52 protein-coding genes and 1 pseudogene (2 of these 53 cut by a window edge) are annotated in these 56,543 nt (G+C 72.6%); 26 read left to right on the forward strand and 27 right to left on the reverse strand.

Annotated elements, in window-relative coordinates:
- Nucleotides 1-483, reverse strand: partial view of a thiolase family protein gene (locus tag OG408_RS33660; RefSeq protein ID WP_326673557.1) — the start only. Its footprint begins 684 nt before the window's first position; 483 of the gene's 1,167 nt are visible here — the first part of the coding sequence; it begins with the start codon at nt 481-483; its stop codon lies off the left edge, out of view.
- A 45-nt stretch (nt 484-528) separates the two neighbouring features.
- Nucleotides 529-1,686: an acyl-CoA dehydrogenase family protein gene (locus tag OG408_RS33665; RefSeq protein ID WP_326673558.1), complete on the reverse strand. Its 1,158-nt coding sequence runs from the start codon at nt 1,684-1,686 to the stop codon at nt 529-531.
- Between the two features lie 179 nt (nt 1,687-1,865).
- Between OG408_RS33665 and OG408_RS33670 the strand changes: the two are divergent.
- The 5 genes and pseudogenes from OG408_RS33670 to OG408_RS33690 all read left to right on the forward strand — a co-directional run bounded on the left by OG408_RS33670 (nt 1,866) and on the right by OG408_RS33690 (nt 6,805).
- Nucleotides 1,866-2,167, forward strand: a pseudogene (locus OG408_RS33670) (hypothetical protein).
- Nucleotides 2,168-2,232: 65 nt separating this feature from the next.
- Nucleotides 2,233-3,096 (forward strand): 3-hydroxybutyryl-CoA dehydrogenase, encoded by an 864-nt coding sequence (locus OG408_RS33675; protein ID WP_326673559.1) that lies wholly within the window; start codon nt 2,233-2,235, stop codon nt 3,094-3,096.
- A 178-nt stretch (nt 3,097-3,274) separates the two neighbouring features.
- Entirely contained in the window at nt 3,275-4,735 is a 1,461-nt protein-coding gene (locus OG408_RS33680; RefSeq protein ID WP_326673560.1) for an aldehyde dehydrogenase, read from the forward strand.
- A gap of 26 nt (nt 4,736-4,761) precedes the next feature.
- Nucleotides 4,762-5,838 carry a zinc-binding dehydrogenase gene (locus tag OG408_RS33685; RefSeq protein ID WP_266785110.1) on the forward strand — a complete coding sequence of 359 codons (1,077 nt, stop codon included), beginning with the start codon at nt 4,762-4,764 and terminating at the stop codon, nt 5,836-5,838.
- 460 nt (nt 5,839-6,298) lie between these two features.
- Entirely contained in the window at nt 6,299-6,805 is a 507-nt protein-coding gene (locus OG408_RS33690) for an AfsR/SARP family transcriptional regulator (RefSeq protein ID WP_285565065.1), read from the forward strand.
- A 491-nt stretch (nt 6,806-7,296) separates the two neighbouring features.
- Here OG408_RS33690 and OG408_RS33695 read toward each other — a convergent pair whose 3' ends face one another.
- On the reverse strand, nt 7,297-7,650 hold the full coding sequence (locus OG408_RS33695) for a DUF6204 family protein (RefSeq protein WP_285565064.1): 354 nt from the start codon (nt 7,648-7,650) through the stop codon (nt 7,297-7,299).
- Between the two features lie 219 nt (nt 7,651-7,869).
- On the opposite strand from OG408_RS33695, the gene OG408_RS33700 reads away from it, so the two are divergent.
- Nucleotides 7,870-9,840: a DUF5107 domain-containing protein gene (locus OG408_RS33700; RefSeq protein WP_326673561.1), complete on the forward strand. Its 1,971-nt coding sequence runs from the start codon at nt 7,870-7,872 to the stop codon at nt 9,838-9,840.
- A 60-nt stretch (nt 9,841-9,900) separates the two neighbouring features.
- Here the strand turns inward: OG408_RS33700 and OG408_RS33705 are convergent, their stop codons facing one another.
- The 3 genes from OG408_RS33705 to OG408_RS33715 form a co-directional block, all read right to left on the reverse strand.
- Complete coding sequence (locus OG408_RS33705; protein ID WP_266785116.1) at nt 9,901-10,257, reverse strand: VOC family protein; 357 nt, start codon at nt 10,255-10,257, stop codon at nt 9,901-9,903.
- Between the two features lie 114 nt (nt 10,258-10,371).
- Complete coding sequence (locus OG408_RS33710) at nt 10,372-11,181, reverse strand: class I SAM-dependent methyltransferase (protein ID WP_266785118.1); 810 nt, start codon at nt 11,179-11,181, stop codon at nt 10,372-10,374.
- Nucleotides 11,182-11,443: 262 nt separating this feature from the next.
- Nucleotides 11,444-12,940 carry a bifunctional phosphatase PAP2/diacylglycerol kinase family protein gene (locus OG408_RS33715; protein ID WP_326673562.1) on the reverse strand — a complete coding sequence of 499 codons (1,497 nt, stop codon included), beginning with the start codon at nt 12,938-12,940 and terminating at the stop codon, nt 11,444-11,446.
- A gap of 261 nt (nt 12,941-13,201) precedes the next feature.
- On the opposite strand from OG408_RS33715, the gene OG408_RS33720 reads away from it, so the two are divergent.
- A complete protein-coding gene (locus OG408_RS33720; RefSeq protein WP_266785122.1) occupies nt 13,202-13,975 on the forward strand; it encodes an IclR family transcriptional regulator in 774 nt (257 codons plus the stop codon).
- A complete protein-coding gene (locus OG408_RS33725; RefSeq protein ID WP_326673563.1) occupies nt 13,972-14,823 on the forward strand; it encodes an SMP-30/gluconolactonase/LRE family protein in 852 nt (283 codons plus the stop codon). The genes OG408_RS33720 and OG408_RS33725 overlap by 4 nt, the downstream gene beginning before the upstream one ends.
- 52 nt (nt 14,824-14,875) lie before the next feature.
- Here OG408_RS33725 and OG408_RS33730 read toward each other — a convergent pair whose 3' ends face one another.
- From OG408_RS33730 to OG408_RS33740, 3 genes are all read right to left on the reverse strand, one after another.
- Nucleotides 14,876-15,841 (reverse strand): hypothetical protein, encoded by a 966-nt coding sequence (locus OG408_RS33730; protein ID WP_266785126.1) that lies wholly within the window; start codon nt 15,839-15,841, stop codon nt 14,876-14,878.
- A 140-nt stretch (nt 15,842-15,981) separates the two neighbouring features.
- Nucleotides 15,982-17,010 carry a zinc-dependent alcohol dehydrogenase gene (locus OG408_RS33735; RefSeq protein ID WP_266785128.1) on the reverse strand — a complete coding sequence of 343 codons (1,029 nt, stop codon included), beginning with the start codon at nt 17,008-17,010 and terminating at the stop codon, nt 15,982-15,984.
- Nucleotides 17,007-18,161 carry a mandelate racemase/muconate lactonizing enzyme family protein gene (locus OG408_RS33740; protein ID WP_326673564.1) on the reverse strand — a complete coding sequence of 385 codons (1,155 nt, stop codon included), beginning with the start codon at nt 18,159-18,161 and terminating at the stop codon, nt 17,007-17,009. The genes OG408_RS33735 and OG408_RS33740 overlap by 4 nt, the downstream gene beginning before the upstream one ends.
- A 227-nt stretch (nt 18,162-18,388) precedes the next feature.
- Here OG408_RS33740 and OG408_RS33745 point away from each other — a divergent pair, with 227 nt between their 5' ends.
- Entirely contained in the window at nt 18,389-19,639 is a 1,251-nt protein-coding gene (locus tag OG408_RS33745; RefSeq protein WP_266785132.1) for an aminotransferase class I/II-fold pyridoxal phosphate-dependent enzyme, read from the forward strand.
- A gap of 38 nt (nt 19,640-19,677) precedes the next feature.
- Complete coding sequence (locus tag OG408_RS33750) at nt 19,678-20,742, forward strand: MBL fold metallo-hydrolase (protein WP_326673565.1); 1,065 nt, start codon at nt 19,678-19,680, stop codon at nt 20,740-20,742.
- A 9-nt stretch (nt 20,743-20,751) separates the two neighbouring features.
- Here OG408_RS33750 and OG408_RS33755 read toward each other — a convergent pair whose 3' ends face one another.
- Genes OG408_RS33755 through OG408_RS33765 form a run of 3 tightly spaced genes read right to left on the reverse strand, consistent with a single transcriptional unit; the run spans nt 20,752 to nt 23,667 of the window.
- Nucleotides 20,752-21,378, reverse strand: coding sequence for a DedA family protein (locus OG408_RS33755; protein ID WP_266786583.1), 627 nt, complete (start codon nt 21,376-21,378; stop codon nt 20,752-20,754).
- On the reverse strand, nt 21,378-22,160 hold the full coding sequence (locus tag OG408_RS33760) for an MBL fold metallo-hydrolase (protein ID WP_266785136.1): 783 nt from the start codon (nt 22,158-22,160) through the stop codon (nt 21,378-21,380). The genes OG408_RS33755 and OG408_RS33760 overlap by 1 nt, the downstream gene beginning before the upstream one ends.
- A gap of 55 nt (nt 22,161-22,215) precedes the next feature.
- Complete coding sequence (locus tag OG408_RS33765; protein ID WP_266785138.1) at nt 22,216-23,667, reverse strand: PucR family transcriptional regulator; 1,452 nt, start codon at nt 23,665-23,667, stop codon at nt 22,216-22,218.
- 110 nt (nt 23,668-23,777) lie between these two features.
- Here OG408_RS33765 and OG408_RS33770 point away from each other — a divergent pair, with 110 nt between their 5' ends.
- From OG408_RS33770 to OG408_RS33790, 5 genes are all read left to right on the forward strand, one after another.
- Nucleotides 23,778-25,313, forward strand: a complete 1,536-nt coding sequence (locus OG408_RS33770) for a purine-cytosine permease family protein (RefSeq protein ID WP_266785140.1) — start codon at nt 23,778-23,780, stop codon at nt 25,311-25,313.
- Nucleotides 25,314-25,354: 41 nt separating this feature from the next.
- Nucleotides 25,355-25,762 (forward strand): YybH family protein, encoded by a 408-nt coding sequence (locus OG408_RS33775; protein WP_326673566.1) that lies wholly within the window; start codon nt 25,355-25,357, stop codon nt 25,760-25,762.
- A gap of 62 nt (nt 25,763-25,824) precedes the next feature.
- Nucleotides 25,825-27,270, forward strand: a complete 1,446-nt coding sequence (locus tag OG408_RS33780) for a gamma-aminobutyraldehyde dehydrogenase (RefSeq protein ID WP_326673567.1) — start codon at nt 25,825-25,827, stop codon at nt 27,268-27,270.
- 168 nt (nt 27,271-27,438) lie between these two features.
- Nucleotides 27,439-27,843: a hypothetical protein gene (locus tag OG408_RS33785; RefSeq protein WP_266785146.1), complete on the forward strand. Its 405-nt coding sequence runs from the start codon at nt 27,439-27,441 to the stop codon at nt 27,841-27,843.
- 75 nt (nt 27,844-27,918) lie between these two features.
- Nucleotides 27,919-30,075, forward strand: a complete 2,157-nt coding sequence (locus tag OG408_RS33790) for a phage holin family protein (RefSeq protein ID WP_326673568.1) — start codon at nt 27,919-27,921, stop codon at nt 30,073-30,075.
- Between the two features lie 29 nt (nt 30,076-30,104).
- Here the strand turns inward: OG408_RS33790 and OG408_RS33795 are convergent, their stop codons facing one another.
- The 3 genes from OG408_RS33795 to OG408_RS33805 form a co-directional block, all read right to left on the reverse strand.
- Entirely contained in the window at nt 30,105-31,157 is a 1,053-nt protein-coding gene (locus tag OG408_RS33795; RefSeq protein ID WP_266785150.1) for a LacI family DNA-binding transcriptional regulator, read from the reverse strand.
- 74 nt (nt 31,158-31,231) lie between these two features.
- A complete protein-coding gene (locus OG408_RS33800) occupies nt 31,232-31,843 on the reverse strand; it encodes a DUF305 domain-containing protein (protein WP_266785152.1) in 612 nt (203 codons plus the stop codon).
- Nucleotides 31,844-31,914: 71 nt separating this feature from the next.
- Nucleotides 31,915-32,859: a DUF1996 domain-containing protein gene (locus OG408_RS33805; RefSeq protein WP_266785154.1), complete on the reverse strand. Its 945-nt coding sequence runs from the start codon at nt 32,857-32,859 to the stop codon at nt 31,915-31,917.
- A 296-nt stretch (nt 32,860-33,155) separates the two neighbouring features.
- On the opposite strand from OG408_RS33805, the gene ligA reads away from it, so the two are divergent.
- The 4 genes from ligA to secD all read left to right on the forward strand — a co-directional run bounded on the left by ligA (nt 33,156) and on the right by secD (nt 39,374).
- The gene (gene ligA / locus OG408_RS33810; protein WP_285565053.1) at nt 33,156-35,258 is read left to right on the forward strand and encodes an NAD-dependent DNA ligase LigA; all 2,103 of its coding nucleotides are present in this window, start codon (nt 33,156-33,158) and stop codon (nt 35,256-35,258) included.
- A gap of 329 nt (nt 35,259-35,587) precedes the next feature.
- Nucleotides 35,588-36,409 carry a rod shape-determining protein gene (locus OG408_RS33815; protein WP_442806153.1) on the forward strand — a complete coding sequence of 274 codons (822 nt, stop codon included), beginning with the start codon at nt 35,588-35,590 and terminating at the stop codon, nt 36,407-36,409.
- Between the two features lie 74 nt (nt 36,410-36,483).
- On the forward strand, nt 36,484-37,035 hold the full coding sequence (locus OG408_RS33820; protein ID WP_326673570.1) for a hypothetical protein: 552 nt from the start codon (nt 36,484-36,486) through the stop codon (nt 37,033-37,035).
- A 56-nt stretch (nt 37,036-37,091) separates the two neighbouring features.
- Nucleotides 37,092-39,374, forward strand: a complete 2,283-nt coding sequence (gene secD, locus OG408_RS33825) for a protein translocase subunit SecD (RefSeq protein ID WP_285565050.1) — start codon at nt 37,092-37,094, stop codon at nt 39,372-39,374.
- Nucleotides 39,375-39,482: 108 nt separating this feature from the next.
- On the opposite strand, the gene OG408_RS33830 is transcribed toward secD, so the two are convergent.
- Nucleotides 39,483-40,292 (reverse strand): helix-turn-helix domain-containing protein, encoded by an 810-nt coding sequence (locus OG408_RS33830; protein WP_285565049.1) that lies wholly within the window; start codon nt 40,290-40,292, stop codon nt 39,483-39,485.
- 61 nt (nt 40,293-40,353) lie between these two features.
- Between OG408_RS33830 and OG408_RS33835 the strand changes: the two genes are divergently transcribed.
- Nucleotides 40,354-40,659, forward strand: a complete 306-nt coding sequence (locus tag OG408_RS33835; RefSeq protein WP_266785166.1) for a 4a-hydroxytetrahydrobiopterin dehydratase — start codon at nt 40,354-40,356, stop codon at nt 40,657-40,659.
- A gap of 44 nt (nt 40,660-40,703) precedes the next feature.
- Here the strand turns inward: OG408_RS33835 and OG408_RS33840 are convergent, their stop codons facing one another.
- Genes OG408_RS33840 through OG408_RS33850 form a run of 3 tightly spaced genes read right to left on the reverse strand, consistent with a single transcriptional unit; the run spans nt 40,704 to nt 42,721 of the window.
- Nucleotides 40,704-41,666, reverse strand: coding sequence for a LysR family transcriptional regulator (locus OG408_RS33840; protein WP_285565048.1), 963 nt, complete (start codon nt 41,664-41,666; stop codon nt 40,704-40,706).
- Nucleotides 41,667-41,726: 60 nt separating this feature from the next.
- Nucleotides 41,727-42,092, reverse strand: a complete 366-nt coding sequence (locus tag OG408_RS33845) for a DoxX family protein (RefSeq protein ID WP_266785170.1) — start codon at nt 42,090-42,092, stop codon at nt 41,727-41,729.
- On the reverse strand, nt 42,089-42,721 hold the full coding sequence (locus tag OG408_RS33850; protein ID WP_266785172.1) for a TetR/AcrR family transcriptional regulator: 633 nt from the start codon (nt 42,719-42,721) through the stop codon (nt 42,089-42,091). Before OG408_RS33850 ends, OG408_RS33845 begins: the two co-directional genes overlap by 4 nt.
- Before the next feature lie 126 nt (nt 42,722-42,847).
- On the opposite strand from OG408_RS33850, the gene OG408_RS33855 reads away from it, so the two are divergent.
- The 3 genes from OG408_RS33855 to OG408_RS33865 all read left to right on the forward strand — a co-directional run bounded on the left by OG408_RS33855 (nt 42,848) and on the right by OG408_RS33865 (nt 44,933).
- Nucleotides 42,848-43,597, forward strand: coding sequence for a class I SAM-dependent methyltransferase (locus tag OG408_RS33855; RefSeq protein ID WP_266786585.1), 750 nt, complete (start codon nt 42,848-42,850; stop codon nt 43,595-43,597).
- A gap of 125 nt (nt 43,598-43,722) precedes the next feature.
- Nucleotides 43,723-44,250 carry a GNAT family N-acetyltransferase gene (locus OG408_RS33860; protein ID WP_266785174.1) on the forward strand — a complete coding sequence of 176 codons (528 nt, stop codon included), beginning with the start codon at nt 43,723-43,725 and terminating at the stop codon, nt 44,248-44,250.
- A gap of 197 nt (nt 44,251-44,447) precedes the next feature.
- Nucleotides 44,448-44,933, forward strand: coding sequence for a pyridoxamine 5'-phosphate oxidase family protein (locus tag OG408_RS33865; RefSeq protein WP_266785176.1), 486 nt, complete (start codon nt 44,448-44,450; stop codon nt 44,931-44,933).
- Between the two features lie 27 nt (nt 44,934-44,960).
- Here OG408_RS33865 and OG408_RS33870 read toward each other — a convergent pair whose 3' ends face one another.
- Complete coding sequence (locus OG408_RS33870) at nt 44,961-45,827, reverse strand: NmrA family transcriptional regulator (protein WP_285565046.1); 867 nt, start codon at nt 45,825-45,827, stop codon at nt 44,961-44,963.
- Nucleotides 45,828-46,072: 245 nt separating this feature from the next.
- Between OG408_RS33870 and OG408_RS33875 the strand changes: the two genes are divergently transcribed.
- Nucleotides 46,073-47,047 carry an AraC family transcriptional regulator gene (locus tag OG408_RS33875; RefSeq protein WP_285565045.1) on the forward strand — a complete coding sequence of 325 codons (975 nt, stop codon included), beginning with the start codon at nt 46,073-46,075 and terminating at the stop codon, nt 47,045-47,047.
- Between the two features lie 20 nt (nt 47,048-47,067).
- Complete coding sequence (locus OG408_RS33880; protein WP_266785182.1) at nt 47,068-48,003, forward strand: class I SAM-dependent methyltransferase; 936 nt, start codon at nt 47,068-47,070, stop codon at nt 48,001-48,003.
- Between the two features lie 12 nt (nt 48,004-48,015).
- Here the strand turns inward: OG408_RS33880 and OG408_RS33885 are convergent, their stop codons facing one another.
- The 4 genes from OG408_RS33885 to OG408_RS33900 form a co-directional block, all read right to left on the reverse strand.
- The gene (locus OG408_RS33885) at nt 48,016-48,492 is read right to left on the reverse strand and encodes an RICIN domain-containing protein (protein ID WP_266785184.1); all 477 of its coding nucleotides are present in this window, start codon (nt 48,490-48,492) and stop codon (nt 48,016-48,018) included.
- A gap of 84 nt (nt 48,493-48,576) precedes the next feature.
- Nucleotides 48,577-49,413: an aldo/keto reductase gene (locus OG408_RS33890; RefSeq protein ID WP_266785186.1), complete on the reverse strand. Its 837-nt coding sequence runs from the start codon at nt 49,411-49,413 to the stop codon at nt 48,577-48,579.
- 157 nt (nt 49,414-49,570) lie between these two features.
- The gene (locus OG408_RS33895; protein WP_266785188.1) at nt 49,571-51,370 is read right to left on the reverse strand and encodes an AMP-dependent synthetase/ligase; all 1,800 of its coding nucleotides are present in this window, start codon (nt 51,368-51,370) and stop codon (nt 49,571-49,573) included.
- Nucleotides 51,371-51,715: 345 nt separating this feature from the next.
- Nucleotides 51,716-52,618 carry a LysR substrate-binding domain-containing protein gene (locus OG408_RS33900; protein WP_285565042.1) on the reverse strand — a complete coding sequence of 301 codons (903 nt, stop codon included), beginning with the start codon at nt 52,616-52,618 and terminating at the stop codon, nt 51,716-51,718.
- Nucleotides 52,619-52,736: 118 nt separating this feature from the next.
- On the opposite strand from OG408_RS33900, the gene OG408_RS33905 reads away from it, so the two are divergent.
- Entirely contained in the window at nt 52,737-53,765 is a 1,029-nt protein-coding gene (locus OG408_RS33905) for a bile acid:sodium symporter family protein (RefSeq protein WP_266785192.1), read from the forward strand.
- Between the two features lie 66 nt (nt 53,766-53,831).
- Here the strand turns inward: OG408_RS33905 and fdhD are convergent, their stop codons facing one another.
- The 3 genes in view from fdhD to OG408_RS33920 are tightly spaced (at most 5 nt apart) and all read right to left on the reverse strand, a layout consistent with a single transcriptional unit that may run on beyond the window.
- Nucleotides 53,832-54,680, reverse strand: coding sequence for a formate dehydrogenase accessory sulfurtransferase FdhD (gene fdhD / locus OG408_RS33910; protein WP_266785194.1), 849 nt, complete (start codon nt 54,678-54,680; stop codon nt 53,832-53,834).
- A gap of 5 nt (nt 54,681-54,685) precedes the next feature.
- Entirely contained in the window at nt 54,686-55,546 is an 861-nt protein-coding gene (locus OG408_RS33915) for a 2Fe-2S iron-sulfur cluster-binding protein (RefSeq protein ID WP_326673571.1), read from the reverse strand.
- Nucleotides 55,543-56,543: the 3' portion of an NAD(P)H-dependent oxidoreductase subunit E gene (locus OG408_RS33920; RefSeq protein ID WP_326673572.1), read on the reverse strand. Its footprint extends 943 nt past the window's final position; 1,001 of the gene's 1,944 nt are visible here — the last part of the coding sequence; its start codon lies off the right edge, out of view; the stop codon is at nt 55,543-55,545. The genes OG408_RS33915 and OG408_RS33920 overlap by 4 nt, the downstream gene beginning before the upstream one ends.

Genomic DNA, 56,543 nt, shown 5'->3' on the forward strand with positions numbered 1-56,543 from the left:
GTCGGCGATCAACTGGGCGCCCGTGCCCTGGTTGAAGCGGATGCCGTCGTAGCGGGCGAATACGTCCGGGCCGAAGGGCTCGCCGAAGCTGCCGTCGCCGCGGGTGGTGCCGAGCGGCAGCCGGCTCATGATCTCCACACCGCCGGTGACGGCGACGTCGTACTGTCCGGAGATGACCCCGGCCGCGGCCTGGTGCACGGCCTGCTGCGAGGAGCCGCACTGCCGGTCGACGGTGAGGCCGGGTACGGACTCCGGCCAGCCGGCGGCCAGGACGGCGGCGCGGCCGATGCATCCGGCCTGCATGCCGACCGCGGAGGCGCAGCCCCAGATCACGTCGTCGACGAGGGCCGGGTCGAGGCTGGTGCGCTCGGCCAGCGCCTTGAGCACATGGGCGGAGAGCGAAGCGGAGTGCAGCTGTGAGAGCGCGCCGCCGCGCTTTCCCACGGCGGTCCGGACGGCATCGACGATCACTGCGTCACGCATGGGTCCTCCTGGAGGGAAGTGGGGTGAGGGGAGAAGGGGGCGGGCTCAGAGCCCGAGGTCCTTGGCGATGATCGTCTTCATGACCTCGCTGGTCCCGGCATAGATCCGGTTCACCCGGGTGTCCGCGTAGAGGCGGGCGATGGGGTACTCCAGCATGTAGCCGTAACCGCCGTGCAGCTGGAGGCACTTGTCGATGACGCGGCCCGCGACCTCGGTGCAGAAGAGCTTCGCCCGGGCGGCGTCGGCGGCCGTCAGTTCGCCTGCCGCGTGTTCCGTGAGGGCACGGTCGACCAGCGCCTGCGCGGCGGTAACCTCCGTGGCGCACTCGGCGAGGACGAACTTGGTGTTCTGGAACGCGGCGACGGGCTTGCCGAAGACCTCGCGCTCGCGCACGTAGTCGGTCGCGAAGCCGATCGCCCCGGCCGCGTTGGCGTAGGCGTTGATTGCCGCGCCGAGGCGCTCCACCGCGAGATTGTGAGTGAGGTACCGGAAGGCAGCGCCCTCCTCGCCGAGCAGGTTCTCGACAGGGACCCGGACGCCCGTGAAGGACAGCTCGGCTGTGTCCTGCGCGCGCAGGCCGATCTTGTCGAGCTTGCGGCCCACCGCGAAGCCCTCGGAGATCGTGTCCACGCACAGGATCGAGAGCCCGCCGCGCCGGTCGGTGAGGTCGTACGGGGCGGTCCGGCAGACGACCAGGACGAGATCGGCCTGGGCGCCGCCGGTGATGAAGGTCTTGGCGCCGTCCAGGACGTAGTGGGTGCCGTCCGCGGAGAGCCGGGCACGGGTGGCGATGCCCGCCAGGTCGGAGCCGGTGCCGGGCTCGGTCATGGCGATCGCCGTCATGATCTCGCCGGACAGGAAGCCGGGCAGCCAGCGCTTCTTCTGCTCCTCGCTGCCGAACTCCAGGAGGTAGGGCAGAACCAGGCAGGTGTGCACGGATTCGGCCCCGAACCCGACGCCCGCCCGGCCGCACTCCTCCCGGAGCACCGCCTGGTACGTGAAGTCGGTGACGCCGGCCCCGCCGTACTCCTCGGGCACATTGATGCCCAGGACGCCCAGGGCGCCGAGCTTGCGGTAGAGCTCGCGGGGCACGTGGCCCTGCCGCTCCCAGTCCGCGTAGTGGGGGACGACCTCTTCGGCGATGAACGACCGGACGGTCGTCCGGAAAGCCTCATGGTCTTCGGTGAACACGCTGCGACGCACGGTCTGCCCATCCTTCCTGGCACGTCCGGCACACCTGCCGGATTCTCATAAGTTAATCCTCGATAACCTCAGAGTCTAGGTCCAGCGTGCTAACTTCCCTGGAAACATTGGACGTCATCGCGCCGTGAGTGATGCAACGCTTGCCAGTAGCGACGATCGACGACGGTGAGCGAGGGGGCATGGAGCTCGTAGCGGCGGAACTCGTCTACCGGCGCTGCCGGTGGTGCGCTACGGCCTCCTTCCGGAGGCTGCTGCTCGGGAGACGGCCAGGGGTGTCGTGGTCCGGTCGACTGTGGTGAGGCGTTACCGAAGGGCGCTGCGCAGTGAGCCGGTCGCCCGGTTCCCGGAGGGCTTCACGCTCCGCTGCCGGGTCGTCGGCGCCCCGCCGCACCTGGTGCGCGAGGGGACCCGGGTGCGCCCGGCGGCCGGGACCGACCCGAACTCCGCCGGTGAGCTCGTCTTCGTAGTGGTCGGGGTGTGAGAAGCGCGGGCCACCGGTGAACGTGCGCGGTGGTGCCGGAAACAGTGAGAGAGGACATCCGAAGGATGCGTGAATTCAGTCGAGTCGGAGTCGTGGGCTGCGGCCTCATGGGCTCCGGGATAGCCCAGGTCTGCGCACGCGCCGGCCTCGACGTACTGGTCGCCGAGCGGGACGCTCAGGCACTGGCCGCCGGCCGGTCCCGGCTGATCGACTCGATGGACCGCGGGATGCGCGGTGGCAAGCTCACCGAGGAAGAGCGCGAGGCGACGCTCCGGAGGCTGGCCTTTACCTCCGACCTCGCCGACTTCGCCGACCGCGATCTGGTGATCGAGGCGGTCGCCGAGCGTCCAGACGCCAAGATGTCCGTGTTCGAGCAGCTCGACCGGGTGCTCGCCGACAGTGAGGCGGTCATCGCCTCCAACACCTCGTCGATCCCGATCATCGACCTGGCCGCCGTCACGGCGCGGCCGCAGAACGTCGTCGGTGTCCACTTCTTCAACCCGGTGCCGGTGCAGCGGCTGGTCGAGGTCATTCCCACCCAGTTGACCGCGGACGAGGTCACCGACGAGGTGACGGCCTTCGCCGAGCTGAGGCTCGGCAAGACGGTGATCCGCGCCAAGGATCGCGCGGGCTTCGTGGTCAACGCGCTACTCGTTCCCTACCTCGTCTCCGCCGTGCGGATGCTGGAATCCGGGGTGGCCTCGGCCGAGGACATCGACGCCGGCATGGTGCTCGGCTGCGCCCATCCGATGGGACCGCTCCGGCTGCTCGACCTCATCGGCCTGGACACGGCGCTGTCGATCGCCGAATCGATGTACGAGGAGTTCAAGGAGCCGCTGTACGCCCCGCCGCCGCTGCTGCGGCGAATGGTGGCGGCGGGTGCCGTGGGGCGGAAGGCGGGGCGTGGGTTCCATGTCTACGCGGGCTGAGATCGCCCTAGACATGCCTGTTAGTCTGAATTAACTTATTGCGCGAAGAAGCCGGACTTCACTGGGGTGAATCCTGCCTGTGGAGTAGTCGTGGTTCACTTAGATGGATTTCTCGATCATGTGGCCGACCGCCGTCCGGTATCGCCCTTCCTGTGCAACGACTGCGAGGACCCCGCACATGACCGACATCCTGGAACACCGCTCCCTCTACATCGGCGGCCGGTGGGCCGAGCCCGCCGGCCAGGACACCATCGAGGTGGTGTCGCCGGTGACCGAGCAGGTCGTCGGACGGGTGCCGCACGCGACCCCCGAGGACGTGGACCGAGCGGTCGCCGCGGCCCGTGAGGCCTTCGACCACGGCCCGTGGCCCCGGATGACGCTCGCGGAGCGTATCGAGGTCGTCACCCGTATCAAGGGCGCCATCGCCGCGCGCCACCAGGAGCTGGCCGAGCTGGTCACCCTGCAGAACGGTTCGCCGATGCTGTTCTCGGTGCGCGGCCAGGCCCTGTCCGCCGTCGGAGCCTTCGCCGCGTCGCTGGCGGCCGCCGCCCGGTTCGCCGTGGAGGACGAGCGCCAGGGCACCGGCGGTCCGGTCCTCGTGCGCCGCGAGCCGGTCGGCGTCGTCGCCACGATCACCCCGTGGAACGTCCCCCAGCTCACCATCGCGGGCAAGCTCGCCCCCGCGCTGCTCGCCGGCTGCACGGTCATCCTCAAGCCGTCCCCGGAGACCCCGCTCGACGCCCTGTGGCTCGCGGACCTGTGCGCTGAAGCCGGCCTCCCCGAGGGAGTGCTGAGCGTCCTGCCCGCCGACCGCGAGACCAGCTCCTACCTGGCCGCGCACCCCGGCATCGACAAGGTCGCCTTCACCGGGTCGGTCGGTGCGGGCAAGGCGATCATGGCCGCCGCCTCGCAGAACCTCACCCGCGTCTCCCTGGAGCTGGGCGGCAAGTCCGCCGCGATCGTCCTCGACGACGCGGACCTGTCGGTGGCCGTCCCCGCGATCGTCGGCGGCACCTGCGCCGCCAACAGCGGCCAGGCGTGCGTCGCGCTGACCCGTGTGCTGGTCGCGGCCTCCCGCTACGACGAGGTGGCCGCCGCACTCACCGGTGCCTTCGCCTCGCTCACCATCGGCGACCCCAGCGACCCGAAGACCGTGGTCGGCCCGATGGTCACCAGGAACCAGCAGCAGCGCAACCTCGACTACATCCGGATCGGCCAGGAGGAGGGCGCCAAGCTCCTCACCGGCGGCGGTGTCCCCGAGGGCCTGACCACCGGCTGGTACGTCGAGCCCACCCTGTTCGGCGAAGTCACCAACGACATGCGGATCGCCCGCGAGGAGATCTTCGGTCCCGTCGTCTGCCTGATCCGGTACGAGACCGAGGACGAGGCCGTCGCCCTCGCCAACGACTCGGACTTCGGCCTTTCCGGAGCCGTGTTCGGCGCCGACACCGAGCGCGCCACGGAGGTCGCCCGCAAGGTCCGCACCGGCACGATCACCGTCAACGGCTTCCGCCTCGACCTGGCCGCACCCTTCGGCGGTTTCAAGCACTCCGGGATCGGCCGGGAGTTCGGCCCCGAGGGCCTCTCCGGCTACTTCGAGTACCAGACCGTCAACCTTCCGGCTCCGGCCAAGTCCTGACCCTCACCACTTCACAGGAGAACGTGATGCACGCAGCAGTACTGCACAAGACCGGTGACGCGACCCTGGACGTGAGGGACGTCGAGACCGTCTCCTTCGGCCCAGGCCGGGTCCGCGTCAAGATGCACAAGGCCGGCCTCTGCCACTCCGACCTCTCCGGCATGAGCGGTGTGCTCACACACCCGGCGCCGTTCGTCCCCGGCCACGAGGGTGCGGGCGAGGTGATCGAGGTCGGCGAGGGCGTCACCCACGTCAAGCCCGGTGACCGCGTCATCGTCTGCTGGATGCCTCCCTGCGACAAGTGCCCCTCCTGCAAGCTGGGGGAGGGCCATATGTGCCGCAGCGGCTACCGTAACCTCGCCAACCCCAACTTCAAGGACGGCGAGACGATCGTCCCCGGCATGCTCGGTGCCGGTACCTTCGCCGAGGAGACGGTCATCGCGGCCTACGCGGCAATCCCGATCCCCGACGACGTCCCGTACGACATCGCCGCCCTCATCGGCTGCGGAGTCACCACCGGCATCGGCGCGGCCCTCAACACCGCGAAGGTCAAGCCCGGTTCGTCGGTCGTCGTGATCGGCCTCGGCGGCGTCGGCATCAGCATCCTGCAGGGCGCCAAGGTCGCCGGTGCGGCCCGTATCATCGCCGTCGACCCCACCGGGAACCGCCGTGAGATGGCGCTGAAGTTCGGTGCGACCGACGCCGTGGCCCCCGAGGACCTGGCCGAGACCGTCAAGAACCTCACGGGCGGCTTCGGCGTCGACTACGCCTTCGAGGCCGTCGGCAAGGCCGTCACCCTGCGCGCCGCCTACGACGCCACCCGCCTCGGCGGCACCGTCTGCCTCGTCGGCGCCGGTTCGCGCACCGACATGAGCGACATCAGCATGGCCGAGCTGGTCCTCAACGAGAAGGCGATCCTGCCCTCGTTCTACGGCGGCGCCGACATCCGCCGCACCTACGCCACGATCATCGACCTGTGGCGCGCGGGCCGCATCGACCTGGAGTCGATGATCACCCACCACGTCCCGCTGACGGACATCAACGAGGCGATCCGCCAGATGCACACCGGCGAGGCGCTGCGCACCATCATCGACATCGCCTGACCGCTCGCGGAGGAGCGGCGCGCCCGGTGATCCCGGCGGAGGAACGAACGGGATCACCGGGCGCGACAACACCGCCGCAAGGGTGGTTGATCATCTCTAAGGTGTGCGCCATGCCAGCCCCGGCCGAGACCCCCTGTGTTCCGCTGTTGACCCGGCACCTCATCGGGGGTTCGGGGCGGTTCGTGACGACGGCGTGCAGATCCCCCGCGCTGGCGGCGCAGCACCGCGCAGAGGTTGGTGAAGCTGCTCGCCGTGGCGCCGGGACAGCGGCACCATTGCGAAGTGGTGATGGAGCAGCTGTGGCCGGGCGTCCCGATGGAGTCGGCGCTACGGAACCTGCGGGTCACGCTGCACGCAGCGCGCCACGCCCTGGAGCCGGAACCCGCGCCCCGCACCCCGTCGTCCTACGTGGCGGCGGAGGGCGAGATGCTCTTCCTCACGGTGGGCCGGGTACGCGTCGATGTCGACGAGGCGGAGGAGTCCGCCAGCGTCGGGCGACGCCGACGCGCTCGGCGCGGCGCTGGCCTCGCTGGGCCGGGAGCTGCTGCCCGAGGACCGTTGCGCGGACTGGGCACGGGAACGCCGCCGCCGTGTCGAGGCGTTGTGCGAAGAGCTCGTACGGCGGCTGGCGGAGCGTCTGCTGGCCGACGGCCGAACCAAGGACGCGGTGGGTGTGCTGCGCGAGGCGCTGGACCGTTCCCCCGCCGACGAGAGACTGCACCTGCTGCTGGTGCGGACCTGGTGCGCGATGGGCCGGCCACGCCAGGCCATCCGGCAGTACCACGCCTGTCGTGAGGCGCTCGCCGAAGAACTGGGCGTGCGGCCGGGCGCCGAACTGGAGGCGCTGCACCGGACCGCCCTGGCCGCGCTGGACGCCCGAACCGCCGCCCCGCGTGCCCGCACCACGCCGGACCTCGCGCATCTGGACGCCCTCGTTCTCATTTCCGCAGGAACCCCTTGGGATTGATCATCTAGGCGGGTACCCCCACCTGTTCATCGCCCTCGCCTGCATATCCGCAGCCGGCTGTCTCACCGCACTGAGAACAACAACCACGTGATGGGGCGGAACCTCAGACTCACTGGGGCTGGCATCCTGCCCAGCTTCCTCGGCCAAGTGGCACCCATCAGCGGACAAGTGACAGATGGCACTCTGTCCATAGTCCTGGCTCGCACGCGAGATCTGGCGCAGCAGGCAGAGCGTCCATGGCGCTGTACCCATTCTTGAAGCTGCCCGGTCCCCGTCCCGATGCGCGGCAGCACGTTGACGGCCCGCCGGACTGGCGAGGTCCGAGCCTGCCTTGCCTCCGTCGTGAGCGGGCCCCTGAAGCGGACTGAGCCCGGGACTTTCAGCTCTGTCAGAGGGACTTCCCGGGACGATCCGTCGTGCAAACCGGTAAGCCCGTGACAGAGCTGAAAGTAGAGAGTCTCCTGGTCAGAGGTGCCGTAGCCGGCCCGCCGTCACAACGTCCCCGGCCCCCGCCGCCCCTTGTAATTGATCTTCATCGTGTCCATGTCCGTCGCCGTCGACCGCAGCTCGCCGTGGCCGTAACCGGCCTTCCGCAGCGCCGTCTGCGCGCGGTCCTCGGCGATCGCGGCCGCCATCTCGTCACCGTCCTGCGCGTCCGACACGACCACGTAGCGGAAGCTGAAGTGCTTGAGCACCCGGTCGTAGGTCAGCGAACCCTCCTCGCTGAACTGCATCGCGGCCAGCCCGTGCTGCTCGACCTCGGCCAGCAGCCGCTCGCGCGCCTCGTCCGTCAGCCCCTCCCACGTGCCGCGCACGATCACTCGGTAGGTGTGCTGCGTGCTCATCGTGTCCCGCCCGTTCCGTTTCGTGTACCGCACAACGCCTGCCCGGGGAGCCTACGGCGCCGGGGGCGGGGCGGAAACGGAATATCGGGCGGCGCGGCGACGGGCGGCTTTGCCGAAGTCTGATGGCTGATCCCCTGGTCCGCGCGGCGTCGAGCGTGTTCCATGGTCATCGGGGGGCGCCCGGACCTGCGGCGGCCCGCGTGAGGGAGCGAGGTTGCCTTGGCCACCACCGTACGACGTACCGTCCTGACCCTGCCCGCGGCGGCGCCGGGGCCGGAGAATCCGCTGCCCGCGCTGCGGCCGCTGGACGAGATGCATGTCGTCGACGACCGCGACCGGGCGGCCCTGCCCCGTGACATGGCCCGGCAGATCGGGCACGAACCGCTCGCCACCGTCCTTCCCGTGCGCATCCTCGACGGCTACGGACGCGAGCGCACCCCGACCGACCTCGACGCGATCGTCATCGAGAACGACCGGCTGCGCGCCACCGTCCTGCCCGGACTCGGCGGACGCGTCCACTCCCTCTTCCACAAGCCGACCGGCCGCGACCTCGTCTACGCCAACCCCGTGCTCCAGCCCGCCGACTTCGCACTCAACGGCGCCTGGTTCTCCGGCGGCATCGAGTGGAACATCGGCGCGACCGGCCACACCACCCTGTCCTGCGCCCCGGTGCACGCCGCCCGCGTCCCGGCGCCCGACGGCGGCGAGATGGTCCGGCTCTGGGAGTGGGAGCGGCTGCGCGACCTGCCGTTCCAGGTCGACCTGTGGCTGCCCGAGGACTCCGACTTCCTCCACGTCGGCGTGCGGATACGCAACCCGCACGAGCACCCCGCCCCCGTCTACTGGTGGTCCAACATCGCCGTCCCGGAGGGCGAGCGCACCCGGGTGCTGGCACCGGCCGACGAGGCCTGGCACTTCGGCTACGAACGGACGCTGACCCGGGTCCCGGTCCCCGAGTCCGGCGGAGTCGACCGTACGTACCCGCTGCGCGGCGACTTCCCCGCCGACTACTTCTACGAGGTGCCCGACGGCGCCCGCCGCTGGATCGCCTCGCTCGACGAAGGCGGCCACGGGCTCGTCCAGACCTCCACCGATCTGCTCCGGGGCCGCAAGCTGTTCCTCTGGGGCAGCGGGCCCGGCGGCCGCCGCTGGCAGGAGTGGCTCACCGAGCCCGGCACGGCCGGCTACGCGGAGATCCAGGCAGGCCTCGCCCGCACCCAGCTGGAACACGTACCGCTGGAGCCGGGCGGCGAGTTCAGCTGGCTGGAGTCGTACGGGCCGCTGGCCGCGGACCCCGCGACCGTGCACGGCGACGACTGGGCGGCAGCCCGCGCCGAGACGGAGCAGCGGCTCGCGGCGGTGCTCCCGCGTGCCGACGTGGACGCCGCGTACCGGGCCTGGCGGCGCTGTGCCGACACGGAACCGGGCGAGGTCCTCGCCACCGGTTCGGGCTGGGGCGCCCTCGAGGTGCGGCGCGCCGGGTACAAGCTGCCCGGCACCCCGTTCGCGGAGTCCACGCTCGGCGAACAGCAGGCCCCCTGGCTGGAACTGCTGGAACAGGGCTCGTTCCCCGAACCCCGCCGCGTCGCTCCGCCCGGGCCCACCCTCGTCTCCCCGCACTGGCGCGACATGCTGGAGACGGCATCCGCCGAACCGCTCACCGAATACCACCTCGGCGTCGCCCAGTGGCACTCCGACGACCGGGCGCAGGCGGTCCGCAGCTGGGAGCGCGGTCTCGCGCTCGCCCCGTCGCGCTGGCCGCTGCTGCGCTGCCTCGCCGTCGCGGCCCAGGAGAGCGGCCAGCAGGACCGCGCGGCCGATCACTACGCGGAGGCGTTCGACGACCTGTGCGCGGAGCGCCGCGACGACGGCGAGAGCTGGTCCGCCGCCACGGCCGCCCTCGGCCGGGAGGCGATCGAGGCACAGCTGACGGCGGGCCGCACCGCCGAGGCGCGCACGGTCTGGGACGGCCTGCTGCCGGAGCTGCGCCTCCGGGGCCGCTTCCGCCTCCTGGAGGCACGCCTCCTGATCGCGGAGGGGGACCGGGTGGCGGCCCGCGCCCTGTTCGACGCGGGACTCGAGGTCGCCGACCTCCGCGAGGGCGCCGAGATCCTGGACGAGGTGTGGGCCGAACTCACCGACGAGCCGCTGCCGGACGCGTACAACTACCGGATGCGGCCGCGGGAGTGAGGAGCCTGGGCCTCTCCCGGCCCTGAGGGGCTGTCCCGCCAGGAATTGCGGGACAGCCCCTCAGCCGGCGGCGCGGTTGCGGTCGACGTACTCGAAGACCGAGCCGTCCGGGTGCACCGCGATCAGGTTGCGGCCGACCGGAGTCGGGACGGGGCCCGCGATGACGTGGGCGCCGACCCGGGTCAGTGAGGCGTGGGCCTCGTCGACGTCCTTCACGGCGATCGTCGCGGTCACCTTGCGCAGGATCTCCAGCTCGGACTCGGGACCGCTCATCAGCAGAAAGCAGCTGACGGCGGCGACGGAGACCCCGCCGCGCTCGAAGCGCTGCGCCGAACTCGCCGTCAGGTCCTCGTAGAAGGCCACCGCGGCCTCCAGGTCGTCGACGCAGATACGCAGCGTGGTTCCCAGGATTTCCATGCCGAACAGGGTAGTTGGCCGGTCAGCGGTGTGTGATCGATTCGGCGGAGGGGAGCGGGCCGCCCCGGACGCGGCGCGCGGCCGGCACCCGGGGCGGTGGTCCCCGGACGGGCCTCAGGCCCGGCAGAGGACCTCGCCGTGCGGGACCATGAACCAGCCGTCGTCCTGCGCACCCCAGGTGCGCCAGGCCTCCGCGAGCGCGGTCAGCTGCTCCTGCGTCGCATGGCCGCCGTCGACCGCGCGTGCGGCATAGGCCGAGCCGACGGTACGGTCCGCCCACAGGCCGCTCCACCAGTCCCGGCTCTCCGGGGTGGCGAAACACCAGGAGGCGGCCGTCGGCGTGATGTCGGTGAAGCCCGCCTCGCGCGCCCAGGAGAGCAGTCGGCGTCCCGCGTCCGGCTCCCCGCCGTTGGCCCGTGCCACCCGTCGGTACAGCTCCTGCCAGGCGGTCATCTCGGGGGACTCCGGGAACCAGCTCATCGCCGCGTAGTCGCTGTCGCGGGCCGCGACGAGGCCACCGGGCCGGCAGACCCGCCGCATCTCGCGCAGCGCCTGCACCGGGTCTCCTACGTGCTGGAGCACCTGGTGGGCGTGGACGACGTCGAACGAGTCGTCCGGGAAGTCCAGGGCGTGGACGTCGGCGACGGCGAACTCGACGTTGTCCAGACCCCGTTCGGCGGCCTCCGCGGCCGCCTTGTCCAGGATCTCCCGGGTGGTGTCGACGGCCGTCACCCGGCCGGGGGCGACCAGCGCGGCCAGGTCCGCGGTGATGGTGCCGGGTCCGCAGCCCACATCCAGCACGGCCATGTCCGGGCGGAGTTCACCGATGAGGTAGGCCGCGGAATTGGCGGCGGTACGCCAGCGGTGCGAGCGCAGCACCGACTCGTGGTGGCCGTGGGTGTAGACGGCGGTCTCCTTCGGCATGACCGTGCATCCTCTCTCGGAACTCTCGGAACAGTCGGCTCTCAGGGCTCTCGGAACTCTTGGAACGCGCACCGGGAAAGCGCTGATCGGTAGGGCCACCGTACGCCTGAATGCCGAATGGTGAGATCCGTATCTTGCTATGTGGACACGATGGCGGTGGTGCGGGAGTACGCGACGGGGGCGGCCGACTCCGCGTCGGCCGCCCCCTGTTCGGCCGACTCCGCGTCGGCCGTTCCTTCCGTTCGCCCGGACCGGGCCGGTCTCACACCGTCATCGGGCAGTACACCGTGAGCGCCTCCGGAAGCTTGTCGATCATCAAGTCGCTGTGGCTGTGCGCCACTTCGCCGTCGTACGCGTACGGGGTCCCCGGTCGCAGCCCGGAGATGCGCACGCGGTGGCGGCGGACGGCGGCGTGTATGGGGGAGCGGGTCAGGGGACCGGCGACGGCGGCCGCCAGCAGCCTCAGGCCGGGCGTGCGGCCGCCGTGCACGACCCGTACGTCCAGCAGCCCGTCCGCGAGGTTGTGCCGCCGGCCCGGCGCCGGGCCGACCCGCTGGAACATGCCGTTGCCGATGAACAGCAGCCACAGGGGCCTTCTGCGGCCCTGCAGTTCCGCCTCCAGGGGGCGCTGGCCCCGCAGCACCTTGGCGGCGGCGAGGACTCCGGCCGGCCAGCCGCCGATCCGTGGCGCCCAGTGCTCGCGGGTGCGGACCAGTTCCGGGTAGACGCCCAGGCTGAAGGCGTTGAGGAAGTAGCCGTGGGCGCCCCCGGGGCCGTCCGGACCGGGCCGGAAGCGGCCCAGGTCGACCCGGACCGCGCTGCCCGTGCCGAGCGCGGCGCAGGCGTCGGCCACGGTCTCGATGCCCAGGTCGTACGCGAAGTGGTTCAGCGTCCCGCCGGGGAACACGGCGAGCGGCAGACCGTGCACGGCGGCCACCGAGGCGGCCTGGTTGACCGTGCCGTCACCGCCGCACACCCCCAGCGCCCGGCCGCGCCCGGCGGCCTTCTCCAGCTCGGAGGAGAGCTCGGCGGGAGGGCACTCCACCACCTCGGCCCGCGGCAGGGCCTCGCGGACCAGGGATGCCGTCGCCGTCGCCGTACCCGACTCCTGGTTGACGACGACGACCAGGTCCTGGCCGTCCGGCAGGGCGGGCGCGTGTGCGGGCGGCCTGCCCGGCGCGGGCAGCTGCCCCCGGGTCGGCACGACGCCGCGCAGTGCGAACGCCGCCCCTATGCCCAGTGCGGCACCGGCCAGCACATCGCTCGGATAGTGCACCCCGGTGTAGACGCGGGAGGCGGCCACCGACAGGGCGACAGGGGCGATGACCGCACCCCAGCCCTTCGACTCGAGCGCCACCCCGGTGGCGAACGCGGCGGCGGACGCGGCGTGCCCCGAGGGGAAGGACGTGGTGACCGGCTGGCGCTTCAGCTGCCGTATCACCGGCACGGCGTCCAGTATCGGACGCTCCCGGCGGACCGCCCCCTTGCCGACCGTGTTGATCGTGGCCGAGGCCACCGCCAGTGAGGCGAGCCCGCGCAGGGCGGCCCGCCGCGCCCGGGCGCTGCCACCGAACGCGGCCATGCCCGCGGCGGCGCCGAACCACAGCAGCCCGTGGTTGGCGCTGCGGCTGAGCCGGGGCAGCACGGGCCCGGCGGCCGGCCAGTGCCGCTGGGCCAGGTTCTGGAACACGGCCAGATCGCATCGGTGCATGACGCTCCGCAGGCCGGCGGGGTGTGAAGGGGTGCTCGGTGACGACATGGAACAGCGAATACCCTGCCGGGCCCCGCCGAACCGGCAGGCGCGCCCGAACCGTGCGCACCGGCCTTCGCGCACGGGGCACCACAGGGTCCCATTCACCTGGCATTTCTGCACGAAAGTGAACAAATCCTCCCGGATTCCGTGTGTGCCGAGTGCCGCACGTCACCTCGTCATTGCCCCGGCAAGTCCGCCACGCTTAGCCTGTGTTCGTGATGCCGGTCACTGGCCGGAATGTCGAACACGAGAGGGTGGTGCACGACCATGGGGCGACTCGTCCCCGCGGTGACCAGGGCGCTCGACGTACTCGAACTCTTCCTCCAGGGCGACGGTACGCTCTCCGCGCCCGAGGTCACCCGCAAGCTCCAGCTTCCGCGCACCACCGTCCACGAGCTGCTGACCACGCTCGCCGCCCGCTCGTACCTGGTCACCGTCCCCGACCAGCCCGGCCGCTACCGCCTCGGCGTCCGCACCTACCAGCTCGGCAGCCGGTACGCCGAGCAGCTCGACCTCGCCGCCGAAGGACAGCAGGTGGCGCGGCAGGTCGCCGAGACGTGCGGGGAGACCGTCCATGTGGCGATCCTGGAGGGGGCCGACGTCATCTACATCGCCAAGGTGGACTCCACCCACGCGGTCCGGATGGTGTCCGCGGCAGGCCGCAAGCTGCCCGCCCACTGCACGTCCGTCGGCAAGATGCTCCTCGCCGCCCTGCCCGACCGGGAGCTCGACGCCCGGCTCGACGGTCTCGAACTGACCGGGATGACCCCCAACAGCATCACCGACGAAGGGGAGCTGCGCGCCGCGCTCGCCACCGTGCGGGAGCGGGGCATCGCCGTGGAGCACCGGGAGTCCAACCCCGACGTGAGCTGCGTCGCCGCGCCCGTACGGGACCGGTCGGGCCGGGTCGTCGCCGCGCTCTCCGTCTCCGTGCCCATGATCCGCTGGAGCGAGGAGCGCGAGGGCGAGCTGGCCGGCCTCGCGGCCGAGGGCGCCGAGGCGCTCTCCGGCCGGCTCGGACACCACCGGAGCAGGCCGTGAACCACCCGCGCATCGAGGTCGCCGTACGGGAGCACGCCGCGCTCGGCGAAGGGCCGACCTGGGACCCGGCCGGCCGGCGGCTGATCTGGGTCGACATCCTGTCCGCCCGCGTCCACACCTACGACCCGGAGAGCGGCCGGCGGACCGTCATGGCCACCGAACAGCACGTCGGCGCCGCCAAGCCCCGGGCCGGCGGCGGGCTCGTCGTCAATCTGCGCGACGGCATCGGGCTGTACGACACGGACGGTGCCTTCCGCTGGCTGGTCCACGACGCCGAGCCCGGGCGCCGCGGCAACGACGCCGCGGTCGCACCGGACGGGGCCCTCTGGGCGGGCACCATGCGCTACGACGAGACGGAGACCGGCGGCAGCCTCACCCGGATCGCGCCCGACGGCGCGGCCACCCGGGTGCTGCCACTGGTGGCGTGCAGCAACGGCACCGGATGGAGCCCGGACGGCCGGCTGATGTACTACATCGACACCCCGACCCGCCGGATCGACGTCTTCGACGTGGACGGTGAACAGGTCACGGGGCGCCGCCCGTTCGCGACCGTGGAGGAGGGCGTGGGATATCCCGACGGCCTCACCGTCGACGCCGAGGGGGCCGTCTGGGTCGCCCTGTGGGACGGCGCCGCGCTGCGCCGCTACACCCCCGACGGCAGGCTGGACCGCGTCGTCCGTCTGCCGGTGCGCCGGCCCACCGCCTGCGCCTTCGGCGGCCGGGACCTGCGCGACCTCTACGTCTCCACCGCGCGCACCGGCCTCACCCGTCCGCACCCGCTCTCGGGGTCACTGCTCGTCCTGCCGGACGCCGGGCAGGGGACGGCCGCCACCGCCTTCGCGGGCTGAGCCGGCGGGAGCGGCCGGGCGGGTCCGGGGTCCGGACCCGCCCGGCCGCGGCTCACTCCGCCGGGAACCGGCGCAGGGTGCCCGGCAGCCGGGAGCCGAGCGGCGACATGTTCCCGGCAGCGCCGTGCCGGGCCAGCAGATCCAGGACGAGCCGCCCCCGCCGGACCCGCTCGCGCGCCGTGTCCAGGGCGACATCGCGCAGATGGGCGCCGTACGGGTAGATGCCGGGCGCCCTGGACAGGCCGAACTTGAGGTAGAGCGGGGCGCCGCGCCGGATCAGCTCGGCCGCCTCGTACATCCGCACATAGCCGCCGAGATCGTCCGGTGCCTCGATGTACAGGTCCATCGGAGCGGCCGACACCCGCCGGATCTCCGTGAAGTGAGCGAGCGTCAGGTCGGACGGGATGTTGACCGAGTCCGCCCCGAGCTGCTCGAACACGGCGAACGACGCGGGGTTCACCGGCCCGATCAGGGCGGACACCTTGAACGTCGTGTCGGCGGGCAGCACGCCCTGCGCCCGTAGCCGGTGCAGGGTCCAGAGCACCCCCTCGTCCGCCACGAGCAGACACCTCACGCCGAGCGCGGAGGCCCGCAGGGCGTCCTCGACACAACCGGCCAGGGCGTCGTGGCCCCGGGCGCGCAGCCCGGCCCCGCCCGAGTCGGTGCGGAACGAGGCCCCGGTGTCCCAGCTGCCGCGCGGACCGGTGAACAGGCAGAGCTCGATGCCGCGTTCGGCGCAGCCCTCCACCATGTCGGTGATCTCGGCGTCACTGAGCATCCAGATGCCGCTGCCCTGGCTGATCCGGTGGACGGGGACGTCGAGGCGTGCGCTCTCCTTCAGTACGACGGACAGCGCCTCGGGACCCTCCACGGACGGGATCTCGGTCCGCCAGGTGCCGCCGTCGGGAAAGGTGTGCGCGGAGGTGTCGGCCGGGTCGGGGGCGGGGGCGCCGAGCCCGAGCGCGGTGAGCGAGGGCTCACCCGGGCGCCGGACGCCGGCGGGGGATGCGGAGGTCATGAGCGACCTTTCGTGTTCGGTGGGTCGTTCGGTGAATCGTTCGGTGGGCCGGACGAGGTTCGGGTGAATGGGCGACGGGCGGGGTGCCGTGGACCGCAGGGCTGCCGGGGGCGGCGGCGCGCGGCTGACGCGGACACCCCCTACGGACGCATCAGCACCTTGCCCGTCCCCGCGCCGCCGCCCCCGACCAGCGCCACGGCGTCCGCGAACCGCTCCAGCGGGAACTCGTGCGTGATCAGCGCCGCCGGATCCAGCAGCCCCGCGGTGAACGCCCGCACCGCGTACGACCAGGACGCGGAGGACGCCCCGAACACGCTGCGCACCGTGAGCTGGCTCAGCGACAGATGCACCGGGTCGATGCCGGTGGCCCCCGGCGCGAACATTCCGGTCAGCACGACCCGGCCGCCGCGCCGCGCGAGCAGGCAGGCGTCGGCCGCGGTGGTCGCGGCCCCGGCCGTCTCCACGACCAGGTCGTAGCGCCCGTGCACCTCGCCGGCCTCCTTGGGCGCCAGTACCTCGCTCGCCCCGAAGTGCAGTGCCTGGCGCGCCCGTTCGTCCCGTGGGTCGATCACCGTCAGTTCGCCGGGAGACACCGCGGCCAGCAGCTGGACGGTGAGCAGCCCGAGGGTGCCCGCGCCCACCACGGCGATCCGCTCGCCCGGCTCCGGCGCCCCGGCCCGCACCGCCGCGGCGACCACGGCCGCGGGCTCCAGCAGCGCGGCGGCGCGCAGGTCCGCGTCGTCGGCCAGCGGGTGCAGCAGCCGGGCGGGCACCACGACATGGTCGGCGAACGCCCCGGGCCGGGTGAAGCCCGTCTCGTCGTACCCCGAGGTGCACAGCGAGGTCTCGCCGCCGCGGCACCGCTCGCAGCTCCCGCAGGAACGGAATCCCTCGGCGACGGTACGCCGGCCGGTCAGGGCCGGATCGACGCCGGGGCCCACCGCCTCGACCGTGCCCGACCACTCATGACCGGGCACCACCGGATAGCGCACATAGCGCGGATCGCGATGGCCGTCGTACACCTCCCGGTCGCTCATGCAGATGCCCGCGGCGGCCACCTGGACCCGGACCTCGCCCGGACCGGGCTCCGGAACCGGCCCCGAGGTCAGCCGGTGCCGACCCGGCCGGTCGACGAGGACCGCCCGCGACGGGACGGGTGCGGTGCTCACTTGGGCTGCCTCTTCTCCCAGCCGTCGGCCCACAGATCGAACCGGGCCTGCTGCTGCGGGAACTCGGCCGCGGCGTCCACATCGAGCTCGACCCCGAGACCGGGGGCGTCGGACAGCTCGAAGCAGCCGGTCTCCGGGTCGACCTGCGGGGCGCCCTTCACGACCTTCTTGATGTCCGCGTCCGCGAAGTCGTTGAAGTGTTCGAGGATCTTGAAGTTGGGTGTGCAGCCCGCGACCTGGAGGCTGGCGGCCGTCAGCACCGAACCGCCCACGTTGTGCGGGGCGATCAGCATGTAGTGCGTCTCGGCCGTCGCGGCGAGCTTCCGGGTCTCCAGGATGCCGCCGATGTGGCCGACGTCGGGCTGGATGATGTCGGCGGCCTGCGACTCGAAGAGCTCGCGGAACTCGACGCGGTCGTGGATGCGCTCGCCCGTCGCGATCGGCAGATCGACCTTGCCCGCCACCTTCGCGAGCGCCTTGAGGTTCTCCGGCGGCACCGGCTCCTCCAGCCAGGCGGGTTCGAAGGGCGCCATCTCGTGCGCGATCCGCACCGCCGTCGACGGGCTGAACCGGCCGTGCATCTCCAGCATCAGCTCGGTGCCGGGACCGATCGCGTCGCGCACCGCCTCGATCAGCGAGACCGCGTACCGGGTCTCCTCCTGGCCGAGCTCGAAGTGGCCCGTCCCGAACGGGTCGATCTTCAGCGCCCGGTAACCGCGCGCCACGACCCCCGACGCCGCCTCGTGGTACGCCTCCGGGGTCCGCTCGGTGGTGTACCAGCCGTTGGCGTACGCCTTGACCCGGTCGGTGACCCTGCCGCCGAGCAGCTGCCACACCGGCACGCCGAGCGCCTTGCCCTTGATGTCCCAGCAGGCCATCTCGACGACCGCGATGCCGGACATCACGATCTCGCCGGCCCGCCCGTAGTCCCCGTACTTCATCCGGCGTACGAGGTCCTCGACGGCGAACGGATCCGTACCGGCGATGTGGTTGGCCTCCGCCTCGCGCAGATAGCCGATCAGCGCATCGGTGCGGCCGAGCATCCGGGTCTCGCCCACGCCGGTGAGTCCCTCGTCGGTGTGGACCTGCACATAGGTGAGGTTGCGCCAGGGTGTTCCGACCACATGTGTGCTGATTCCGGTGATACGCACGGGAGTTGCCCCTCGACTTGTTCGATATTTCGGCACTCGTTCGAAATCCTGGCGTGACCGTAATGACGCGGCGGGGCGAGTGTCAATGGGGCCGTCGCGTCCCGGTGCGCCTCCCGGGCCCCCGGACGCTTCGCGGTAGCGCAGGCGCCCCGCGCCATTCCCTCGTATAAAGGGCCGGAGAGCGAGGCGGCGGGACCAGGGAGCGAGCGGCGGCGAAGGAGGCCCGGATGGGCCGGGAGCGGACCGGACGGCAGGGACCCGGCACGCCCGGCGTCCGGGAGGACCGCGGACCCGTGCGGTACGGACCGCCCGCGCCGGGCCCCGGACTGCCGGTGCTGCCGGAGCTGGCCGAGGTGCTGGCGGCCGCGGCGGGGGACGGCGCCCCCGAACCGGCCGGCGGCTCGGCGGCCCTGCGCGAGGCCGCCCGCGCCTACTGGGACCGGCGCGGACTGCACGGCGGCGCCGAACACGTCGCCGCCGCGCCCGGCACCTCCCCGCTGATCCTCGCCCTGATCGCCGCGCACGGCGGCGACGTCCTGATGCCACGCCCCTGCCCCGCCTCCTGGATCCCGCAGGCGCGGCTGCTCGGCCGGCCCGCCTACCACGTGCCGACGCCCGCCGAGTGCGGCGGCGTGCCCGACCCGTACGCCCTGCTGGAGACCGTGCGCCGGGTGCGGGCCGAGGGCGGCCGGCCGAGGCTGCTGCTGATCTCGGTGGTGGACGACCCCACCGCCACCGTCGCCCCGCCGGAACTGGTGCGCGAGGCCTGCGAGGCCGCCGTCGCCGAGGGGCTGCACATCGTCAGCGACGAGACCTGGCGCGACACCCTGCACCGGCCGCACGACACCGTGCTGCTCAGCCCGGCCGAGATGTGTCCCGACGATGTCACGGTCGTCTCCGACCTGGCGGGCGCGCTGACCCCGTCGGCCTGGCCGGTCGCCGTCGCCCGGTTCCCCGACACCCCGCGGGCCGCGGTGCGCCACGCCCGTACGCTCGACATCCTCACCGCGCTCGGCGCCCTCGTCGCGGGCCCGGTCGCCGCGGCGGCCGCCCACGCGCTGCGCGAACCGGACGCCGTCACCGAACGGGTCCGCAGGGCCGCCGCGCTGCAGGCCCGGGTCGCCGCCGCGGCCCATCAGGCGGTGCTCGCCTCCGGCGCGCTCGCCCGGCCCCCGCAGGCCGGCCGCCACCTCTACGCGGACCTCGGCCCGCTGCGCTCCCGGCTCGCCGCCCGCGGCGTCACGGACTCGCTGGAGCTGGAGGAATACCTCACGGACCGGCTCGGCGCACCGGTCCCCGGCGGCCACCGCTTCGGTGACGAACTGGGCGCGCTGCGGGTGCGGCTGGGCACCGGATCACTGCTCGGATCCACCCCGCGGCAGCAGCTGGAGTCGCTCACCGCGGTGGAGCCCCTCGAATTGCCGCACGTCGCGGCAGCCCTGAGCATTTTCCGAGCAGCCCTCGACGAACTCCGCTGACGCACGGCGCCGACGCGCCCCGGGACGGGAGTCCTCCGATGACGGAACAGCCAGAGCGCCCCCTCGGCCCGGAAGCGCACCGGGCGTGCCGCGGCGAGGTGGTCACCCCGCGACCGCTCGGCGAGGTGCGCTCCTGGCCCCGGAGCTTCGCCGACCGGCTCACCGCACCCCTGCCCGGCGTCACCGGCATGTCCCGGCTGGCCCGCGAGCACGCCATCCGGCCCAACGCCGAAGGGCTGCGCGGCATCCACCGGCTGCCGTACGCCCCCGAGCCGCTCCCCGCCGTCCCGGCCGGCACCACCTGCGTCACCTGGGCCGGACACGCCAGCTGGATCATCCGCACCGGCGGACTCACCGTCCTGGCCGACCCGGTCTGGTCCCGCCGCATCCTCGGCACCCCGGCCCGGATCACCCCCGTCGGCGTGCCCTGGGAGGAACTGCCGCCGGTCGACGCCGTCGTCATCAGCCACAACCACTACGACCACCTCGACGCCCCCACCCTGCGCCGGCTGCCCCGCCACACCCCGCTCTTCGTCCCGGCCGGGCTGGGCCGCTGGTGCCGCCGCCGCGGCTTCGTCACGGTCACCGAACTCGACTGGTGGGAGTCGGCGGAACTGGACGGAGTCCGCTTCGGCTTCGTGCCCTCGCACCACTGGTCCAAGCGCACCCTCACCGACACCTGCCGCTCCCTGTGGGGCGGCTGGGTGATCGAGGACACCGCGGCACCCGGCCGGGGACAGCGGATCTACTTCGCCGGGGACACCGGCTACGGCCACTGGTTCACCGAGATCGGCCGCCGCCACCCCGGCATCGACCTCGCCCTGCTCCCGATCGGGGCGTACGAGCCGCGCTGGTGGCTCGCCGACGTGCACACCGACCCGGAGGAGGCGGTCCGGGCGTACGAGGATCTCGGCGCCCGCGCCATGGCGCCCATGCACTGGGCGACGTTCCTGCTCTCCGCCGAACCCGTCCTCGAACCCCTCACCCGGCTGCGCACCGCCTGGCAGCGGGCCGGCCATCCGCGCGAACACCTCTGGGACCTGCCGATCGGCGGCTCGCGCATCCTGCACCCGGCGCACGAGCCCCGCACGGTCAGCGGCTGAACCGGCCGGTCACCGGCCGGACCGCGCCCGCAGCCTGCGCCACACCGCCGGCGCCCCGCTGATCAGCAGCGTCAGCCCCACCGCCGCCACGACGCCCTGCCACGGCTCCGGGAACAGCGAGCCGCCGAGGATCCCGATCAGCTGGTACGTGGCGGCCCAGGCCAGACAGGCCGGCACATCGCCCCGGGCGAACCGCCGCAGCGGCATCCGGCCCAGCAGACACGCCAGCATCACCGGGATCCGCCCCGCCGGCACCAGCCGGGACAGCACCAGCACCATCGCACCGTGCTCGTCGAGCTTCTGCTGCGCCTGCGCGAGCCGCTCCGGCGCGGCCCGGTCACTGATCGCCCGCAGCCACTTGGAACCGTTCTTCGACCGCACCCCGCGCTGCCCCAGCCAGTACAGGCAGACGTCGCCGAGGAACGCCGCGGACGACGCCACCGCGAAGACCACCAGCAGCGCGAACGGCGCCGACTGATGGAACGCCACCACGGCCGCCGAGCTCACCAGCGCACCCGTCGGCACCACCGGCACCAGGGCGCCCAGCGCCACCAGCAGGAACAGGGAGGGGTAGCCGACCGCCTGCTGCGTCGACTCCGGGGGCAGCTGCGCCGTCTGCCGCAGGAAATCCAGGATCACCCGGCAGCCCCCGGCCGCACGTGCTCACCGTGCTCCAGCCGGTGCACCGCCACCCCGGGCGCCCGCAGCGCCGCCTGCCGCACGAACTCGTCACCCGGCGAGTGGAACTCGTGGGGCCGGACCCCGTCCATCCCGATCGGCCAGTACGTGCCGTAGTGCACCGGCACGGCCGCGCGCGGCGCCAGCAGGGCCAGCGCCTCGGCGGCGCGCCCCGCGTCGAGATGGCTGTGACCCAGGTACGGCCCCCAGCCGCCGACCGGCAGCAGCGCCACGTCGACCGGGCCGACGGCCCGCGCCATGTCGTCGAAGAGCCCGGTGTCCCCGGCGAAGTAGGTGCGCGCCTCGCCCTCCACCACGTACCCGAGGGCGGGGGAGCGGTGCGGGCCGACCGGAAGCCGCCGCCCGTCGTGCATCGCGGGCACGGCCCGGACCAGCACCTCGCCCACCCGCACCTCGTCGCCCGCCGCCACCTCGGTGATCCGGACCCCGCGCACCCTGCGCAGCAGCCTGAGCCCCGGAACCGCCCGGACCGCACCCAGCGGAACGATCAGCCGGGCGCCCGGGCGGACGCGTGCCAGGGACGGCAGATGAAGATGGTCGGAGTGCAGATGCGAGATCAGGACGACATCGGCGACCGCGGCCGCCGGACCGGGCAGCGCGCCGCGGCGTCGCCGCAGATGCGCGAAGCGCCGTACGAAAAGGGGGTCGGTCAGGACCCGCACACCGGAGTCCTCGATCGTGCAGGTGGCATGACCCCACCAGGTGATCTCCACCGGCACGTGCCGCCTCCTGTTCACCGGACCTGCCGACGAGCCTACGGGCAGGCCGTGACTTTCAGTCGGTGAGCCCCAGCGTGCCCGCCGCCTGGACGGCCAGCCAGACCTCCGCCAGCGCCCCCGTCGACGCCATGTCCCGGCCGGCCAGCGCACCGAAGCGGCGCAGCCGGTAGGCAAGGGTGTTCGGATGGATGTGGAGAGCGGCGGCGGCCGTCTCCGTACGGCGGTCGCGCTCCATCCAGGTGCGGACCGAGACCAGCAGCTGCGAGTCGTGGGCCGCGTCGTAGCGCAGCACCTCCCCGAGCACGTGCTCGACCAGCGCCGTCAGCACCGCCGGGTCGCCGGGCAGCCAGCGGCCCGTCGAGTCGTCGCCGTAGCGGACCACCGGCCGGCCCGACTCGACGGACTTCGACACCGCCCACAGCGCCTCCCGCCGCGCCACCCGCAGGGCGTCGCCGGGCAGGAACGGGCGGCTCATCCCGGCCGCCGCATCGGGCAGCCCGCCGATCTCCCCGGCCAGCTCCGGAGAACCCAGCACATAACGGTCCTCGCCCCACGTCAGCAGCAGATGCGGATGATCCTGGAGACAGCGCAGCAGCGCCTCCTCCGTCGCCTGCCGGATCACGAACAGCACCGTGTCGCCCTCGATCGCGTGCCGCGCCAGCCGGCGCCGGGCCGTCTCCGGGTCGAGCACCTCCTGCAGGAGTTCCGCCAGGGTCTCCGCCCCCTCGCGCCGCAGCGTCTCGCGCTCGGTGCGCACCATCGCGACACGCAGCGCCGCCACCGTGGCGATGTGCTGGACGACCGCGAGCCCCGCGGGCTGCGCGCCCTCGCGCTCGTACGCCACCAGGAAGCCCGCCGGACCGCCGGGCGCGGGCACCGGCAGCACGAAGCCACCCGGGACGGTCGGCGGCGCGTCCGCCGATGCGGGCAGCACCCCGGGCCCGGGTACCGGCACCCCGGGCAGCAGCGGCCGCCCCTGCGGCGTGCAGAGGTACACGTCGTATCCCGACAGCCGCTCCAGCCGGCGCAGCAGCGCCGGCGTGTCCAGGTCCTCCGCCACCAGCCAGCGCAGCGAACCGAAGACCTGGAGCTGGGCGCCCAGCCGGTGCCGGGCGTCCTCCTGCACCGAGGCGGCCACCTCCTGGGACACCGCGATGAAGGGCACGGCGAGCGGCACCTCCAGCACCGGGAAGCCCCGCTCCTCGGCCGCCCGGAAGAACGCGTCGTGCAGCGGCGGCATGTGCAATTGCGCCGAGAGCGCCAGGGCGGCCACCCCGGCGTCGTCCAGCCGCTCCAGATACGCCCGCTGCCCGGCGGCCGTCCGGGGCACCGCAAGGCCCGCCGTCATGATCACCTCGGCGCCGAGCAGCCACGGCGTCGGATCGGCGAGCTCGCTCGCGTGCGCCCAGGAGACGGACCGCCCCAGGCCCCCGCTGCCCGCCTTCACCGTGAGCTGGAGCGCGGGGAACGAGAGGAGATCCTCGACCGTCAGTTTGTTGGTGGCCACAGATAACAGCCTATCCGTCTGTGACTTCCACAATTGCCCAGGTGGGCCGGGCCCCACACACTGAGGGGCCGGCCCCCGCATGAACAGCACGAACAGTAGGTGGAGCACCCGTGACGACCTCGATCACCGAAGTCGAGACCAACGGTGTGGAGCGGATCCCCGACGCGGACCGCACCGCCCGTCCCGTCGACCTCTTCCGGCTCGCCTTCGGCGGTGCCAACACCTTCGCCACCTGTGTGCTCGGCGCCTTCCCGATCCTGTTCGGCCTCTCCTTCTGGCAGGGCCTCGCCGCGACCGTCCTCGGCCTCGTCGCCGGAGCGCTGCTGCTCGCGCCGATGTCGCTGTTCGGCCCGCGCAACGGCACCAACAACGCGGTCTCCTCCTCCGCCCACCTCGGCGTGCACGGCCGGGTCGTCGGCTCGTTCCTGTCGCTGCTCACCGCGGTCGCGTTCTTCTCGATCTCGGTGTGGTCATCCGGCGACGCCCTCGTCGGCGGCGCGCACCGGCTCGCGGACGTCCCCGAGTCCGACCTCTCGTACGGCGTCGCCTACGCGATCTTCGCCGGGCTCGTCCTGGTGGTCTGCGTCTACGGCTTCCGCTTCATGCTGCTGGTCAACAAGATCGCCGTGGTGGCCGCCTCCGCACTGTTCGTGCTGGGCGCCTTCGCGTTCGCCGGGGACTTCGACGCCGGGTACGCGGGCTCGTTCGCCTCGACCGGTGACCCGCTGTTCTGGCCGTCCTTCGTCGGCGCCGCCCTGATCGTGCTGTCCAACCCGGTCTCCTTCGGCGCGTTCCTCGGCGACTGGTCCCGCTACATCCCGGCCGACACCCCGCGCCGCCGCGTCATGGGCGCCGCCTTCCTCGCCCAGACCGCCACCCTGCTGCCGTTCGTCTTCGGCCTCGCCACCGCGTCGATCATCGCCACGAAGGCCGCGAAGTACGTCGACCCGGCCGCCCCCAACTACGTCGGCGGACTGCTCGCCATCTCGCCCGGCTGGTACTTCCTGCCGCTCTGCCTGATCGCCCTGATCGGCGGCCTCTCCACCGGCACCACCGCGCTGTACGGCACCGGGCTCGACGTCTCCAGCGTCTTCACCCGTTTCAGCCGGGTGCAGTCGACGTTCTTCATCGGCGCCCTGTCGATCGCCTTCATCTTCGTCGGCCGCTTCGCGCTCAACCTCGCGCAGTCCATCTCGACCTTCGCCACCCTGATCATCACCTGCACCGCCCCGTGGATGATCGTCATGGCGCTGGGCTACCTGACCCGGCGCGGCTGGTACGACGCCGACGCGCTCCAGGTCTTCAACCGCAGGCAGACCGGCGGCCGCTACTGGTTCAACCACGGCTGGAACTGGCGCGGCCTGGCCACCTGGCTGCTCTCCGCCGGGGTGGCGCTCCTGTTCACCAACCTGCCCGGTCAGTTCGTCGGCCCGCTCGGCGACCTCGCCAACGGCACGGACATCTCACTGCCGGTCGGTCTCGGCCTCGCCGCGGTGCTCTACCTCGTCCTGCTGACCGTCTTCCCCGAGCCGCGCGGGGTGTACGGCCCTGACGGCCCCCGCTTCGTCCGGGCCTCGGACACTCCCGTCCCGCCGATCAGCGGCGCCGACGACGCAGCGGCCCCCGCACCGGCCGCGGCGCTCTGATCCCCGTAACACCACCCCCGCACCCCCTCCAGGAGCCGTCCATGAGCACGCCCGTCCGGGACACCGAGCAGGTCGGGGCCGCAGCCGACGCGCTCGTCGCCGCCTTCACCGAGGGCCGCCTCGACGACTACTTCGGCGCTTTCGCCCCCGACGCGACCTTCGTCTTCCACTCGACGCCGCAGCGGCTCTCCTCCACCGCCGAGTACCGCGCGCTGTGGCAGGAGTGGATCGACCAGGACGACTTCCGCGTCCTCGGCTGCACCTCCACCGGGCAGCTGATCCAGCACTTCGGCTCCACCGCCGTCTTCACCCACGACGTGGAGACGACCGTGTCCACATCGGCCGGGCAGGAGACGGTCCACGAGCGCGAGACGATCGTCTTCGCCCGCGCCGCCGACGGCAGCTGGCCCGCCGTCCACGAGCACCTGTCCGCCCGCACGGCCGGCTGACCGTACCCCCGGCCACGGCCCGGTACGTCCGCCCGACCACGAGAGAAACCGGTTCCTCCCGTATGACCCTCACGTTCCGCAACTTCATCGACGGTGTCCCCGCGGACGCCTCGGACGGCCGCACGCTCGACGTCGTGGACCCGGCCACCGGCGAGGTCTACGCGACCTCCCCGCTCTCCGGTGCCGACGAGGTCGACGCGGCCATGGCGGCCGCGGCGGCCGCGTTCCCCGTCTGGCGCGACACCACCCCCTCGGTGCGCCAGCTGGCCCTGCTGCGGATCGCGGACGCGATGGAGGCGCGGGCCGACGAGCTGGTCGCCGCCGAGAGCCGCGACACCGGCAAGCCGCTGCACCTCACCCGCAGCGAGGAACTGGCCCCCGCCATCGACCAGGTCCGCTTCTTCGCGGGCGCCGCCCGGCTGCTGGAGGGCCGCTCGGCCGGCGAGTACATGGAGGGCATGACCTCGATCGTCCGCCGTGAGCCGGTCGGCGTCTGCGCGCAGGTCGCGCCGTGGAACTACCCGCTCCTGATGGCCGTCTGGAAGTTCGCCCCGGCGCTCGCCGCGGGCAACGCCGTGGTGCTCAAGCCCTCGGACACCACCCCCGCGTCGACCGTCCTGATCGGCGAGATCATCGGCGGCGTCCTGGACTCGCTGGACCTGCCCAAGGGCATCTTCAACGTCGTGTGCGGCGACCGGGAGACCGGCCGGCTGATGGTGGAGCACCGGACCCCGGCGATGGCCTCCATCACCGGGTCGGTCCGGGCCGGCATCCAGGTGGCGCAGAGCGCGGCCATCGACGTCAAGCGCGTCCACCTGGAGCTCGGCGGCAAGGCGCCCGCCGTGATCTTCGAGGACGCGGACCTGACGAAGGCGGTCGACGACCTCGTCGTCGGCGGCTTCTTCAACGCCGGACAGGACTGCACGGCCGCGACCCGCGTCCTGGTCCACGAGTCGATCCACGACGAGTTCGTCACCGCGCTCGCCAAGGCGGCGGCCGGCACGAAGACCGGGCAGCCGGACGACGAGGACGTGCTCTACGGCCCGCTCAACAACGCCGGACAGCTCGCCCAGGTCAGCGGCTTCATCGACCGCCTCCCCGAGCACGCCACGGTCGAGGCGGGCGGCCACCGCGTCGGTGACAAGGGCTACTTCTACGCCCCGACCGTCGTCTCCGGGCTCAAGCAGGACGACGAGATCATCCAGAACGAGGTGTTCGGGCCGGTCATCACCGTCCAGTCCTTCACCGACGAGGCCCAGGCCGTCGCGTACGCCAACGGCGTCGACTACGCCCTCGCCTCCTCGGTGTGGACCAAGGACCACGGCCGCGCCATGCGGATGTCCAGGAACCTCGACTTCGGCTGCGTGTGGATCAACACCCACATGGCGCTGGTCGCCGAGATGCCGCACGGCGGATTCAAGAAGTCCGGCTACGGCAAGGACCTCTCCGCCTACGGCTTCGAGGACTACACCCGCATCAAGCACGTCATGACCTCGCTCGACGGCTGAGGGACGGCCGGACCGGCACCACCTCCTCCGGGCCACGGGCGGCGGGCGCGCGACACTCTCAACGGCGCGCGCCCGCCGCCCGCGCGCCTCCTGACGCCTGACGTGCGCCTTCTTGCGCGGGAATCCGGCGGGTAGGGTCGGGGAACGCCTAGCACGGGGGGTACGGCCATGGGGGACGTACGGGTGGCGGCCATCGCCAGTCTCACTCCGCTCGAAGAGCTCGACAGCGATCCGTTCCTCGTGGACACCCGCAGCCAGCACGCCATGTGCGCCCGGTGGGCCGCCGACCAGGGGTACGTCGTCACCCGGCAGCTGCGCCTCTACGGACTGCGCCCCGACCACCACGCCCTCTGGGCCGACGTCGAGGGCGGCGAGATCGAACTCTTCGTCGCCCCCACCGACCAGGTGCTGGCCCGGGCCGTCGCCTCGGTGCCGCAGTTCGCCGCCGAGTGCGAGCGGCGCGGCGTACGCCTGGAGATCGCCGGCCTCGACGAACCGCGCTACAGCCCCCGTACGAAAGCCAGCGTGCACCGCAGACTCTCCATGCCGACCGCGGGGTACGACGGCTGCTGACGGGCACGCCGCCCACGCTGTGAAAAGCTGGGGACGGGTCCGGAACGGCGGGACCCGGACGTGAGGTGGCGCGGCGTGGGTGACGGGCGATGGCGAACAGCCGGCAGCGCCCTGATGCGAGTGATTGTGGTGTGGGCGGTCTCGACGCTCACGATGCTTGTGCTCGCCGGGATTCTGCCGGACTTCCAGCTCCAGTCGGACGACGGCGACAGCGTGACCAAGACCGCGTTCACCGCGGCCTGGGGCGCGGGCGCCTTCGGTCTGCTCTCGGCACTCGTCTGGCCGCTGCTCGTACGGGCCCTGCTCATCGTGCCGGCCCTCGTCCTCGGCATGCTGGTCTTCTTCCTCAACGGATCGCTGCTGCTCATCGCGATCCGGCTCATCCCGGACGGCCGCGGCACCGCCGCCCCCGAGACGGCCGTCGTGGTCGCCGCCGTGATGTCCGCCGTCGCCTCGGCCACCTCCACGGCCCTCGCCGTCCGCGACGACAACGCCTACCGCCGCAGGCTCTCGCGCCTGGCGGAGCGGCGCAGACGCCGCAGCGGCACGGGCGGCGCCGACGACGAGGGGCCGCCCGGCACGGTCTTCATCCAGTTCGACGGAGTCGGCCACGACGTCCTCGCGAAGGCCGCGGCCGACGGCCTGATGCCGACCGTCGCCGGCTGGCTTGCCGACACCGGGGGCCACCGCCTCACCCCGTGGCGCACCGACTGGTCCAGCCAGACAGGAGCCAGCCAGCTCGGCATCCTGCACGGCAGCAACCACGACGTCCCCGCCTTCCGCTGGTACGAGAAGGAGACCGGCGACGTCATGGTCTCCAGCAGACCGGCGAGCGCCCTCGAACTCCAGCGCCGCGCCATCGTGCGCACCCACGACGGCGGACTGCTCACCCTCGACGGAGCCAGCCGCGGGAACCTCTTCAGCGGTGGCGCCGACCAGCTCGCGCTCGTCCTGTCGATGGCCGCCAGGCGCGGCAAGGGCCGGCGCTCCCGGGCCGGGTACTTCGCCTACTTCTCCGACCCCGCCAACGCCGTCCGTACCGCACTGTCCTTCGTCGCCGAGGCCGGGCGCGAGATCGGCCAGTCGACCCGGGCCCGGATCCGCAAGGACACCCCCCGGATCAAGCGCGGCGGGCTCTACCCCTTCATCCGGGCCTTCGCGACCGTCGTCGAACGCGATGTGGTGGTCGCCGCCGTCATGGGGGACATGTTCGCCGGACGGACCGCCGTCTACGCCGACCTGGTGGCGTACGACGAGGTGGCCCACCACTCGGGACCGCGCAGCCGGGACGCGGAGAAGGTCCTCACCCGGCTGGACCGCTCCCTCGCCCTGATCGCCAAGGTCGCCGAGCACACCCCGCGCACCTACCGTGTCGTGCTCCTGTCCGACCACGGCCAGAGCCCGGGGGAGACCTTCGCCGGGGCGTACGGACTGACGCTCAAGGACCTGGTCCGGGCGGGCAGCGGACTGCCGGTGCCACGCAGGGCCCAGCGCACCCGGAGCGGATCCGAGGCACGCGACGCCGTCCGGATCGCACTGCACCGGCCGGTCGCCCCGGGGCAGGAGGAACACGTGGCCACACCCTCCGACCCGGTCGTCCTCGCCTCCGGCAACCTCGGGCTGATCTCCTTCCCCGACATCGAGGGCCGCGCCTGCCTGGAGGAGGTGGAGCGCCGCCACCCCGCCCTGCTCGGCACCCTCGCCAGCCATCCCGGCATCGGTTTCCTGCTCGTCCGCAGCGAGCGCGACGGATCGGTGGTGCTGGGGCGCGGCGGCGCACGCGTCCCGGTGGCGGAGCTGAAGGACGGACAGGGCCCGCTCGCCCCCTTCGGCCCGGGTGCCGCCGACGCGGTCCGGCGCACCGACACCTTCCCGCACGTCGCCGATGTGATGGTCAACTCGATGTACGACCCGGACACCGGCACCGTGCACGCCTTCGAGGAACAGATCGGCTCGCACGGCGGCCTGGGCGGCGAACAGTCCCGGCCCTTCCTGCTGTGGCCGCGCGGCATGACGGACCCCCTGGACGCGGCCGCCGCCGAGGACGGTGAGCGGGTGGCCGAACTGGTCGGCGCGGAGTCGGTGCACCGGGTCCTGCGGCGCTGGCTGCGCGAGGTCTCCGGACCGCAGGTGCCGCTGCGGCGGGCCGTGCGCGGTACGGACGGCGGCCTCCTGGACGACGGCTCACCGGAGAGGGACGCGGGTACCGGCGCCAAGCCCTCAGCCCCCTGAGTCCGGGGCCTGAGCTTCTTGCACCGGGCTCAGGCCGACTGCCGCCTCACCAGCGTCGGATGGAAGATCACCGACGGCGCCGGCACCCCCGGGCTGCCGATCTGCTTCAGCAGCAGCCGGGCCATCTCCGCGGACATCTCCTCCACCGGCTGCCGCACCGTCGTCAACGGCGGATCGCAGGCCAGCGCCGCGCTGCTGTCGTCGAACCCGACGAGAGCGACGTCCCCGGGAACGTCCTTGCCGGCCCGCAGCAGCACCGGGATGGCGCCCAGGGCCATCAGGTCCGAGGCGATGAACACCGCGTCCAGGTCCGGCCGGTCCGCGAGCAGCCGCCGCATCGCCCCCGCCCCGCCCGCATGCGTGAAGTCGCCCTCGGCGGCCGCGACGTCCTCGATGCCGTGCGCGGCGAGCGCGTCCAGGAAGCCCGAGAGCCGCGCCTGACCGGCCGGCATGTCCTGCGGTCCCGACACGGTGCCGATCCGGTGCCGGCCCAGCGAGGCCAGGTGATCGGCCGCCAGCTGGGCCCCGGCCCGCTGGTCCGCCTCCACATAGGTGATCGGCGTCGGCCTGCGGGGCTGTCCGGCGAGCACGGCGGGCAGCCGGGTGTCGTGCAGCAGCCCGGGGAGCGGATCCTCCGCGTGCGAGGAGATCAGCACCACCCCGTCGACATGGCCGTGGCGCAGATAGGACAGCAACTGGTCGCGGGACTCCTGGTCGTCGGCCAGCATCAGCACCAGCTGGATGCCCGCGGGCCGCAGCACCTCCAGCAGCCCGCTGACCACCCGCCCGAAGTACGGGTCGGAGAACATCCGGCCGACGAACGGCTCGGACACGGACCGGCGCTCCCGTTCGGAGACGACGAGCGCGATGGAGTCGGTGCGCCGGGTGACCAGGGAACGGGCCGCGCGGTTGGGCACGTACCCGGTGGCGTCCACGGCCTCCTCGACCATCCGTCGCATCGCCGGGTCCACGGTGGTCGCCCCGTTGATCACCCGGGACACCGTGGCCCGTGACACCCCGGCCACCAGGGCGACGTCCTCCAGGGTGGCGGGACGGGCGGGCAGGGGCGTGTCGGCAGTCATGCAGTCTTTATACCGGGTGGTACGAGCGGCGCGGAAACAGTTGTGGAGGCCTTGGGCGTACGGTGACCTGGGCATCAGCCGGAGTTCGCCGACGGGCCCGGGAGCCGGTCGAGTTCGGCCCGGCGGGCCGACACCAGGGCGGTGGCGAGACGTCTGGCGTCGGCGCGGGTGCCCGCCTTCGTCTCGGAGCGCGACACCTGTGCGGACTGGCTCAGATGGTCCCGGATCTGTGCCACGAGGAAGCGGTCGAAGGCGGCGCCCTCGACGGCGCGGGCCCGTTCGAGATCGCGCTCCGTCACCATCCCCGGCATGTCGTGCCCCGCGTGCACATTGGTGTCCGGGAGCCCCATCCGGGACAGCAGCGGGCGCAGCCGGGCGAGTTCGCCGTTCTGCGCCGTCCGCAGGCCCGCCGCCCAGGTCCGCACCCGGGGATCGGCGGCCCGCTGCCCGGCGAGCGTCAGCAGCGCCACGGCCTGCTCGTTCATCGGCGTCATCAGCTGGACCCAGGCGGCGTCCGTCGGATCGGCCGGGGTGGCGAGCGGAGGAGTGGTGGAAGGGGGAACGGCGGAGGAGGGAGCGGCGGACGAGCGGCCCGGTGGGGCCGGGCTCTTCGCGTCCGCCGGGTCCCCGCAGCCGGCCAGGAGGAGAAGCAGGGACAGCGCTGCGAGTGTGCGGGCCGCCTTCATCACGAGGTCCTCGGGGAAGGGCCCGCCCGGGGCGTGGGGCCCCGGACGGGCGTCGGACGGGTGCCGGACGGTCAGGGGGTGCCGTCGGCCCCGCACTTCACGATGGCGTTGATGCAGTCGCGGACCCGCTGCGCCATCTCGGCCTCGGGCCACACGTTGAAGAAGTCGCCGTGCATCGTGTAGCCGGGACCGGACGCCAGCCGGAACCGCGCGGGGTCACCGTTGACGGGATACCGCAGCACCTGGCGGAGCTTGGGAACCGGCACCGGGTGGGTCGACGGGCATTCACCGCCGACCGGGTACGCCATGTGGCTCTTGTGGTCGGCCGAGTCGAGGTCCCTGCCGTTCCAGCACTGCGGGAAGTCCAGATACGACTCCAGCATCGCGCCCGCCGGGCAGTTCACGAAGTCGTGCGACGGGTTGACCTCGCCGTGGTGCAGACACGACCAGCGCGAGATCGTGTTGTCGTCCGGACCGGTCGCCTTGGCGTTCCCCGCGACGATGCGCAGGCCCCGGGGGAAGGGCTGGATCCGCTGGATGACATCGTCCCGGACCCCCTCACCGAGGTAGTAGAAGGTCGTCCCGGTGGGTTCGACCTCCTTGTCGCCGTCGTACAGGGTCGGCACCCAGTACGACGACAGGTCCGTGTCGGGTGCGCAACTGGTCCTGGCCTTCTCCAGCGAGGCGAGGTCGGAGTTGCCGTTCGTCGAGTCGTTGCCGAAGAAGCTGTGCATGTGCGAGGCCCCGGGCAGTCCCGGGAAGACGATCGGGTCGTCGGGGGCCCGGTGGGTGTACGGGCACTCGGCGAGGAACTCGGCCACCCGCACGACGTCGGCGGCCGCCTTGGGGGCGGCCCCGGCCGTCGTGCCGGGCCCCGCCGATGCGTTGCCCGTGGTGGCCTGGAGGAAGGAGACGGCGAGTGCGGCGGCGACGAGCGCCGCGGTGCGGTACCGGCGGGGCGGAAGGGGTCTGCGGTGGCTGTCTTCGCCGGTGCGTCGTTGACGGAAGAAGAGCACGGCACTCCTGTTCGAGGGGAAGTGGGGGTTTCCTGACCATGCGAGAGAGCGCTCTCTCGGAGGAACGTAAAAGCGTGTCTCGGGCATGTCAATAGAGTGCACAGAGCTGCAATTTCCTTCCCCTTGAACGTAGTTGGAACCCTCTGAGCTGGGAGAGCGCTCTCTTGAGTGAGGTTTCCACGGATGACGGCGCATAGGGGACGGGCGGGGGAACGGGAGGGGTCCGAAGCGGCCCGCAGTCGTCGTCCGACACCTGCCACCAGGGCGTTGTCAGTGGTGGACGGCAGGATGGGGGCATGACGACGAACTCAGCTGTTGTGCTCGCCGATACCGCCGCCTACGCCGCCGCGGTCGAAGAGGCGTCGCAGGCCGCCGCCGCGTACTACGCCACGGGCGAGAGCGTGCTCGACGACGACGCGTACGACCGGCTGGCGCGCGGGATCGCCGCGTACGAGGAGGACCACCCGCAGGAGGTGCTGTCGGAGTCGCCGACCGGCAAGGTGGCCGGAGGCACCGCGGTCGGGGACGTGCCGCACACCGCCCCGATGCTCTCCCTGGACAACGTCTTCTCCGCGGAGCAGTTCGCCACCTGGACCGCCTCGCTGGAGCGCCGGATCGGCCGCCCGGTCGCCGCCTGGAGCGTCGAGCCGAAGCTCGACGGCCTCGCGGTCGCGGCCCGTTACCGCGCGGGCCGGCTGGAACAGCTGGTCACCCGGGGCGACGGCACCGCCGGCGAGGACGTGTCGCATGCGATCGGCACCGTCGTCGGCCTGCCCGGGCAGCTCACCGAGCCCGTCACGATCGAGATGCGCGGCGAGATCCTCATGACGGCCGAGCAGTTCGAACAGGCCAACGCGCTGCGTACGGAGCACGGCGGCGCCCCCTTCGCCAACGCGCGCAACGGCGCGGCGGGCACCCTGCGCGCCAAGGACCGCGCGTACACGGTGGAGATGACGTTCTTTGCGTACGGAGCGCTCGCGCTGCCCGATTCGGGCGAGCTGACCGCCACGCTGGCCGAGCTGCCCCACAGCGAGACCCTGGCCTACGTGGCGAGCCTCGGCGTGCACACCGCGGCGGACACGGCGGTGGCACCGCTCACCGTCACCACCGTCGAGGACGCCCAGGCGCGGGTCGAGGAAGTCGCCTCGCTGCGCGCCTCGTTGTCCTTCGGCATCGACGGCATCGTCATCAAGGCGGACCTCGCCGCCGACCAGCGCGAGGCGGGCTCCGGCACCCGGGCGCCGCGCTGGGCCATCGCCTACAAGCTGCCGGCCGTCGAGAAGATCACCCGCCTGCTCGGCGTCGAGTGGAACGTGGGCCGTACCGGCATCATCGCGCCGCGCGCCGTGCTGGAGCCGGTCGAGATCGACGGATCGACCGTCAGCTTCGCCACGCTGCACAACCCCGCCGACATCACCCGCCGCGACCTGCGCATCGGCGACCATGTGATGGTCTACAAGGCGGGCGACATCATCCCCCGCATCGAGGCCCCCGTCGCACATCTGCGGACCGGTGACGAGCAGCCCGTCGTCTTCCCCGAGGCCTGTCCGCAGTGCGGTTCGGAGATCGACGCGAGCGAGCAGCGCTGGCGCTGCGTCCGTGGCCGCGACTGCCGCCTGGTGGCCTCCATCTCGTACGCGGCGGGGCGCGACCAGCTCGACATCGAGGGGCTCGGTGCGACGCGGGTCGTCCAGCTCGTCGACGCCGGTCTTGTCGCCGACTTCGCCGACCTGTTCACCCTGGAGCGCGAGCAGTTGCTCGCCCTGGAGCGGATGGGGGAGACCAGCACGGACAATCTGCTCGCCGCGATCGACGCGGCACGGGCACAGCCGCTCTCCCGGGTCTTCTGCGCCCTGGGGGTGCGCGGCACCGGGCGCTCCATGTCCCGCCGGATCGCACGCTACTTCGCGGACATGGACCGGATCAGAGCCGCCGACGTGGAGTCGCTCCAGCGGGTGGACGGCATCGGCAAGGAGAAGGCCGCCGGCGTCGTCGCGGAACTGGTGGAGCTCGCCCCGCTGATCGAGAAGCTGGTCGCCGCCGGGGTCACCATGACCGAGCCGGGCGCGACCCCGCCGCCGGAGCCCGGCGAGGAGGACGGCGCGGCGGACGGTGCGGACGGTGCGGGTGCGGACGGGCGGCCACTGGCCGGGATGACCGTGGTGGTCACCGGAGCCATGACGGGCGCCCTGGAGAAGCTGTCGCGCAATCAGATGAACGAGCTGATCGAGCGCGCCGGCGGCAAGTCCTCCTCCAGCGTCTCCAAGCGAACCACGCTCCTGGTGGCCGGTGAGAAGGCCGGCTCCAAGCGTGACAAGGCGGAGGGGCTCGGCGTGCGGATCGCCGGACCCGAGGAGTTCGCGGAGCTGATCGCGGAGTTCCTGACGGCCGAGGCGTGACCGCGGACCGCCGGACGCGGGAGGGGTGCACCGGCCCCCGGGCGTCCGGCGGTACGGGCGCGCACGGCACGGCGTCCGTCCGGCGTGAGTTCTCCCGGCGCCGGAAGCCCCCAACGCGGGGTGCCGTTCGCGGTTCTTCGCGCGAGCGCGGGCCGTCGGTGAGCGGCCGGTTCCTCGTGGAGGTATCCGCTCCCTTCGATTTTGCCTGGGAGTGGCTTTCTTTGCCTCCCTATTGCATAGTGAGGGTTCGGCCAGGCCTCGCTATCAGCGGGTCACTGGGTGTGTGAACGGCCGCGTCAGCGGGCCGGGGGTGAGGGGCGATGCGTTCTTTGCGCGACGGACAGCGGCACGTTCGCTCCGGTCACCGGCAGCACGCGCGGCACGAGGGTGTCACCCGCGGGCTCGCCCTCGACCTCGGCAGCTCACGCACCCGCGCCTGGGTCCCCGGACAGGGTCTCGTCGCCGACACCGGAGCCGGTCCGGCCGGTGCGGACGGGCACGCGACCCGCCCGGTCCGGCGCGGACGCATCGTCGACGCGGAGTCCTGCGGCCGGATGCTCGGCAGGATCGCCGACACGGCCCTCGGCGCCGACCGCGGCGACACGGTCATCGTCCTCAGCCACCCGGTCCTCGCCGGGTCCGAACACCGCACCGCCGCACGGGACATGATCCGCGCGCTCGGTCCGTCGAGCGTCATCGTCCTGGACAGCGCCAGGGCGGCCGCCGCCTGTGGCGGACCGCAGGACGGCGGCCCGCTCCTCGTCGTCGACATCGGGGCCGAGCTGACCGAGGCCACCCTCCTCGTCGACGGCATGGTCCGGGACGCCCGCCTGGCCGAGACCGGGATCAGCGACCTGGAACCCGGCGAGGCCCCCACCGCCGTCGTCCGGACCGTCCTGGACATGGTCATGGGCATGTGGCACCAGGACCGGCACGGCGCACTCCTCGGAGCCCTGCGCAGAGGCCCGTTGCTCGCCGGAGGCGGTGCGCTGCGCCCGGACGTCACCAACCGGATCGCGGTCCGCCTCGGCGTGCCGGTCCGGCTCACGGACGACCCCGCGACCACGGTGGTGCGCGGTGCCGGGCTGATCCTCGGCTCCGTGCTCCGCCACGCCACGGTCGCACCGTTCCCGCCCGGCCGATCCGCGTGACCCCCCTCCCGGGGCCGCCCCGGGGGAACGCGTCTCCCCGGGGCCTGCCGGACACCCCGGCACACCGCGGACGCGTGGCGGCCGCACGGCAGTTCCTCGCCGCCCTGCTCCTCGCCGTCCTCACCGTCGCGGGCGGCGCACCCGCCGCCGCGGGAGCCGGAATCCCCGCCCGTTCACCGGCCGGCCCCGCGCACCTCGCCGGCGACCGGACCGGCACCCCGGCGACCGCCCAGCACGCCGACCGGTCCGTGCGTCCCTCCGCCGGCCGCTCGCGGAGCGACCGTGACAGCCGGACCGTCCGCCGCACCGGTGCGGCCACCGCCGCCGGAGTCCACCGCGCCGGACCGGCGGCGGCGCCCCAGCCGTGGGCCGCGCCGGAACACCCCCGTCCCCCGCAGCACCTTCCGCCGCCGGGCACCGGCACCCTGCCGCCCTCCCCGCCCGGCATCCCGCTTCCGCCTCCCGTCCCCGGGCCCGCCGTCGCCGCACCCGTCGCGGCCGCCGACCGCTTCCGTGCCGCGCTCCCCGGGGTGCGAGGGCCTCCGAGGGCGGCCGTCCACCGGCCGGGGGACCTGCCACAACAGGTCCCGCCCCTCAATCCCGCCGGGCCGGTCCCGCCTCCCTAGAGCCCGTCGGGCCGTCCGGGGCGGCGGCCGCCCGGCACCCCTCGGAGGAAACACGCATGACCCGCGCCACCACGGTGCGGGCGGTTCTGGCCGCGGCCGTACTGCTCGTCTCCGTGCTCATCACGCTGACCATGTCCCCCAGACTCGGCCTCGATCTCCAGGGCGGCACCCGCATGGTGCTGCAGGCCGAGGACTCCGGCACCGCGAAGGCGGACCGGGAGAGCACCGACCGCACCCTGGAGGTGCTGCGCAAGCGCATCGACTCGCTCGGGGTCACGGAGCCGACCCTGACCCGGTCGGGCGAGGACCGGATCATCGTCGAACTCCCGGACGTCCAGGACCCTCGCGAGGCCGCCGAGGTCATCGGCCGCACCGCCCAGCTCACCTTCCACGCGGTCCGGGCACCCGGCACGAGCGGCGGCGGGCCGACGCTCCCCGACGAGCAGGGCCGCGCCCTCGCCCTCGGCCCCGCCGCCCTCTCCGGCGCGGGCGTCAAGGAGGCGACCGCCGCGTTCGACGCCCAGCAGGGCGCCGGCTGGACCGTCTCCCTCGACTTCCACAAGGACGCCGGACGGGACTGGACCCGGCTGACCGGGGAGGCGGCCTGCCATCCCGTCCAGGACGAGCGGCGCCGGGTCGCCATCGTCCTCGACCAGCAGGTGATCTCCTCGCCACAGGTCTCCCCGACCGTCGCCTGCGGCACCGGCCTGCCCTCCGGTTCCACGCAGATCACCGGCTCCTTCGCCGCGGACGAGGCCCGCGAACTCGCCCTGCTGATCCAGGGCGGTGCGCTGCCCGTGCCCGTCGAGATCGTCGAGCAGCGGACGGTCGGACCGACGCTCGGGGCCGCGGCCATCGACGCCAGCGCCCGGGCCGCCCTCATCGGCGCCGCGGCCACGGCCCTGTTCATCACCGTCGTCTACCGGCTCTTCGGTGCCCTCGCCGCGGTGGCCCTCGCCGCCTACGGAGTCATCTCGTACGCGGCACTCGTCGCCCTCGGCGTCACCCTCACCCTGCCGGGACTCGCCGGGTTCGTCCTCGCCATCGGGATGGCGGTCGACGCGAACGTACTCGTCTTCGAACGGGCCCGGGAGGAGTACGCGCTGCGTCCGGGCCGGTCCCTGCGCACCTCGCTCACCGCCGGGTTCCGGCACGCCTGGAGCGCCGTCGCGGACTCCAACGTGACGACGCTCATCGCGGCCGGACTGCTCTTCTTCCTCGGCTCGGGACCCGTCAAGGGCTTCGGTGTGACGCTCGGCATCGGCGTACTCGCGTCGATGTTCTCCGCACTCGTCATCGCCCGCGCGCTCACCGAGACGGCCGCCCGTTCCCGGTTCGTCAGCGACTACCGGGGGGTCAACGGCATCGCGAGCCCCGGCCGGGTGCGGACCTGGATCGCCCGCCGCGATCCCCGGTTGATGCGCTCGCCCCGCCGCTGGCTGCTGATCTCCGCGGCCCTCATTGCGGTGGCGGTCGCGGGCATCGTGGTGCGGGGCGTCAGCCCGGGCGTCGAGTTCACCGGCGGCCGGCTCGTCGAGTACGCGACCAGCCGCCCCGTCGACGTGGAGACCGCGCGCACCGCGCTGGCCGGTGCGGGCTTCGCCGACGCCGAGGTCACCACGGCGGGCGCCGGTGACATCTCGGTCCGGACCGGGGACCTCGACAACGACGGCGAACACACGCTGCGCGCAGCCCTCGCCGAGGTGGGCGGCGAGACCAGCAAGGTCCGGGACGAACTCATCGGCCCCAGCCTCGGCGACGAGTTGCGGCGCAACGCCCTGATCGCCCTGGCCATCGCCGTACTCGTCCAGCTGGGCTATCTGGCGATCCGGTTCCGTTGGACGTTCGCCGTGGCCTCGGTCGGGGCGCTCGTCCACGACGTGATCATCCTGGTCGGCGCCTTCGCCTGGCTGGGACGCACCGTCGACGGCATCTTCCTGGCCGCGCTCCTCACCGTGATCGGGTACTCCGTCAACGACTCGGTCGTCGTCTTCGACCGCGTCAGGGAGCTGTGGGCCAGGGCCCGCAGCGAACCACTCGCCGATGTGGCGAACCGGGCCGTACTCCAGACCGTGCCCCGAACCGTCAACACCGGAATGGGGGCCCTGTTCATCCTCACCGCGCTGGCGGTGCTGGGCGGCGACTCCCTCGCGGACTTCGCCCTCGCCCTGCTGATCGGCATCGTCGTCGGGACGTACTCCTCCGTCATGACCGCCGTCCCGGCCGCGCTCGTGCTGGAGCGCGGCAGCAAGGCCCCGCCGCCCGCCCGGATCAGGGCCCCGCGCGGCAGGTCCGGGGCCGGGCGCCGCGACCCGCACGACAACGGGGCGCGCGTGTAGCCGCGCAGCCGTCGCCCCCACGCCGTACGAGGGTGGTGTGGGGGCGTCGCGCGGGCCGCCCGTCCCCTCATGCGGGCGGGCGGGCGGCGCGCGCGACGCGGCCTGTCGTCAGGAAGCGAGCGACCGCAGATACGCGGCAGTGGGCGCGTCGGCCGGCAGCAGTGTCTCGATCGCCAGCTCCGCCACCGTCACGTCCATCGGGGTGTTGAACGTCGCGATGGACGCGACGAAGGAGAGCACCTCCCCGCCGTGCTCGATCACCAGGGGCAGTGCGAACGGTACGGAGGACGAGGGCGCGGCCCAGGCCCCGTCATCGCCCGGCTCCGCCGCCACCGGATAGCCCGCCACCTCCTCGTACAGCTCACGCAGCTCCGCCGAACGGACCAGCGCGATCTGACGCTCCATCTGGGCCAGCAGATCGGCCCGCCACTCCCGCAGATTGCGGATCCGCGGCGCGAGCCCCTCCGGGTGCAGGGTGAGCCGCATGGCGTTCAGCGGCGGCGTCAGCAGATGGTCCGCCACCCCGTCCAGCATCCGGGTCATCCCCCGATTGGCCGCCACCACGGTGTAGAGGCCGTCGACGACGAACGCCGGGTACGGGTCGTACCCCTGGAGCAGCCGGTCCAGGCCCTCGCGCAGCGCCCCCATCGCCGGGTCGTCGAGTGAGGTCTCCGTGTAGCGCGGGGCGTACCCGGCGACGACCAGCAGGGCGTTGCGCTCCCGTACGGGCACATCCAGGTGCTCGGCCAGCCGCAGGACCATCTCCTCGCTGGGACGGGAGCGGCCCGTCTCGATGAACGAGACGTGCCGGGCCGAGGAGTCGGCCCGCAGCGCCAGCTCCAGCTGACTGATCCGGCGACGCTCCCGCCAGCTGCGCAGCAGCGGCCCTACCCCCGTGTCAAGCGCGACAGTTGTCATACGGAGACCGTAACGTCACCGGCATCGTCGACCAGCGAGGACCTACCGAAGGAGCCGTCGTATGCCCGCCGCACCGCTGTCGCAGAACGAGATCGAGGACGGGCTGCGCGAGCTGCCCGGCTGGACCCTGGAGGGGGACCGGATCACCTGCACCTACCGGCTCCCGTCGCACTTCGCCGCCGCCGGCCTCACCGTGCACGTCGCCCGGATCCAGGACGAGCTCGACCACCACTCCGATCTGACGCTCGGCTACAACACCGTCGCGCTGTCCGTGAACTCCCACGACGCGGGCGGGAAGGTCACCGCGAAGGACCTGGCCCTGGCCGCCAGGATCGCGGCCGTCGCACCGGGCCACGGGGCCGAGTAGCCCGGATCCCACCTTCGGGGCACGGCTCATGACGGTCTCTCACTTCAGGGTGCGGCGCCGAACCGGGGGTGCGCGGCGAGCCAGCGCGTGTAGCTGTCGCTGCGCGCCACCGCCTGGGCGTACGCCGCCCGGGTGTGTCCGCTCACCGCTCCGGCCGCCGCCGAGGCGGCCACCGAACGAGGGTGCCAGCCCAGCAGATGGCGCCAGCTGAGCGGCGAACCGGTGACCGGCCGCGTCACCACGCCCGGCGTCGGCGGGAACGTCGCCCGGCACAGGCCGACCGCGCGCCCCACCTGTACCAGATGGACGACGGACACCGTGTCCGTCTCGTACACCGACACCGGGCTGAACCCGGCCCGCGCACAGGCGGCCACGAAGCAGTCCGCGAAGCAGCCGTCGCCGGGCACGTCCGCCCAGCACTCGTCCGCCAGCGCGGAGAGCTCCAGTTCGTCCTCCCCGGCCAGCGGATGGGTCTCCGGCAGCATCACGAACACCGGATCGATCCCGATGACCTGCCATTCCAGCCGGTCGGCCACCGGCGGCGGACTCTCGCCGCACGCACCGATCAGGGCGAAGTCGAGTCGTCCGTCGACGAGTTGGGACGCCAGCTCGGCCACCGACCAGGAGGTGTACGTGGAAACGGGTGCGGCCGGGTGCGCAGCGGCCAGCCGGTCGACGAGCCCTCCGAGCAGCGGTCCGTGCGTACCTCCCAGCCGGAACCGCTCCATCGTCCCGAACGCGTTGGCGAACCGCACCGCCTCCTGCTGCAGTTCGCTGACGGCGGGCAGCACCACCCGCGCCCGCTCCAGCACCAGCTCGCCCAGGAGCGTGGGCCGGGCGCCCGTGTGGTCCCGGTCGAACAGCGGGCCGCCCAACGCCTTCTCGATCCGGCGCAGTTGTGCGCTCAGGGCGGGCTGGGCGAGCCCGAGAGCGGCGGCCGCCTTGGTGAGGCTCCCGGTGTCGGCGATGGCACGTACGGTTCGCAGATGGCGCAACTCCAGCTCCATAACCGCAAGTTATGGCCCCGTTGGCCCGCTGGCAATCGTGACCGGGTGTTTCGCTTCCCGTCAGAGCGCCGAGGTGTGGGACAGGAACAGGACGGCCGTCGACAGGACGAGCATGCCGAGGCAGTTCAGCCAGAACTCCTGCTTGAGGAACCGCGCCCGGTAGTGGGCGTAGGCGGCGCACAGGAAGTAGGCGATCACCGCGAGGTTGGTCGTCATGGCGACTCCGTCGTAGCGGAGTCCGGCGACGAGTCCGGCTGCCGCCAGGAACTTGATGACGACGAGCGTCCACCACCAGTCGCGGGGGAAGTTCACCCCGTCCAGGCACTTCTGGATGAACACCGGGGGACGCACCGACATGAGCGCGTCGGAGAAGAGCGCGACGGCGAGCAGTGCGGTGGGCCACCACGGGTCGGGAGTGCTGATCATGGTTGAACTCCTTGGTGGTTGACGCCTGTGGGGCGGACGACGAAATGGATGACTTCCCGGAACCCTGCGAGCGCGGTCTGCCGGTCGAGGGCCCCGTTGCCGATGGTCATGAGGATGCCCAGGTAGCTGAAGTAGATGGTGCGCGCGCCGGCCCCCGCCTCGGTGGCGGAGAGCGGAGTGCGGGCCAGCAGGGTCTCCAGTTCGGTGAGCAGGGCCAGGGCGAGAGCCCGGAAGACCTCGGAGTCGTGGCTGCCGCGGACGATGACGGCGGCGTACTCACGGGACAGGTCGAGGTCGAGGGCGAAGTAGGTGAGGAAGGGTTCGACGAGATCCAGCACCGCCTGGGCCGCCGCGGCCGGGGACAGCGGTGTCACGTCGCCGGGCCCGGCCGCGTCCTCGCGGCCGTGGTGCACGGCGGCGATCCAGGTGTCGAAGATGGCGACGAGCAGTGCGTCCTTGTCGCCGACCGACATGACGGTGCCCGTGCTCACCTCGGCGTCAGTGGCGATCTGCCGGATCGTGCTGGCACCGAACCCCTGCTCACGGAAGAGGCGTTCGGCCGATGCCAGCACCTTGCGCCGTGTCGCCTCCCGTTGCGTCACCCTTGACTGAACAGGTTCAGTGAACATGTTCAGGATCATAGGTATCAGGCGTGACGCGCACAAGACTGTGAGACATGACGCGCACCAGGTGTCCGGGTGTCGCCGTCGTCGCTGCCGCACGTCGTGAACGATCGGTGTTCTAAGGTCATGAGCATGCTCGACTACAACGACGAGGCGGCCACCTACGACGCCAGCCGCGGCGGCGTGCCGCGGGCCGAGGCGGCCGCGGCCGCGCTGCTCGGCCTGATCCCGGCGAGCACCCGCTCCCTGCTGGACATCGGCTGCGGGACCGGCCTGGTCACCGAGCGGATCGCCGCCGGCCGCCCCGGACTTCGGGTCACCGGCTCCGACGCCGCGCTCGGGATGGCCCTGGTCGCCCGGCAGCGCGTCGGCGACGTGGTCCTCGCCGACGCACGCCGACTGCCCCTGCGCGAAGGGGCGGTCGACGCGGTGACGGCGGTCTGGCTGCTGCACCTGCTGCGCGGGGAGGGCGATGTCCGGGCCGTGGTGGCCCAGGCGGCTCGGGTGCTGCGGCCCGGCGGCGTGTTCGTCACCACCGTCGACAAGGACGCGTCGCACGACGTCGGCAGCGACATCGACGAGGCGTTCGCCCCGTACCTGGTGCCGACTCCGTCCGACGGGACCGAGCGGATCGTCGAGTACGCCGCGGCCGTCGGCCTCGACGTCGTGGGAAGCGCTCGTTTCGTCGGGCACGGACAGGGCCGCACCCCGCTGAGCGCCGCCCGCGGTGTGCGGCGCGGTTACTACGTCTCGCGCCTGGTGCTGCCCGGTACGGAGGCCGAACGGCTCGCGCGGGTCCTGGCCGCGCTTCCGGAACCCGACCGGCGGCGAGCCGAACCGGACTACCGGCTGCTGGCGTTCCGGCGGCGGACGGGCGGGTGAGGCGAGGGGCGCCAGCGAGGGCTCGCCCAGGCCCTGGCCGATCATGGCCGGGGGCGCTGCGCCGGCCCGCAGGGCAGGCCCTGACCCGGCCGTTTCGTTCGACGCATCATGACGAGGACCGACCCATGAGCAGCAGCACCCGGATCCGCCTGATCGAGCCCGCCGACGCCGCTCCGATCGCCGCCCACCGGACGCGGGACGCCGAGGCGTTCCGGCGGTGGGAGCCGGCCCAGCCGGCCGGCTTCTTCACGCCGGAGGGCCAGGCGGAGCGGATCGAGGGCCTGCTGGCCGGATACCGCGCCGGAACGGTCTGGCCCGGTGTGGTGCTCTGCGACGACCAGGTGATCGGGCAGGTCACCGTCGGGACCATCCTGCCCCAGCCGCACCTGCGCCGCGGCTCCGTCGGATACTGGACGGCGAGCGTGGCTCAGAACCAGGGGCACGCCGGTCGTGCCGTCGAGCTCGTGCTCCGGGTCATGACCGACGAACTCGGCCTGCACCGCGCCGAGGCGTCCACCAACCTGGAGAACCTGCCGTCGCAGCGGGTGCTGCGCCGCAACGGGTTCAGCCCGTACGGCGTCTCGCACTCCTCGATCCTCCTCGACGGGAGCTGGCGGGACGGGCTGCTGTGGGAGCGCATCCTCGGCGACTGAGGCGGCGGATGCGAGATGCCCGGTGCGGCGACCGGTCGACGGCGACGCGCGAGGGGCTGCCGAGCCGAAAGCGCCGGTCCGGCTACCGTGAGTGACTGGGCGGCGGCCCGGCCGCGGATGTCGAGAACGTGGCGGCTGCTCCGTCCCAGGGACACAGCGGCCACGAGCGGCCGCCCGACAGCGGAGGACGACACGTCATGAACCCCGAACAGATCGCGCAGGAGATGGCCGACGCCCACGAACTGCTGAGCCAGGCGTCAATGGCGCGGCTGGCGTACAACGGACCCGACGGGCTGCCGCGCGTCGTCCCGATCGGGATCTTCTGGACCGGCGACGAGATCGTCATGTCCACCGCGGCCACGGCGCCCAAGGTGGCGGCGCTGTCCGCCCGGCCCGAGGTCGCCCTGACCATCGACGCCGGCGACAGCCCCGGCTCGGCCAGGACCCTGTCGGTGCGTGGCCTCGTCCACCTCACCCTCGTGGACGGGGTGGTTCCGGAGTACCTCGCGGCCGCGCGCAAGAACTTCGACGCCGAGTACGCGGCCGAGTTCGAGCGGAACTGCCGGGCCATGTACGACCGGATGGCGCGTATCGCGGTCGAGCCGACGTGGGCACGGTTCTACGACTTCGGTACCGGCCGGGTGCCGCAGTTCCTCGCCGACCTCGCCAGGAAGGCGAGCTGACCGCGGCCCACGCCCCGTTCACGCGTCCTACGCCTTCCACGCCCCGTCCCGCGCGGCCTCGGCGGCGAAGGCGGCGAACGGCTTCGGGTCGCGGCCCAGCACCCGCTTCACCCCGTCCGTCACCGGCGCGTTGTGCCCGTCCAGCAGGAACGTGAACAGCGCCGCCAGGAAGCCCGCTTCGTCCTCCGGGACGCCGTACCGCGCCAGCAGGTCCGCGTACTGAGGTCCCGTCACCGCCGCATAGCGCACCGGTCGTCCCGTCACGCCGGTGAGCTCGGCGGCCACCTCGGCGAAGGTCAGCGCCCGTGGGCCGGTCAGCTCGTGCACCGCGCCCGCGCCGGCGTCCCCGCACAGGGCCGCGACCACCACGTCGGCCAGGTCGTCGACGTCCACGAACGGCTCGGCGCTCCCGCCCGCCGGGAACACCACCTCACCACCGAGCACACCGTCGAGCAGGGCACCCTCGCTGAAGTTCTGGGCGAAGAACGCCGAGCGCACCACCGTGAGTTCGGCCTCGGCCGCCGCGGCGCGCAACGCCTCCTCCGCGATCACGGCCTGCGGCTCGCCCCGCCCCGACAGCAGCACCAGCCGCCGCACCCCGCACCGGCCGGCGATCCGCCCGAAGGCCGTCATCGCCTCCGGCGCACCGGGCGCCGCCAGATCGGGGTAGTACGCCACGTACGCCGATTCCGCACCGCTCAGCGCGGCCTCCCACCCCGACGGATCCGCCCAGTCGAAGGGCACATCGCCGCGGCGCGATCCGGAGCGCACCGGCACCCCGCGTGCCACCAGCCGTTCCACCACCCGGCGGCCCGTCTTGCCCGTTCCGCTCGTCACCAGCACCGGCCGCGCACCGTACGTTTCCTGCTTCTGGTTCTCCGTGTTCCGTGTCATGACCCAAGAGTCCCCGGACCGCACCGCCCGCTCCATCCCTCAGCCGCTCAGCTCCCTACGCACGCGTCCAAGGGCTGTCCCGCAATTCCTGGTGGATCAGCGCGCGGCGTCAGATGCGGTGCATCGCAAGGCGGAGAGGCGCCCGCATACTGGACGTATTCGGGCGTCTCGACAACGCGGCGAGGTGCCGTAGCTGTCGTCGTGCGCCCGCCAGGAATTGCGGGACAGCCCTTAGGCTGCTGCGCATGGACGCACTCGCCGGACTGCTGGACGGGCCGCGGGCCCGGGGCGCCTTCCTGTTGCGGATGGTGATGGAACCGCCCTGGTCCGTACGGATCGAGGACCGGGCCCCGCTCTGTCTGATGTCCGTGACCTCGGGCGAGGCGTGGATCGTGCCCGGGGGCGGGGCGGAGCCCGTGCTGCTGGGGCCCGGTGACCTGGCGGTCGCCCGCGGCCCGGAGCCGTACACCGTCGCCGGCCGGCCCGCCACCGAGCCGCACGCGCGGATCGGGCCCGGCGGTGTCTGCACCACCCTGCGCGGCGAGCCGCTGTCCCAGTCCATGGATCTGGGAGTACGCACCTGGGGCAACGCCCCGGACGGTTCGGCGGTGATGCTCGTCGGCACCTACCTGATGGAGGGCGAGATCAGCGGACGGCTCCTCGACGCCCTGCCGCCGCTGCTCGTCCTGCCCGCGGGCAGCGGCCGGAGCGGACCGCTGCTGCACCTGCTCGACGCCGAGATCGCGCGGGACGAGCCGGGGCAGAGCGTGGTGCTCGACCGGCTGCTCGACCTGTTGCTGATCGACGCCCTGCGCACATGGTTCTCCCGGCCCGGAGCCGAGGCCCCCGCCTGGTACCGGGCCATGGGTGATCCCGTCGTCGGGCAGGCGCTGCGGCTGCTCCAGAACGAGCCGGCCCACCCGTGGACGGTGTCCGCGCTGGCCGGCCGGACCGGCGTCTCCCGGGCCGGGCTCGCGCGCCGCTTCACCGAGCTGGTGGGGGAGCCCCCGATGGCCTACCTGACCGGCTGGCGGCTCGCCGTCGCGGCGGACCTGCTCCGGGAGACGGACGCGACGGTCGAGGCGGTGGCGCACCAGGTCGGCTACAGCCAGGCGTTCGCCTTCAGCACCGCTTTCAAACGGGTCAGGGGCGTCAGCCCGCAGGAGTACCGCAGGGGCGTCGGCTTGCCGGACCGGCAACAAAGTTTGCCCCCTGGCTGAGGTGTGGTGAACCTGAGGGCATGAGCAACCACACCGGGCACGGTCACCACCACGGCCACCAGAGCAGCGAGCACGGCCACCACGGCACCGCGCACGCGCACCACCACGATCCGGCCGCCCCCGACTGGGACGTCATGGCTCCGCTGCTGGAGCAGAACGCCGAACTCAGCAGCGAGCAGTACACGGAGGCGGCCCGCTGGATCGCCGGACTGCCGGATGCGCCGAAGGTCCGCAGGGTCCTGGACATCGGCAGCGGTCCCGGCGTGATCTCCTGCCTGCTCGCCGAGGCGTTCCCCGAGGCGGAGGTCGTCGCCGTCGACAGCACCCCGGCCCTGCTGGAGCGCACCCGCGACCGCGCCGAGCGGCTCGGGCTCGGCGGCCGGGTCACCACGCTGCACGCCGACATCCCGGACGCGCTCGCGGAGCTGGGGCAGGCGGACCTGATCTGGGCGGGCAACGCGCTGCACCACATGGGCGACCAGCGCGCCGTGCTGGCCGGGTTCGCCGCGCTGCTGCGCCCCGGTGGCACGGTCGCCCTCGTCGAGGGCGGACTGCAGCCGCGCCAGCTCCCGCGCGACCTCGGCTTCGGCCGGCCCGGGCTGGAGGCCAGGATGGAGGCGGTGCAGGCCGAGCTCTTCGAGGAGATGCGCGCGGACCTGCCGGACGCCCGGCGGGAGAACGAGGACTGGGCGGCCCTGTTCGCCGCGGTCGGTCTGACGCCCCAGGGCACCCGCAGCTTCCTGCTCGACCTTCCCGCACCGCTCGGCGACGTGGCGCGCGACCACGTCATCGCCGAGTTCACCCGCCGCCGCGACGGGCTGGCCGACCGGCTCGAAGCCGACGACCACGCCGTCCTGGACCGGCTGCTCGACCCGGAGGACCCGGCCGGGCTGCGTCAGCGCCCGGACACCTTCCTGCTGCTGGCCCGCACGGTCCACCTGGGCCGCCGCGCCTGAGCACCGGGTCCCTCAGGACGTGCCGGACACCGGCTCCAGCCGCCACCACTGGCCGGGGGAGTCGGTGTCCTCCCACTGCCGCACGGGCGCACCCCGCACCGTGCTGCCGTCGGCGACCTCCAGGACCAGTCCGCTGACGAAGCTGACCAGCGTCACCGTGCCCGGCGCCTCCAGATGGCGTTCGACCAGCCACTCCTGGGCGCCGAAGTTGTTCGCCCGCCACTGCTGGACCACGGCGCCGTTCTCCGTGGACGCGCCGCGCACGTCCAGCCGCTTGCCGCTGTGGACGTTGACCACATGGTGCAGGGCGGCGCCCTCGTGGACCGGGGTGAACTCCCAGAGCTGGGCCGCCGAGCCGTCGGCGTCGTTCTGCTGTACCGGCGCGCCGCCGCCCTTGGCCGCGTCCCGCACCTCCAGCACCAGCCCGCTGCCCACGTTGCGCAGCCGGTGCGGCCCCGCCCCGACGACGGGCGCGGTGTCCCCGGTCATGTCCGGTCCCTTCGTACGGCGAACCGCCGCCCGGCCACGGGCCGGACGGCGGTTACGGGTGGATCAGCGGTGCGACGGCACGGCTCAGGCGCCGAGGTTGAACTCGCCCGGGTGCGCACCCAGGCGCTTGCCCTCGTCGAGCGCCGCGAACGCGGCCAGGTCGTCGGCGTCCAGCTCGAAGCCGAACACATCGATGTTCTCCGCGATCCGCGACGGCGTCACGGACTTGGGGATCACCACGTTGCCCGTCTGCAGGTGCCAGCGCAGCACCGCCTGGGCCGGGGTGCGGCCGTGCTTCTGCGCGACCGCGACGACCGTCGGGACCTCCAGGAGGCCCTTGCCGGAACCCAGCGGCGACCAGGCCTCGGTCGCGATGCCGTGCTCGGCGTGCAGCGCGCGGGACTCGGCCTGCTGGAGCTGCGGGTGCAGCTCGATCTGGTTGAGCACCGGCACGACGGAGGTCTCGCCGAGGAGGCGCTCCAGGTGCTCGGGGAGGAAGTTCGACACACCGATGGCCTTCGCGCGGCCGTCGGCGTAGATCTTCTCGAACGCCCGGTACGTGTCGACGTAGGCGTCCTTGGCCGGGACGGGCCAGTGGATGAGGTAGAGGTCCACGTAGTCGAGGCCCAGCTTGTCGAGCGAGGCGTCGAAGGCGCGGAGCGTCGAGTCGTACCCCTGCTCGGAATTCCAGAGCTTCGTCGTCACGAAGAGCTCGTCACGGGAGACACCGGAGGCGGCGATGGCCTTGCCGGTGCCCGCCTCGTTGCCGTAGATCGCGGCGGTGTCGATGCTCCGGTACCCGGACTCGATGGCCGTGGCGACCGCCGCCGTGGCCTCGTCGTCCGGCACCTGCCAGACTCCGAAACCGAGCTGCGGCATCTCGACGCCATTGTTGAGGGTGAGGGAGGGGACCTGGCTCACGAGCGGTCGATCCTTACGTTGTGGGGGTGGGACTTCCCGTTTGAACGATCAAGACGGCCCGCACATTCCCGTCCGGGGCCGGATTCATCGGAACGGTACTACCGCGGGCCCCGCCGGAGCGGCACGTCCGGCGCGCCGGGCGCGGAAGCGGGGCGGATCAGCGGTAGAGCGCGTCCACCTCGGCCGCGTACGCCGTCTCGATCGCCTTGCGCTTCAGCTTCAGCGACGGAGTCAGCAGACCGTGCTCCTCGGTGAACTGGTGGGCCAGGATCCGGAACGTACGGATCGACTCGGCCTGCGAGACCGCCGTGTTCGCGGCCACCACCGCCCGCCGGACCTCCATCTCCAGATCCGGGTCCCGCACCAGGTCGCCCGGGGACATCGGCTGGCGGCCCTGCATGGCGAGCCAGTGCTCCACGGACTCCTGGTCCACGGTGACCAGGGCCGCGATGTACGGCCGGTCGTTGCCGACCACGATGCACTGCGCCACCAGCGGATGCGCCCGCACCCGCTCCTCCAGACCGGCCGGCGAGACGCTCTTGCCGCCGGACGTCACCAGGATCTCCTTCTTCCGGCCGGTGATCGTCAGATAGCCGTCCTCGTCCAGCGCCCCGATGTCCCCGGTGGACAGCCAGCCGTCGTTCAGCACCGCGTCGGTGGACTTCGGGTCGCCCAGGTACCCGGAGAACACGTTGCGCCCGTACACCCAGATCTCGCCGTCCTCGGCGATGTGCACGGTCGTGCCGGGGATCGGCTGCCCCACCGTGCCGTACCGGGTGCGCTCCGGCGGATTCGCGGTGGCCGCGGCCGTCGACTCGGTCAGCCCGTACCCCTCGTACACGGTCACGCCCGCACCCGCGAAGAACAGCCCGAGCTGCCGCTCCATGCCGGAGCCGCCGGACATGGCGTGCCGGATCCGGCCGCCCATCGCCTCGCGGACCTTCTTGTACACGACCTTCTCGAAGAACTGGTGCTGCATCCGCAGCCCGGCCGACGGACCGGGGCCCGTGCCGAACGCCCGGGCCTCCATCGCCTCCGCGTACTTCACCGCGATGTCCACGGCCTTGTCGAACGGGCCGACCCGGCCCTCCGCCTCGGCCTTGCGCCGGGCACCGTTGAAGACCTTCTCGAAGATGTACGGCACCGCCAGGATGAACGTGGGCCGGAACGTCACCAGGTCCGGCATCAGCGCCTTCGCCGACAGCTCCGGCTGATGGCCCAGCTTCACCCGGCCGCGGATCGCCGTGACCTCCACCATCCGCCCGAAGACGTGCGCCAGCGGGAGGAAGAGCAGCGTCGAGGCCTCGTCACCCGGCTTCGAGTGGAAGACCGACTCCCAGCGGGAGGCCATCGTCTCCGTCTCGAACATGAAGTTGGCGTGCGTGATCACACAGCCCTTCGGGCGTCCCGTCGTGCCCGAGGTGTAGATGACGGTCGCCACCGAGTCGGGCGTCACCGCGCGCCGGTGCCGGTGCACGACCTCGTCCTCGACATGGGCGCCGGCCTCGACCAGTTCCGTCACCGCGTCGGCGTCCAGCTGCCACAGCCGCTTCAGCTGCGGCAGCCGGTCGATCACCGAGGCGATCGTCATCGCGTGGTCCTCGTGCTCGACCATCACGGCCGACACCTCGGCGTCGTGCAGCATCCACAGGACCTGCTCGGCCGAGGACGTCGGATAGACCGGTACGGACTGCGCGCCGACCGCCCACAGGGCGAAGTCGAAGAGGGTCCACTCGTACCGGGTGCGGGACATCAGGGCGACCCGGTCGCCGAACCGCACCCCGTGTGCGATCAGCCCCTTGGCCAGTGCCAGCACCTCGTCGCGGAACGTCGCCGATGTGACGTCCCGCCAACGGCCGTCCGTGTCTTTCCGGCCGAGCGCGACCCGGTGCGGATCCTCCTCGGCGTAGTCGAACACGACATCCGCGAGCCCGCCTACGTGGGGCGCGGCCGCCATGGGTGGGACAGTGAACTCACGCAATGACCTGCTCCTTGTGGCGCTCCGCACAGCGCCGTGACGCTACCCCACCGGACGCCGCCGCGGGAGAGCCCGGAGGTGTCCGGACCAGGTGGCATCTGCACTGGTCAGGTGCTGAAATCCGGCCAGATGGGCAAGGCCCGGGCGTGCTTCTGACCAAGGAGTAAGTAGCTCGCGCGGGAATCTCCACCGAATCTGTACGCCGCGATCACCGGGTTCTGTACGGGTACGGGGGATCGGTCCGCATCTGTCTGGACCTGCCGGGCCGGGCCGGACCGCCGGGGGCCGTCGCGTACCGCCTATTCTCCCCCGCCCCGCAGCCCGTCATGCGCGGTCCCGCGCACTGATCGGACCGATTCCGCGCGGCGGACGGATCAGCCGGTCGCCGCCCGCCAGGATCGCCGCCGCCAGCGCGTCCGCGGCCTGCTGCGCACCGTCCCGCCGGCGGCCGTGCAGCAGCACGAAGTCCACGTCGCCGAGGTCCGGCAGCCCCGCCCGCGCCGTCACCGGGGCCAGCCCCGGGGGCACCAGGCCGCGGCTGTGCGCCATCACGCCGAGCCCCGCGTGAGCGGCCGCGACCAGCCCGCTGAGGCTGCCGCTCGTGCACGCCACCCGCCAGGAACGGCCCTGTTCCTCCAGCACCTCCAGCGCCCGGGCCCGGGTGATGCCCGGCGGCGGGAACAGGATCAGCGGCACCGGACGGTCCGGATCGATCCGCAGCCTCGGCGCACCGATCCAGACCAGCGCGTCCTGCCAGACCAGCTCCCCGTGGGTGTCCCCGGTCCGCCGCTTGGCGAGCACCAGGTCGAGCCGGCCGGCCGCCAGCCGCTGGTGCAGCGTCCCCGACAGCTCCACGGTCAGCTCCAGCTCGACCTCCGGATGGTCCCGGCGGAACGACTGGAGGATCTCCGGCAGCCGGGTCAGCACGAAGTCCTCCGACGCCCCGAAGCGCAGCCGCCCGCGCAGCCGGGTCCCGGTGAAGAAGGCCGACGCCCGCTCGTGGGCCTCCAGGATCGTCCGGGCGAAGCCGAGCATCGCCTCGCCGTCCACCGTGAGGTCGACCCGGTGCGTGTCCCGGGTGAACAGCTGACGCCCGGTGGCGTCCTCCAGCCGCCGCACGTGCTGGCTGACCGTGGACTGCCGCACCCCGAGCCGGCGGGCGGCCGCGGTGAAGCTCAGCGTCTGGGCGACGGCGAGGAAGGTGCGCAGCTGCGCGGGGTCGTACATGCGGAAAGGCTATCGCGATCCGTGATGACAGTCAGAGCGGTATACCGGATTCCCGATGGGGCGGATCGGGAGCAGGATGGGGAGGGCACGACCATGAACGAGAGAACACGTGGAGCACATGAGCCGCCGCACCCTGCAGTTGCCGTCCTGGCTGCCGATCGACCCGTACATCCTGGCGTTGATCGGCACCGTCGTGCTCGCGGCGCTGCTGCCGGCCTCCGGCGCGGCCGCGGACGTGGCGGGCGGGGCGTCCACCGGGGCGGTCGCGTTCCTCTTCTTCCTCTACGGCGCGCGGCTCTCCACCGCCGAGGCGCTCGAAGGACTCAAGCACTGGCGGCTCCACCTCACCGTCCTGGCCTGCACGTTCGTCGTGTTCCCGCTGCTGGGACTGGCGAGCGGGGGACTCGTGCCGTACGTGCTGACGCCGCAGCTGCAGAGCGGCTTCCTCTTCCTCTGCCTCGTCCCCTCGACGATCCAGTCGTCCATCGCCTTCACCTCGATCGCCCGCGGCAACGTTCCCGCCGCGATCTGTGCCGGATCCTTCTCCTCGATCGCGGGCATCTTCATCACCCCGCTGCTGGCGGCCGCGCTCCTCGGCAACAGCGGCGGCGGCTTCTCCGCCGACGCACTTCTGAAGATCGGCGTCCAGCTGCTGCTGCCGTTCGTCGCCGGACAACTGCTGCGCCGCTGGATCGGCGGCTTCATCGCCCGGCACAAGAAGGTCCTCGGCTACGTCGACCGCGGCTCGATCCTGCTCGTCGTCTACACCGCGTTCAGCGAGGGCATGGTCGCCGGCATCTGGCACCAGGTCACCCCGGCCCGGCTCGGCGCGCTGCTCGCCGCCGAGGCGGTGCTGCTCGCGCTGATGCTCGCGGTGAGCTGGTACGGGGCGAAGCGGCTCGGCTTCGGCCGCGCGGACCGCATCGCCATCCAGTTCGCCGGCTCCAAGAAGAGCCTCGCCTCGGGGCTCCCGATGGCCAGCGTCCTGTTCGGCGCGCAGGCGAGCCTCGCCGTGCTGCCGCTGATGCTCTTCCACCAGATGCAGCTCATGGTGTGCGCGGTGATCGCGAAGCGGCGCGCCCGCGACCCGCAGGAGGCGTTCACGGACGGCGCCGGGGTCGCGCGGGAGGCCGCGCAGGTGGGCTGAGGCCGGCCGGCGCAGGGGGCGCTCCCCGCCGGCCGGACCCCTCACCCGTGCAGCGGGAGGGGCGCCTCAGCCCTGTACGGCCGTCGCCTCCAGAGCGATGCGGTGCTCTCCCGCGTACACGTTCATGGAAGGCCCCCGCAGGAAGCCGACCAGGGTCAGGCCGGTCTCGGCCGCCAGGTCGACCGCGAGGGACGACGGCGCCGACACGGCCGCCAGCATCGGGATGCCGGCCATCACGGCCTTCTGCGCGAGCTCGAACGACGCCCGGCCCGAGACCAGCAGGATCGCCCGGGACAGCGGCAGCCGGCCGTCCGTCAGCGCCCGGCCGACCAGCTTGTCGACCGCGTTGTGCCGGCCCACGTCCTCCCGGATGTCGATCAGCTCGCCCGTCTCGGAGAACAGCGCGGCCGCGTGCAGCCCCCCGGTCCGGTCGAAGACCCGCTGCGCGGCGCGCAACCGGTCGGGGAGCGCGGCCAGCAGCCCGGGCCCGACCCGGACCGGGGGAGTGTCGGCGACCGGGTGCCGGGTCGTGGTGCGCACCGCGTCCAGGCTCGCCTTGCCGCACAGTCCGCAGGAGGACGTCGTGTAGACGTTGCGCTCCAGCGTGATGTCGGGGACCTCGACACCGGGTGCGAGCCGCACGTCCACCACGTTGTACGTGTTCACCCCGTCGGCCGTCGCCCCGGCGCAGTACACGATCGACTGCACCTCGGGGCCCGCACCGATCACGCCCTCGCTCACCAGGAAGCCGGCCGCCAGCGCGAAGTCGTCGCCCGGGGTGCGCATCGTGATGGCGAGCGGCTTGCCGTTCAGCCGGATCTCCAGCGGTTCCTCGGCGACGAGGGTGTCCGGGCGGGTGGAGACGGACCCGTCCCGGATGCGGATGGTGCGGCGGCGCTCGGTGACCCGTCCCATGACAGTCAGACCCGATTCTGTACGTGTTGGAAGCCGAAACGGCCCTTGATGCAGAGGTTGCCGTGGGTCACCGGGCTGTCGTGCGGCGAGGTGACCTTGACGATCTCATTCTCCTGCACATGGAGGGTGATGTTGCAGCCGACGCCGCAGTAGGCGCAGACCGTGGTGGTCTCCGTCTGGGCCCGCTCGTCCCAGGTCCCGGCCGCCCGCATGTCGAACTCGCTCTTGAAGGACAGTGCGCCGGTCGGGCACACCTCGATGCAGTTGCCGCAGTAGACACACGCGGAGTCGGTGAGCGGCACGTCGTGCTCGGTGGAGATACGTGCGTCGAAGCCCCGGCCCGCGACCGCGATGGCGAACGTGTTCTGCCACTGCTCGCCGCACGCGTCGACGCACTTGTAGCACTGGATGCACTTGTCGTAGTCCCGGACGTACAGGTCGTTGTCGACCTTCGGCTCCTCGTTGACGCGCGCCGAGCCGGCGCCGAAGCGGGCGGGCTTCGCCTCGTACTCCTTGATCCATTCGTCGGCCCGCGGCGTCGTCGACAGATCCGTGGCCGAGGCGAGCAGCTCCAGGACCACCTTGCGGCTGTGCCGGGCCCGCTCACTGCCGGTCAGCACCGTCATGCCCGCCTCGGCCCGGCGCGAGCACGCCGGGGCGAGGGTGCGGGCGCCCGCCACCTCGACGACACAGACCCGGCAGGCGTTCTTCGGGGTGAGCGTGTCGCCCTGGCACAGCGTCGGGATGTCCTTGCCCGCGGCCCGGCACGCCTCCAGGATCGTCGAACCCTCGGGCACCCGGGTCTCCTGGCCGTCGAGCGTGAACTCGATCAGCCGGCGCGGCAGTCGCAGCGGAACAGCGGTCACTTGTAGACCCCCAGACGGTCGATGGCGGACTCGACGGCATTCCACGCGGTCTGTCCCAGACCGCAGATCGAGGCATCGCGCATCGCCTGCCCGACCTCGCGCATCAGCGCGATGTCATCGGCGGCCGCGGCGCCCGTACGGTCCTTGATCCGGTGCAGCGCCTCCTCCTGGCGCACCGTCCCGATCCGGCAGGGCACGCACTGCCCGCACGACTCGTCGCGGAAGAACTCGGCGATCCGGAGCAGGATGCGGGGCAGCTCGACCGAACCGTCCAGGACCAGGACGACGCCCGAACCGAGTGTCGTACCGGCGGCCCGCGTCCCCTCGAAGGTGAGCGGGATGTCCAGCTCGTCGGGGCGCACGAAGCCGCCCGCCGCGCCGCCGAGCAGCACCGCCCGCAGGTCCTGCGGCGGGCCCGCGAGTTCCAGCAGCTCCCGCAGGCTCGCGCCGAACGGCAGCTCGTAGACCCCCGGCGCGGCCACCTGCCCCGATACGCAGAACAGCTTCGTGCCGGTGGACGTGCCGGTGCCGGTGGCCGCGTAGGCGGCGGCGCCGTGCTCCAGGACGGGCAGGACGTTGACCAGCGTCTCGACGTTGTTGACGGCGGTCGGCTTGCCGAAGAGGCCCTTCTCCACCGGGAACGGGGGCTTGGACCGCGGTTCGCCGCGCTGCCCCTCGATCGAGTTGAAGATCGCGGTCTCCTCACCGCAGATGTAGGCGCCCGCGCCCCGCCGGATCTCGATGTCGAAGGCGTACCCCTGGCCGAGGATGTCCGGGCCGAGCAGGCCCCGGGTGCGGGCGGTCTCCAGGGCGTGGCTCAGGCGCTCGTACGCCCGGGGGTACTCGCCGCGCAGATAGACGAAGCCCTGCCGGGCGCCGGTGGCGTAGCCGGCCACCGTCATCGCCTCGACGAGGGCGTACGGGTCGCCCTCCATCAGCACCCGGTCCTTGAAGGTGCCCGGCTCGCTCTCGTCCGCGTTGCAGACGAGGTAGTGCG

Source organism: Streptomyces sp. NBC_01257, assembly GCF_035917255.1.
GTDB lineage: Bacteria > Actinomycetota > Actinomycetes > Streptomycetales > Streptomycetaceae > Streptomyces.

Excerpts from the sequence above, each read along its gene's own strand:
- OG408_RS33695 (WP_285565064.1), bottom strand. The coding sequence starts at position 7,650 with ATGAGCACGCAGCACACCTACCGAGTGATCGTGCGCGGCACGTGGGAG.
- OG408_RS33715 (WP_326673562.1), bottom strand. The coding sequence starts at position 12,940 with ATGTCGTCACCGAGCACCCCTTCACACCCCGCCGGCCTGCGGAGCGTC.
- OG408_RS33895 (WP_266785188.1), bottom strand. The coding sequence starts at position 51,370 with ATGGCGGCCGCGCCCCACGTAGGCGGGCTCGCGGATGTCGTGTTCGAC.
- OG408_RS33865 (WP_266785176.1), top strand. The coding sequence starts at position 44,448 with ATGAACCCCGAACAGATCGCGCAGGAGATGGCCGACGCCCACGAACTG.
- OG408_RS33775 (WP_326673566.1), top strand. The coding sequence starts at position 25,355 with ATGAGCACGCCCGTCCGGGACACCGAGCAGGTCGGGGCCGCAGCCGAC.
- OG408_RS33830 (WP_285565049.1), bottom strand. The coding sequence starts at position 40,292 with ATGACAACTGTCGCGCTTGACACGGGGGTAGGGCCGCTGCTGCGCAGC.
- OG408_RS33855 (WP_266786585.1), top strand. The coding sequence starts at position 42,848 with ATGCTCGACTACAACGACGAGGCGGCCACCTACGACGCCAGCCGCGGC.
- OG408_RS33870 (WP_285565046.1), bottom strand. The coding sequence starts at position 45,827 with ATGACACGGAACACGGAGAACCAGAAGCAGGAAACGTACGGTGCGCGG.
- OG408_RS33720 (WP_266785122.1), top strand. The coding sequence starts at position 13,202 with ATGGGGCGACTCGTCCCCGCGGTGACCAGGGCGCTCGACGTACTCGAA.
- ligA (WP_285565053.1), top strand. The coding sequence starts at position 33,156 with ATGACGACGAACTCAGCTGTTGTGCTCGCCGATACCGCCGCCTACGCC.
- OG408_RS33840 (WP_285565048.1), bottom strand. The coding sequence starts at position 41,666 with ATGGAGCTGGAGTTGCGCCATCTGCGAACCGTACGTGCCATCGCCGAC.
- OG408_RS33875 (WP_285565045.1), top strand. The coding sequence starts at position 46,073 with ATGGACGCACTCGCCGGACTGCTGGACGGGCCGCGGGCCCGGGGCGCC.
- OG408_RS33705 (WP_266785116.1), bottom strand. The coding sequence starts at position 10,257 with ATGGAAATCCTGGGAACCACGCTGCGTATCTGCGTCGACGACCTGGAG.
- OG408_RS33800 (WP_266785152.1), bottom strand. The coding sequence starts at position 31,843 with ATGAAGGCGGCCCGCACACTCGCAGCGCTGTCCCTGCTTCTCCTCCTG.
- OG408_RS33710 (WP_266785118.1), bottom strand. The coding sequence starts at position 11,181 with ATGCCGAAGGAGACCGCCGTCTACACCCACGGCCACCACGAGTCGGTG.
- OG408_RS33795 (WP_266785150.1), bottom strand. The coding sequence starts at position 31,157 with ATGACTGCCGACACGCCCCTGCCCGCCCGTCCCGCCACCCTGGAGGAC.
- OG408_RS33835 (WP_266785166.1), top strand. The coding sequence starts at position 40,354 with ATGCCCGCCGCACCGCTGTCGCAGAACGAGATCGAGGACGGGCTGCGC.
- OG408_RS33730 (WP_266785126.1), bottom strand. The coding sequence starts at position 15,841 with ATGACCTCCGCATCCCCCGCCGGCGTCCGGCGCCCGGGTGAGCCCTCG.
- OG408_RS33905 (WP_266785192.1), top strand. The coding sequence starts at position 52,737 with ATGAGCCGCCGCACCCTGCAGTTGCCGTCCTGGCTGCCGATCGACCCG.
- OG408_RS33885 (WP_266785184.1), bottom strand. The coding sequence starts at position 48,492 with ATGACCGGGGACACCGCGCCCGTCGTCGGGGCGGGGCCGCACCGGCTG.
- OG408_RS33850 (WP_266785172.1), bottom strand. The coding sequence starts at position 42,721 with ATGTTCACTGAACCTGTTCAGTCAAGGGTGACGCAACGGGAGGCGACA.
- OG408_RS33785 (WP_266785146.1), top strand. The coding sequence starts at position 27,439 with ATGGGGGACGTACGGGTGGCGGCCATCGCCAGTCTCACTCCGCTCGAA.
- OG408_RS33745 (WP_266785132.1), top strand. The coding sequence starts at position 18,389 with ATGGGCCGGGAGCGGACCGGACGGCAGGGACCCGGCACGCCCGGCGTC.
- OG408_RS33690 (WP_285565065.1), top strand. The coding sequence starts at position 6,299 with ATGTCGACGAGGCGGAGGAGTCCGCCAGCGTCGGGCGACGCCGACGCG.
- secD (WP_285565050.1), top strand. The coding sequence starts at position 37,092 with ATGACCCGCGCCACCACGGTGCGGGCGGTTCTGGCCGCGGCCGTACTG.
- OG408_RS33900 (WP_285565042.1), bottom strand. The coding sequence starts at position 52,618 with ATGTACGACCCCGCGCAGCTGCGCACCTTCCTCGCCGTCGCCCAGACG.
- OG408_RS33680 (WP_326673560.1), top strand. The coding sequence starts at position 3,275 with ATGACCGACATCCTGGAACACCGCTCCCTCTACATCGGCGGCCGGTGG.
- OG408_RS33860 (WP_266785174.1), top strand. The coding sequence starts at position 43,723 with ATGAGCAGCAGCACCCGGATCCGCCTGATCGAGCCCGCCGACGCCGCT.
- fdhD (WP_266785194.1), bottom strand. The coding sequence starts at position 54,680 with ATGGGACGGGTCACCGAGCGCCGCCGCACCATCCGCATCCGGGACGGG.
- OG408_RS33880 (WP_266785182.1), top strand. The coding sequence starts at position 47,068 with ATGAGCAACCACACCGGGCACGGTCACCACCACGGCCACCAGAGCAGC.
- OG408_RS33750 (WP_326673565.1), top strand. The coding sequence starts at position 19,678 with ATGACGGAACAGCCAGAGCGCCCCCTCGGCCCGGAAGCGCACCGGGCG.
- OG408_RS33685 (WP_266785110.1), top strand. The coding sequence starts at position 4,762 with ATGCACGCAGCAGTACTGCACAAGACCGGTGACGCGACCCTGGACGTG.
- OG408_RS33845 (WP_266785170.1), bottom strand. The coding sequence starts at position 42,092 with ATGATCAGCACTCCCGACCCGTGGTGGCCCACCGCACTGCTCGCCGTC.
- OG408_RS33780 (WP_326673567.1), top strand. The coding sequence starts at position 25,825 with ATGACCCTCACGTTCCGCAACTTCATCGACGGTGTCCCCGCGGACGCC.
- OG408_RS33675 (WP_326673559.1), top strand. The coding sequence starts at position 2,233 with ATGCGTGAATTCAGTCGAGTCGGAGTCGTGGGCTGCGGCCTCATGGGC.